Below are 56925 nucleotides of genomic sequence, written 5' to 3' on the forward strand. Positions count from 1 at the left end.
GAAAGGGTACATCCTGTTCCATGAGTATTTTTGGAATTGATACGTTCAGAGGTGAAAATATGCTTTTCTCCTTTATTATTCATAAATAAATCTTCTGCAAAACCACTTTTTTCATGCCCACCTTTTACAAGCACGGCCTCACAGCCAAATTTTAAGATTTCTTCTGCAAATTTTTCCTTAGACAGGTATTTCAAATTAGATAATTCTTCTGCTTCTGGGATATTTGGAGTAACTATATTTACAATAGGAAGTAGTTTATTTCTTAAAATATTTATAGCATCTTTTTGTAATAAGAGATCGCCACTTTTAGCTACCATTACAGGGTCTAGAACTATAGGAATATCTTTGGCATTTTTTTCTAAAAAGTTAGCTATAAGATTTATTATTTCTGATGTGAATAACATTCCTATTTTTATAGCATCAGGTCGGATATCTTCAAAAATTGTTTCAAGTTGTTCCTTTATACATTTTAAAGAAATATCATAACAATTTTTTACTCCACAAGTATTTTGGACAGGTAATGCAGTAAGAACAGTCATACCATAACATCCAAGAGCAGAAAACGTTTTTAGGTCAGCTTGTAATCCAGCTCCTCCAGAGCCATCAAAACCAGCTATTGATAGACATTTATATTTCATAATTTTTCTCCAAAGTGAGTAAAGGGTGTTAGCTTGAGTTCTATAGGTTTATTTTGTTTATGAAAACTAATTTCTTTAGAGGAGATAGTTTTACCTATGGGCTTTAATTCATACTTGAAGGTGTTAAAAAAACTATTTGAGATTTCTTTAAATTTACTGCCTTTGACTGTAAAGAGAAGACTATAGTCTTCACCTCCAGATAAAGCTACTTGAGTAGGATCAAACTTTAAAAGCTTACATGCCTCTACAAATTGTTGATCAAGATTTAGTTTATCTAAATCAATTATGGCACCGACATCTGAAGATTCACAAAGTCTCTTGACATCAATATATAAACCATCAGAGATATCCATCATACTAGTGATTGATTTATGTTTACTAAGCCATTGTCCTTCTTTTATTTTTGCATTAGGCTCTAAACAAAAGTTTTTATAGTATGTGCCGAGATCTAAGTTATTTTCTAAAACAAACAATCCTAATCTAGCATAGCCTAAGAAACCAGCGACACAAATGATGTCATCATTTTGAGCAGAGTTTCGATATTTTATGTTTTCAGGATTACATGCCCCAATGGCAGTTATACTAATACTAATTTTATCTGGAGATTTGGTAGTATCTCCACCAATCAATATTATGTTTTCTTCTATGCAGAGCCTAAGTAGATTTTCTAAAAATTCTTGAGCATAGGCAGCGCTGTTATCAGGAATTGCTATACCACATAGTATGTATTTTGGTGTTGCTCCCATAGCAGCGAGATCACTTAAATTTACATGAAGGGCTTTGTGGGCAAGATTTTTAGCACTAAAGTAGCTAGTTCTAAAATGAATATTCTCTATAAGTAAATCTTTTGTTATTACATACTGTTCACTATCTAAACTACGAAGAATTGCAGAATCATCTCCAATAAATCCATTTGAGTTTTTAGCTAGCTTTTTTACTATCTCATCCTCATTTAAATTCATATTATCTTTTCCATAAGTTTGAAGTTGCTAGCATGTAATTGATCCAAAAAAGATATTTTAAAAGAAGCAGGGTGTTTATTTTCTAAAGAAGCTAATTCTCCACAGAGCGTAAAGTATTGAGTAGCTAATTTTGTTGCTTCAAAAGAATCTTCGATGACACATCTAAAAGCAGCTATAACTGCTGTTAAAGAGCAACCCATACCAGTAACAAGAGGCATTAAGTTAGAGCCAAAAGGTATTTCAGTACTTGTTGTACCATTCGTAATAAAATCTATTTCACCGCTTATGGCTATAACTGATTTATGGGTATTAGCTAACTTTATAGCAGCTGGTTTTGCATCATTTATGGTATTAGCTGTTTCAACTCCTTTTGAGAACAAAAGTGAATCAGTAAGGGATATTATTTCGCTAGCATTACCTCGTATAATAGATGCATGGCTTGCTATTTTTTTAGCAGAAGTAGTTCTAATTTTTGTAGCTCCGGAACCAACAGGATCAAGAATTGTTGGTTTCTTATATCTATCTGCAGAATTTATAGCTTGTGTAATTCTATTTAGAAAATTGCTATCTAATGTCCCAATATTTATATATATAGCTGAAGATATAGATACTAGCTCATCAAGTTCTTCTTCATATTGACTCATGATAGGAGCAGCACCAACAGCTAATAAACTATTAGCAACAAAATCCATCGTTACAAGGTTAGTAAGATTAAGCACTACAGGTTTTTTGTCTCTTAATAAGTAAAGAGCCTTTTGAATTTCTTTAAGCATATTTTCTTTCATCAACAATTCTCCTTAGGTTTTGGCAATTTTCTTGGCTGTTTTGATTATGAAAAGCTTCTATAGCAGCAATTCCATAAGCTCCCGTTTGCAGAACATTTTTAGCATTTGTATTATTTATTCCGCCAATAGCAACAATTGGATATTTTGAGATTTTGTAAGCTTCTTTTAAGTTGTTTATACCCCAGATAGTTTCAATATTAGGTTTATTTCTTGTAGGAAAAATACTACCGACACCTAAATAGTCGACAGGTAAGTTATTTGCAATTTTAATTTGCTCAAGATTATTTGTACTTAATCCTAGTATTTTGTTTGGTCCTAGAAGTTCTTTAGCTTTTTGAATATTTCCATCTGACTGTCCTAGATGTAGCCCATAAGCATTTAACTTTAAACAAAGTTCTATATTATCGTTTACTATTAAAGGAATATTTAAAGCATCTAGTAATTTCTTTAACTTCTGCCCAAAGAGTAATAAATCATGACCGCTCAAAGTTTTTTCTCTAAGTTGAACAGAGGTTATACCAGAGGTTGCACAAATTTTTATGAATTCTAAGTAGTCACTAATTGGTTGATCTTGCTTATTTGTAACTAATATTAGTTTTAGAGCATCTTTCATGTATATCTTCCTTATCTTTAACAGAGGAGGAAAGTAAAAACATAAAAGATAAATTGATTAAAATACTTTTTAAGTTTACTTTCACACTCCCTCCGCAGGTATTAACCAGAGCAGGTTCAAAGGGTCAAGTCTCAGCCAACTAAAAGTCAGCACCCCCGGTGAACTTATTTCAAAATTGATTCTAGTAGAAATAGTTTACGTAGTCAAATAGATTATAGTCAAGTAAGCATCATGAGTATTTATATAAAGAGTTCTAAACTACTTTATTTTAGGAGGATAAAGTTTATTTAATAAAGCACCTAATGTAGAGCCTTGTATCAGGATAGATAATACTACCGCAACATATGTAACAGCTACCATATGTGGTGCATCATGTGAAATTGATAATACTAAGGCTAAAGATACTCCTCCCCTTATTCCAGCCCATGTCATAAGAGTTTTATTCTTGAATGCAGATTTCGAAAAATCTCTATTGATAATAGCCATAGGAATGAAGACACTAATAAATCTAGAGAAATTCATAATAACAAAAACTAAAAATCCAATAATAATAGTTAATGTAGTAAAATCTATTTCTGTTAACTCTAAACCTATCATTATAAATAAAAAAGAATTAAGTATATTATCAATTAATCTCCAGAACTTACTTAATAAATCTATTTTTATTTGTTTTTTCTTATTCCATTCGGATAGTTTTTTGCCTGTTATTAAACCCGCTATTACCATTGTTATAGGTGCTGATACACCAAGCTTTGATGCAGCTATATATCCCATGCTTGAAACAGCTAAAGTTATTAGAATAGTAGTTTCATCATCCTTATTTGTACGAATGAAAAATAAAGTTACTATAGCAAAAAGACAGCCTAATAAAATACCACCAACGGCTTCGATAGTAATTTGTTTTATGATTAGTATTATATATGGAATATCTTTAAGAATATTTGGGTCTAAATTTTCAGTTGGATCAAAAAAAACTATATTTGTTAAAACAACAAATAATACGATACTTGTAGCATCATTAAATAAAGCTTCTCCAACAATTTGAACTTTTACTGGTTTTGGGACATTCTTGTTTTTTGAAAGAGTGCTAATAACAGCTATAGGGTCTGTTGGTGAAATAAGCGCCCCAAAAACTAAACAGTTACCAAATGGTACTGAGCCGATATTCAAAATTAGTGTTAAAGTATAATATGCTAATATTGCTGTAATTAATGTAGAGATAATCACGCCAGAAACTGATAAGGCAACTACAGCTTTAGTTTCTTTTTTTAAGTCAACGGCATTAAAACAAAGGGCACTAGCAAATAACATGAAAGAAATCATCCCATTTAAGAGGGTGGTTCTAAAATCAAATTGTTTTATAGCAATGACAATAAAATCTCCTTCATCAAAGATTATAATACACCCTATAGAAAAAACTATCGAAAGCATTGTTAAACCAATAGCTTTGGGAAATTTTAAAAAATTAGTATTAACATAGCTTAGCAAGGCTGTCACAATTATTAATAAACTAAATAAGAAGAATATATTCATACTATTGTGAGACCTGCTATTTTAAATTATTAAAATAAGTCTCTTTTTACTATCTAAGTTTCTAATTTATTTTAGAAATATAACATAATAAATAATTTCTTCTAACTATAAATGGTTTTATTAAAGATCTTTTTTCCAAATATCTCTAAAAATCTTGATGATTTGATCATGTTTAAGAAGAAAATCATTATTATAAGTTTCTTTTGTGTATCTCTGAGTATTAACTACTCTTTTGTCTTCATTAAGCACTATTCTATTTCCAATGCTAAATACTATATCCATAATTGGTTTCAAAATCTTAGTTGTTAAAAAATTACGATAATGCAGTATATATATTTTTGTTTGATTTTCATTTATGGGAACAAAGTAAGCAGTTACTTTCATTTTATTTGAAATGTTAAGAAGCCAAGCATTAGGAAAAATATATTTAATCATTAATTCACCATTCTTTATAGCTTCAATATTATTGTTTTTTTCTATAATTTTAATATCATCTGGTATTTTGTAACCTTTTCCAATGGTTCTTTTATGTACCGTGGCTAGATGTGTGTAGTCTAGTTGGTTTTCTATACAATGTCTTATATTATTATTCCAGATGTCAGTTATCATCGCATATTTGCCATTAAAGGAATCAAAAAGCTCCTGACAGAATTCAAATGCATAATCATTATTTAAATCTTCATCAAAGATATTTATCCAGATCATATCCGCTATTATTTTTGTAGGATAAACTTTAGCTTTTAATTTAGGAATAGAGCATTGTGTTTCAGGGGTATATTTGCAATTACCTGCATCATTAAATTGAAATCCATGAAAAGGGCATGTAATACAATTATCAATAACTTTACCTGAGCTTAGTTCAGCACCTCGGTGTGGACAGTTATTATCCATAATGATTATTTTTTTATCATCATTTTTCCAGACTACAAGATTTAAGCCAAATCGTTCTAATTTTTGAGGTTTATTCTTAAACTCACTAATATGCGCTATAGCATACCAAGCTTTTGGAACTTTCATTATCCATTCTCCATATGGTGTGGATTAGAAATATAATCAAACTAAATTTTAATATACATCTCTATGAAGATATATTAAATAATTATACAATCATACTAAAAGCTTTTAAATCCAATAGAATATGAGTAGAAAAGAGTATCTTAGAAATACAAAAAGAATTGTTATAAAAATAGGCACTAGCACTTTGACTCATAGTAGTGGTTTATTGAATATTGATCGTATAGAAAAAATAGTTCGTCAATTATCTGATTTGCATAATCAAGGGTATGAAGTTGTATTAGTTACCTCTGGTGCAGTAGGCGCCGGCATGGGTAAATTAAATCTTTCAAATAAGCCTAAAACCCTACCTGAAAAGCAAGCGGTTGCAGCTGTTGGTCAAGTAGCTTTGACTCATTTATATCAAAAGCTTTTCTCTGAGTATGGTAAAAATATAGGTCAGCTGCTTTTAACAAAAGATGATATTGCAAATAGAGAAAGATATCTAAATGCTAGAAATACTTTTTTTGCTTTAATTAATAAAGGAGTTATACCAGTAGTCAATGAAAATGACGCTGTTGTCGTAGATGAAATAAAAGTTGGGGATAATGACACTTTATCAGCATTAGTAGCAAGTTTAGTGGAGGCTGATCTCTTAGTTATATTATCAGATATAGATGGTTTATATACGGCTAACCCAAAAGTGGATAGTTCAGCAAAGTTCTTAGATACAGTTCTACATATCTCTGCTGAAATAAAAGCTATGGCAGGTGGAGCTGGTTCAAAATTCGCTACAGGTGGTATGGCAACAAAATTAAAAGCTGGTGAAATAGCTACAAAGTCTGGGACTAATATGATTATAGCTTGTGGCGAAAATCCTCAGAATATAAGAAAGATTATAGATGGTGAAGATATTGGTACTCTTTTTCTGAAAGATAGTAAGTTGATTGCTGCTAAGAAACATTGGATAAGCTATAGCAGTAATAAAAAAGGAATACTGATAATAGATGATGGCGCAGTAGAGGCACTTTATAAATCTAAGAGTTTGTTACCTTGTGGAGTAGTAAAATCAGAAGGTGATTTTTCTAAGGGCTCTACGGTAGCTATATTGAATAAGTATGGTGAAGAAATAGCTACAGGGCTATCTAACTATTCATCAAAAGAGATTGAGCTTATTAAAGGTAATAAAAGCTATGATATTGTAAAAATACTAGGCTACTGTGACTATAATGAAATAGTTCATATTGATAACTTACATATTAAAGAGGCTTAGAAATGAGCAGTAATTATATTTTAGAGCTTGGAATAAAAGCTAAGGAAGCCTCAAAGCATCTAGCTCAGCTGAATACTATAACTAAAAATAAAGTTTTATATGATCTAGAAAAAGCTTTACTAGAGAAGGCTAATTATATTAAAGAAGAAAATCAAAAAGACTTAGCTGTAGCTAGCGAAAGAGGTTTATCAAAAGCCTTTGTAGATAGGTTAACTCTAACTGATGAAAGAATAAAATCAATGGCTGATGGAGTTAGACAAATAACTGATTTTGCTGATCCAATAGGTAAAATTGAAAAAGGATTTAAGCATTCTAAAGGAATGACAATATCTCAAGTTAGAGTGCCACTAGGTGTTATTGCTATGATTTTTGAATCACGTCCTAATGTAACTATAGATGCTGGTGCATTAGCTTTAAAATCTGGTAATGCAATTATTCTAAGAGGTGGCTCTGACTCAATAAATACAAATAAAGCTTTAAAAAATATATTTGCTAATGTTTGTACTAAAAATGGATTACCTGAATGCACTGTTCAACTAGTTGAAAATACAGATAGAGAGTTGGTCAAAGAGTTAGTTACTTTAGATAAATATGTTGATGTAATAATACCAAGAGGTGGAAAGGGTCTTAAAAAAGCTATTCAGAATGATGCAACAGTTCCAATGATTGAGACAGGAGCAGGAATTTGTCATACATATATAGATGAGTTTGCAGATTTAAATAAGGCATTAAAAATAGTTATTAATGCTAAAGTTCAAAGACCTGGTGTCTGTAATTCTTTAGAAACATTGCTTGTTCATAAAGATATTTTAGATAAGTTTTTACCGGAATTAGAAAATGAACTTATAAAAAATAGCGTTGAAATAAGAGCTGATGATAAAAGTTTAAGATATTTAAAACAGGCAAAATTAGCAACTGAAAAAGATTGGGAAACTGAGTATTTGGATTTAATTTTATCTATCAAGTCAGTTTCTAATGTTAAAGATGCAGTAGAGCATATTAATACTTATGGAAGTATGCATTCTGAAAGTATTATTACTGAGAGCTATACTAATACGGAAATATTTCTGAATGAAGTTGATGCTGCTGCGGTTTATGCAAATGCTTCTACTAGATTTACAGATGGTGGTGAATTTGGTTTTGGTGGAGAAATTGGTATTAGCACACAAAAGCTTCATGCAAGAGGACCAATGGGGATTAATGAGCTTACAACATTGAAATATGTTATTAGAGGTAATGGACAAATTAGAGAATAATATGAATTCTAATAATATGCCAGAATGGTATTTTACAACAAAGTTTGAAATACCTATCAAACCAGCTAAATATCCTGATAAATTTATGATCTTAACAGCATGGAATCCTTTAAATCAAAAGCTATCTAAAGAAGAAAATATATCTAGAAATAATGCTTTAGAAAAAGATTTGAAAGAAAGCTTCTCTTTTGTATATGAAATAAATGGCTTTGATCCAGAATCTAAACATAAAGAAAATGGATTTATGGCAAACTGTTTTGATTTAGATAAAGCTTGTGATTATGGACTAAAGTATCAACAAGATGCGATTTATTATGTTGTAGAGGATAAGTTATATGTTGTTCAATGTGCTTTGGATAAAAGAGAAATGATTAGTGTTGGCAAATTTCTATATAGAGTTTTCTAATAAATTATTTATAAAAGAATTTATACATTAACGAGAAAATAGCGATAAGTATAATTCCAGAGAAAACTACTATTCTCTGATCTGGATCACATAGCATACCTAGAATGATGAGGCTATTAAATATAATGCTAGCATAAGGCAGTATTGGAAATCCAAAGGCTTTAAATTTAAGCTGTTTAATTTCTTCTTTTGATAAAGATTTTCTGAATTTAACATGACATAAGCTAATGACTAACCAGATTAAACATCCAACCATTCCGGATGATGATATTATAAGGATGAAAACTTTTTCAGCACCTATAAATCTACTAAGCAAACATATGCAAGAGATAATAGCTGTAAAAATTACGCCATAGTATGGAATATGGTGTTTATTAATTTTCTTAAATAATTTAGGTGCTTGGTTATCATTAGACATAGACCAAAGTAGTCTAGCACAAGCATAGAAAGCAGAATTAACCGCAGATAAACTAGCTGTTAGTATTACAAGTTGCATTATTGTGTCTATATATCTTATATTTACTAGCTTGAGCACAGTTACAAAAGGTGTATCAATTACGCTAGAATCTTTATAAGGTATTATGTATGCAATTATAAAAGTTGAGAAAATGAAAAATACTAAAATACGTAAGGCTACACTTTTAATAGCTTTGATAATATTTTTTACAGGATCTTTAGTTTCTCCAGCTGCAATACCAACTAATTCAGCGCCCTGAAAGGTACAAACTATTATTACTAAACCAAAAGCAAATGCTTGGAAACCATTTGGGAATAATCCATCAGTATAAAAATTTACTAATCCAGCAACGGGTTTATTTGTATGTAAAAATCCAAATACTATTAATCCGCCAATTAGAATAAAAATCAGAATAGTTAAGATTTTTATACCAGCTAGCCAAAATTCAATTTCTGCAAAAATCCTCACAGATAAAAAATTAAGTAGACTTATTGAGACAATAAAGAGTAAACAGTATTGCCATACTGATATTATAGGGAAAAAGTTATTACAAATTATTGCAGCAGCAACAAGAGAAGCAGCTGCAGCTGTAACCCAGTTTATTAGATATAACCAGCCGGTTAAGAAGCCTGCATATTTCGATAAGAACCTGGTAGCATAGCTTTGGAATGATCCACTTACTGGGAGTGCTACAGCCATCTCTGCTAAGCTGACTAGGACTATCATCATGAGTATACCACCTAGTATAAAACCTAGAACTGTACCAAAAGCTCCTACTGTGTTTAATATACTTCCAACGCCTAAGAAAAAACTGGCAGAGATAGTGCCTCCTAGGGATATCATGACTATATGCCTAGATAATATTGATCTTTTTAATTCTTGATTTGACATATTCTTGAAAAAGAGAATCAATAAATTCATTATATGCCATAAGTTATATTTTTAGATAATAAAAATTTTTCTACAGAGCAACTTTCTAGATAATCCATATTTAGAAACATATAATTCAATCTACATTTATTATTGTTTTTGATATGTCTATAGTTGTTGTTGGAAGTGCCGGTGGAGATTTGATAGTTAAAGTTTCATCACTACCTAAAGAGGGTAGCGGCTATTATGAGTTTAGATCTTATAGGTCGTAATTAGATTATAAGAATAGTAAGTTTATTGTTAGATATAAATTTAGTAATCTAGATTTAATCTAGTTATTCAAATTGTAATAGGTAATCATATTTTTATGAGTATAAGAATGAAACAAGTTTTACTAGTATTATGTGGAGTTATTGCTGGAGTTTGTTTTGCAAACGGTGCTGATGTGACACCAGTATCTTGTTTTACTTATGCTAAACAGAAAGAGTCATTTTTTAGTTCATATACTATTAGTATTACAGACTATAAAAAAAGTTGTGGTAGTAAAGTAGTACTTCCGAGTAGTATAAATGGGTTTGAGGTTACGAATATAGGTGAATATGCTTTTTATAGTAAAGGGCTTGTAAATATAAAGATACCTGATACTGTTAAAAGTATTGATAAAGGTGCTTTAGGTGATAATAATCTTACAAATATAGATATCCCTCAAAATATAACGAGTATTGAGAGCTTTGTTTTTTATAAAAATAGACTAACTAATGTCATAATACCTGAGTATGTTAGAAATATAGGTATGGGAGCATTTCAAGAAAATTTATTAAAAAATGTAACTATATCTAGTGGAGTTAAATATATTGGTTATGAAGCTTTTATGAATAATCAAATAACAATCTTACAAATTCCAAACAGTGTAGAGAGCATAAAAGGTTATGCTTTTTATGATAACTATATAGACAGCTTAACTATTGGTGAAAATGTCAAAAAGATAGGTGATTATGCTTTTGCTAAAAACAAGTTATTAGATTTAAAAATTCCTGATAATGTGCTTTATATTGGAAATAAAGCTTTTTATGATAACAATATATCAAATCTTGTTATGTCAGATAATATTATAAGTGTTGGGCAAGATGCTTTTGCAAAGAATCCTTTGAAGATTCAGTCAATTCCAATCCCTAGAACAGACCCAGCTTGCTTTACATTTGATGAAACTAAAGGAGAAATTACAGCATATAAAAGTAGTTGTAATAAAAAAGTGTATATTCCAGATAGGATAAATGGAGTTTCTGTAGTAAGTATTGGAAATGAGGCATTTAAGAATAAAGGTATTACGAATGTTTCGTTTCCAGAAACTATCACAAAAATAGGTAATGGAGCTTTTAGGGAGAATCCATTAAAAGTTTTAGACCTCCCTAATAAATTGAAATCAATTGGGGATACTGCTTTTTATAGGAGTAATATAAGTACACTTGTAATACCTGATAGTGTAACTAGCATTGGTGAAAGTGCTTTTTATCGAAATGGACTAACAAGTGTAAAATTACCAAAAAATATTAAAATCATAAATAGTGGAGTATTTTGGGATAATAACATTAAGGAGATTAATATTCCTGAATGTGTTGAAACTATTGGAAGTTTAGCATTTTCCCATAATAATCTTAAGAATGTAAAAATACCTAATAAAGTAACTAGTATTGGATATGGTGCTTTTTCAAATAATGAGTTAAAAACTATTAATATCCCAAAAGGTATAACAATAATTCAGGAAAAGAGTTTTGCAGATAATAAACTTAAATCCGTTGTTATTCCAGATAGCGTAACAGTTATTGATGCAGAAGCTTTTGCTTCAAATGATTTAGAGCATTTAACTATTCCTAGTAATGTTATAAATATTAATAGAGATGCTTTTTGGGGAAATAAGCATTTGTATAGAGTTAATGTTGAGGGTGTTGATAAAACACGATTTAATCAGAATTGGGATAATATTTTTGGCATAAATCACAGAGGCTACCCAATCAAACCATCAAAGGATTAAATATGAAATATTTCAAAGCTTTAATAATGTCTATAATACTACTCTTACTATTTGGGTGCATAAGTCATATAAAAGAAGCACCAGAAACTAGTGAAAAAGAGCAACAGCAAATAGTTAAGATGCTTGTTGAAATGTTAGAAAAAGAATATCATCAACCATTTAAGGTTATTAAGTTTAAATACAACTATACAGGACATACTAGTGGTGCGAATGACTGTGCTTTTATATATTGTAGATCACATGTGTATGGGGAGTATTATTTAGATATTCAAGCAGTAGATAATCCTTTTATTACCATTAATCTTTCTTTGAATGATGGTGGAGGTATTAAAAACATGCTTAAACAATTTAGAGAAAAAGATTTAAGTAAAGTATATTGTTATGCATTTTCAGAGCTCTTTAATAAAAACTATATAAATGAGAAATGGGTATATCCTAAAGAACAACATATTGATAAAAAGAAGTTTTATGAAACTGCAGACTTCTGTGACCAAAGACCAAGTAAATATGATATAAGCAGAAAAGAAGTAGATGAACTAACTAATTTTGCAATATATCTTCCTGGGGGTCGTACAAACTGGACAATTCAGTTTGAAAATACTCCAAAATCTATAAATAACTTTCTTAAAAATATGTATCATATTACGCAAAAGTGGGATATACAAGGAGACACTATTGGTGTTACATTATTTAGTTTAATTGATAGTGGAAATACAGTAACAGTGCATCCTGAAGGTAGCTTTTTGGTTGGTGATTACTGGGCTAAGAAAGCTAAATCTCCAGAAGATTTGAAAGAATATTTATATTTGAGAACAGAAAATTAGTGAAAGTGATCTATCTAAATCAAATTGAGACATTTGTTACTTGAAATATAAAAAATTAATATCTTAAAATAAGATGTTCTTATACTACAGGCATAATAAAAACTGTACTAAAACCTATTCAAGATAATGAGGTGGTTTTTTTAGAATATCAGAATCTTATAGCTGTAGAGAGACAGGAAAAATGTTCCACAAACCTTAAAAATTAAGAGAAATATAGACTTATAGAGATTATTTATAAACAGGGAATTTATCACAAAGAGCAACTACTTTAGCAGCTGTTTCTTTTTCTACTTTTTCATCACCACAGTTAAATACTACATCAGCTAACCAATTAGCAACTTGCTCACATTCCGCTTCTTTAAATCCACGAGTAGTAATAGCTGGGCTTCCTATTCTTAATCCGCTTGTTACAAAAGGAGAACGAGGATCATTAGGGATAGAGTTCTTATTTACTGTAATATTTGCTCTACCAAGAGCAGCTTCAGCATCTTTACCTGAAAAGCCAGTATTTGTAATATCTAAGAGTAATAGGTGATTGTGAGTTCCACCAGAAATGATATTGATATTTCTTTCTTTAAGAGTTTTTTCTAAAGCTTTAGCGTTTTTCAATACTTGCTTTTGATACTCTTTAAATTCTGGTCTTAGAGCTTCTTTAAATGATACTGCTTTAGCAGCAATAACATGCATTAAAGGACCGCCTTGAATACCAGGGAATATGGCAGATTGAAATTTTTTAGCTAAATCTGGATTATCGTTGCAAAGAATAAGACCGCCACGAGGACCTCTAAGAGTTTTATGAGTAGTAGTTGTAGCTACATGCACATGCGGGAATGGGTTAGGGTATAGACCAGCTGCCACAAGACCAGCTACATGAGCTATATCAGCCATTAATACTGCATCAACGCTATCAGCAATCTCTCTAAATTTTGCCCAATCAATAATTCCAGAAAATGCTGAGAAACCAGCAATAATCATTTTAGGCTTATGTTCTTTAGCTAGTTCAGCAACTTGAGCATAGTTAATATCACCTTTCTCATCTAATCCATATTGAATAGATTCATAATGTTTCCCAGAGAAGTTTACTTTGGAACCATGTGTAAGATGTCCACCAGCACTTAGATCCATGCCTAATACAACATCACCAGGTTTTAATACAGCAGTATACACAGCAGCATTTGCTTGTGATCCAGAGTGAGGCTGAACATTTGCATAATCTACACCAAAAAGCTCTTTAGCTCTTTCAACAGCTAGCTCTTCTGCGATATCTACATATTCACAACCACCATAATATCTTTTACCATGATAACCTTCAGCATACTTGTTTGTTAGTTGAGATCCTTGTGCTTCCATCACAGCTGGACTAGCATAGTTTTCAGAAGCAATTAATTCAACATGTTCATGTTGTCTTTTTACTTCTAATTGAATCGCTTTGAAAATTTCTGAATCAGTATTTTTTAAATTATCTTTATCCCAACTAAACATTATATTTATCTCCTGATGATATGTGTTGAAATTATATAAGTGTGAATATATAAATAAATTGGATGTTCGTAATTATATCTTATATTCTTATATATAAAAAGTTTTTGAAAGGTATTTGGGTTATGGGAAAGGTCATTGACTTAGATCAAATAGAGCAACAAGAATGGGAAGAAGAAAATGCCTATTATAAGCAGTCAGATAGTAAGTCAAAAATAAAAAGAGATATGTTAGAAATAACAGATTTCGGGAGAGAGCTTACAGAGTTAAATAATACTCAATTAGATAAATTACCAATAGATGAAAATCTTAAGAAAAATATACTTACTGCGCGTAATATGCAGAAAATAGCCTTAAAAAGGCAAATTCAATTTATTGGTAAACTTTTAAGAAAGGTTGATAATCTAGAAGATATTCAGGAAGCTCATAGTAAATTAGTAAATAAGAATAAAGAAGCTAATTTAGTTTTCCATAGATTAGAGCATATTAGAGAAGCGTTATTAGCTTCAGAAACTGCTGATAGTATGCTTCAACAAGTTTTAGAAGAATTTCCAGAGATAGATATACAAAATTTAAGACAATTAATAAGAAATCATCATAAAGAAATGGAAAAAAATAAGCCTAAAAAGTCTTATAGACAAATATTCCAGGTGCTTAAAGAAGCATCTCCTGAAATTAACTAATTATTGATTAATGCTAGATACTGCTTTATCCTTTAAGACAAACATTTTTGCATACTGTTTTTAATCTTAATGAAAAGTTTAAAAGATATTAGAAATTTAATGAAAGAAGATATTGAAAAAAATGATCGATTGATTGTTGATTCATTATCTTCTGAAGTCGTTCTTATTAATCAAATTAGTCAATATATTATTAATAGTGGTGGTAAAAGATTAAGGCCACTTTTAGTTTTGTTGTTTGCAAAAGCTATGGGTTACCAAGGTCAAAAACATTATGCAGCTGCAGCAATAATAGAATTTATACATACAGCAACTTTATTACATGATGATGTGGTTGATGATTCTCAGTTAAGAAGGGGACGTCAAACTGCAAATAATGTCTTTGGAAATGCAGCAAGTGTTTTAACTGGAGATTTTCTTTATTCAAGATCTTTTCAGATGATGGTTAAGTTAGATAATATGCAGATTATGCAAATATTAGCAGATGCGACAAATAAAATATCTGAGGGAGAGGTTCTGCAGCTATTAAATGCTAGAAATATTAATTTAGATGAAGAAGGGTACACGAACGTAATTTACTGTAAAACAGCTAAGCTTTTTGAGGCAGCATGTGAATTAGCAGGTATTCTAGCTTTAGATAAGGAAGATTTTGTACAAAAAAGAAATCAGATTCAGCAGTACGGTGTATATTTAGGTAATGCTTTCCAAGTAGCGGATGATGTTTTAGATTATATTTCAGATGCTGAAAGTTTAGGTAAGAATATTGGTGATGATTTAGATGAAGGTAAGATGACTTTACCAACTATTTATGCTTTAGCTAATGTTTCAAAAGAAGAACAACAAGTTTTAAAAAAAGCTATTGAAAATGGTGATTATAATATAGAAGAAATAGTTTCTATAGTTAAGCAAAGTGGAGCGATAGAGTATTCTTATAAAGTTGCTTGTCATTATGCAGAAAAAGCTAAGCAAGCAATCGATTTCTTACCTAATACAGAGTATAAGAAAGCAATGTTTTTGCTTTGTGATTTGGCTGTGAATAGAAGAGCATAAAATGAGTATCTTAAAACTTAATATCATAAGGTTTTGTGTAGCTTTTATATCACTATTTGCTGTGAGCTATTCGATTTATTATAGTGGATTTAATATTTTTGAAGTCTTTGCGCAGTTTACATATATAAGCAACTTATCAGTTATTGTCATATTGTTTTTGATTTCGTTTAATTTTATAAGTGATAAAAATATCCTATTTGTTTTACCACAAATAACTCTTACATATATTATATTTGCATTACTTTTGTCTAAAGGCATAGTAAATGAAACGCCTTACAGTTTAGTAGAACATTATTTCTTACCTATATATCTTTTATGTGACTATTTTCTTTTCGTAAAAGAAAGAGCGAAGATTTATAAAGTATTAACAGTATTGGTTACATACACTGTTATATATATGATTTATATGTATAGTTATGGATATTTTTCAGGATATTATCCTTATTTCTTTATAGATTTGACAATTAATCCTTTGTGGAAGGTAGTAGCTACTAGCATAGCTATTATAATTTTAGTATATGTAATATTTTTTGTGATTGTTGCGGCTAAGCAGGCACAAAATAAAATATATAAGAGATTTTCAGATAAAAGAAATACTATTTAAAAGATTTTAAAGTTATTTTAAATGATAGAGCTTGGTTTGGACCAATTGCTACAGGTGCTTTTTCACCATAGGCTACATCAGGAGCACAGTAAAGTATAAAAGTAGAGCCCGTAGGTATTTTAGGGATTGCATCCTTCCAACATTTAATTAAGTTCTGGAGAGGGAAAGTAATATCTTTATTTGAGTCAAAGGTGATTCCTACAAGCTTACCTTCTTTAATATCATTTAATACAAGCTTATTTTTTTCATAAGTTATAACAGGAGTGGTGCCTTGATAATCTAGAGTTATTTTATTATTGCTTTTAGGTTTTTTACCATCTCCTTGCTTAATCATTTGATAATAGACTCCATCATCAACTTTGATAATATTATCTATTTTAGCTATTTGTTCCATAAATTCTGTAGAGTATTTAAGATTCTCTTCAGGTAGGGATATCTGTCCACTTCTAATTTTTTTCTTCAATTCAGTTAAATTCTCTACTATCTGATCTCTAGAAAGTCTAGGTTTTTTATTATTTAAGGCGTCACTATACCCTGCTATTATACTATCATCGTCCATATCTAGACTTTGTCTAGCCATGCCTGCTCCTATATCATAGCCCCATGAGTAACTGCTTTCTTTACTAGCTTGTGCAGTATTATTAGCAGCAAAAGCAGATATTCCAATAGAAGACAGAATTAGAGTAGTTAACAGTCTGGTTGATATTTTCATAAAATCATCTCCTTATTTCTGTTACAGAAATATTAAAAAAATCAAAAAGTTCTTTATCTAACATTTGTGATGGAGAAATATTAGATAATGCTTTAAATATAACATTTTTTCGGTCAGGATTCTTTTGTTCCCACCTGTTTAGCATATCTTTAATGAGAACTCTTTGTAAATTGTCTTGAGATCCACAAAGATTACATGGAATTATTGGGAAATTTTTTAGTTTAGAGTATTCGGTAGTTTCTATTTCAGAAACAAATGATAAGGGGCGTATTACAATATTCCTTTTATCATCACTTAGGAGCTTTGGAGGCATGGATTTAATAGAGCCATTATAAAATAAGTTTAAGAAGAATGTTTCTATAATATCGTCACGATGATGTCCTAATGCAATTTTTGTTACATTATGTTCTTCCGCAAAGTCATATAGTATACCTCGACGCATTCTAGAACATAATCCACAAGTAGTTTTACCTTCTGGAATTACGCTTTTTACAACACTATATGTGTCTCTTTCTATAATATGATATTCAACATTTTTCTGCTTTAGATAATTTGGCAAAACTTCTTCTGGGAAGCCTGGCTGCTTTTGATCAAGATTGACAGCAAGAATATCAAATTTTATTGGAGCTTTTTGCTGTAGTAGTAATAGTATTTCTAATAAGCAATATGAATCTTTGCCCCCCGATAGGCAAACCATAATCTTATCATTTTCTTCAATCATATTATATTGATTGATAGCTTGAGCAGTTTTTCTAATTATTTGCTTTTCTAATTTTTTTAAGTCTTTTGGCTGATCATTAATTATCATTTTCTAGTAAATAATCCTTTATTTCCTTTGGAAGTTTATGCAATCTGCCTGTTGTAGCATTATAACATGCTAGTTTTACGTGGGCTGTAGTTGCTATCTCATTAGAGCCTGAAATTTTTATTTCGTAGTTCAGCTCTATGCTTGCAGCACCACATTTAATTACTGTTTGGGAAACCTCTAATTTATTTGGGTGAGTAAGAGGAATTTTATAATTGCAGCATTGTTCAGATATTACAAGTTGTATAGTATTCTCTTTAGCCCATTCTATCAAGGCTGGAGTTTGATATACCCAAGTAGTTCTTGCTTCTTCAAAGTAGTCAAAATATTTACCATTGTTTACATGCCCATACTTATCTGTATCTGACCATCTTATATTAGTTATTAACTTAAAGCAGCGTCTGTTTGTCATAGATAACCCTAATTAAAAAATATAAGAAAGAATTGGTTTTCTAGGTACAGGACAGTTCTTCAATTGAGCCGAGTATTTACTAGCAACACCGGCTGTTTTCTTAGCATAGTTTAGCAGAAATGAATTATTTCTATGACTTCCTTTTTTATATCCACCTATCCCTTCATGGTATGCTAAGTATAAGTTATAAGCATCAGTTTTACTTATGCCTGTTTTATTATGAACATTATTTAAATACCAACCAATAAAGTCGACAGAGTCACTAAAGCTACTTCTACTTACAAAAGATTGCTTAGTTTCTTTTTTATAGTGATCCCAAGTTCCATCTAAAGCTTGAGCATATCCATATGCTGATGATGCTCGACCAACAGGAATAAAGCCCATCCAATATTGCATAGGAGGTTTAGCACCGTCTCTAAAAGAAGATTCTTGTCTTATAAAAGCCATTTGTATATTTAAGGGAACTCCCCATCTGTTATAAGAATCAAGCATATCATAATACCAGTCAGGGTATTCATGGATAATTGAGCAAGCATTATTTATATTTGAAGGAGGCTTTGATGCACAAGAAGACAAGGCTATTAAAGCACAAATAATAAGAGTAGTTTTAAGTAAATATTTTCTTTTAATCATAAGCATTATAAATTTCTATAAAAAACTTCTACAACTTTATCTTGGAATCTACGGGCATTATTTCTATCAGAAGTTTTCAAATCATTTAATATAATAGAAAAGCTAATCCTATGGTTTTTAGCTGTTAAAACATAACCGGATAGAGAAGAAACACCTTTTAATGTACCTGTTTTAGCATGAACTTTACCTAGGAGTTTGCCTCCCATCCTATAGGATATTGTTCCATTCATACCAGAAGCTGGTAAATAGTTGTAGAACCTTTTGCCGACAGGGCTATTAAATGTTTTAGTTAAAAAGTTAACCATGAATAAAGGTGTAACATGGTCTAAGTGTGATAAGCCTGACCCATCATACATTACTAAATCTGAGGTATTAAGGTTTAATTTTTTACGTAATATATCTTGTACTGAGCTAACACCAACTGCTGTCGATCCGATGCCTTTATATTTATAACCAATAGTATTAAGTATAGTTTCAGCATATAAATTATCAGAGTGTTTTAGAGTTTGATCAATAAAACTACCAATAGTGCTAGAATGTGTTTCTAACTGAACTGTGTAGTCCGAAGGAATGGAGCTAGTAAGCAATACTTTATTATGTTTGATTCCATAAGAATTCATGAAATCATTAATAGTATCTAAGGTTTTTAAAGCTGGATTTTTTATAGCCAATTTAAACATCTTTTCAGCTGATCTAGATAGATAACCTTTAAGGTATAAAATATTATTGTCATCCATAAAGATAGAGATTGTTTTATTAGAGCTAGTGTATTGAGTAGTGTTTTTTATATTAATATTTGAATCATTACTTAAGCCAATTACCCTAGTATTTAAACTATTTGGATTTTTAGCTAGTTTGATAACTAAACAGTTTCTATTTATTGTGAAGCTAGAAGCAGGGGCTCCGTAACAAAAAGTTTGGTCTTCTGCAGACCATCCTTCAGGGATATAAGGTCCTGAAAATACACCTACAAGATAGACATCTCCAGTTATAGACTTAATTCCTTTTTCTGTTTTTATTCTCTTTATGAGACTTGCTAGTTGCCCGCCTGTTAAAGCAGGATTTCCAGAGAATTTTATGTATATGTCACCGTAAAGAATACCATTTTTAACTTTGCTTGAAGGGTAATTTATGGTTGTATCAAATGTAAAGTTACTCGGAATTGCAAAAAGAGCTGCGGCCATAGTGAAAACTTTATTATTACTAGCTGGCTTCAAGGGTCTATCTTGAGCATAGCTATATAAATTTTGACCATTCATAGTTCTTTGAGCAGCAAGACCTATTTTAGCATCTCCTAAATTATATTTTTTAACTAAATATTGAATTTCACTACGAGTAGAAGCAAAAGAAAAATTAACACTCAGAATAATAAGAAGGAAATATACAATAAGTTTGCTAAATTTATTCATTCAGAGCTTATAAAGGTTTTAATAAGGTACATATCGAAAATAATAGCACTTCAAATACTATAAATATAGGCACTTTATTATTTAATTTATGTGGAGTTTTCTTTTTAGGGGTTATATGTTACAATTGGGCTTCATAAAATTTTATATAGCGGTTTTAGCTATTTTACAAAACTTTATAAAGGGCATTTAAGTGAGGTGAGAAAGCATGCCAAGCGTTAGAGTTAAAGAAAGAGAACCTTTTGACGTTGCTCTAAGAAGATTCAAAAGATCTTGTGAAAAAGCAGGGATTGTATCTGAACTTCGTCGCAGAGAATACTTTGAAAAGCCAACTTGGGCTCGTAAAAGAAAAAAAGCTGCGGCTGTGAAAAGAGCTCATAAAAGCAATATAATTGCTGGAAGGTAATTTTTTATCTAATGTTTGGAGGGAGCTTTCCCTTCAAAATCACTTTTATTTAATTTGTATTATTTAGGAAATAAATATTTATATGTCAATTTTTAATCAATTAACTCAAGATATGAAAGAGTCTATGAAAGCTAAAGATAAAGATAGGCTTACAACAATTCGAATGGCAATAGCTGCAATTAAGCAGAAACAAATTGATGAAAAAATTGAAATTACTGATGAAGTTGTTATAGCAGTTATTGCTAAAATGATAAAACAGAGACAAGACTCATATAGTCAATATTTACAAGCAAACCGTCAAGAGCTTGCTAATACTGAAAAAAAAGAAATTGATATACTAGAAGAGTATATGCCTAAACAACTTACTGATGATGAAGTAGTTGTAATTATTCAAAAAGCTATAGAATCAGTAGGAGCCTCATCTATGAAAGAAATGGGTAAAATAATGGCTTTAATAAAAAAAGAGATTGCAGGAAAAACAGATATGGGCAAAGTTAGCGCTATTGTTAAGTCTAATCTTTCTTAATATCTTGCATTTGATATATGGCTAAGAAGATATCAACACAGTTTATAAAAGAACTAGTTTCTTCAGCAGATATAGTTGATGTCGTGTCTAGGTTTGTTAATCTTAAAAAATCTGGAAAGAGTTATAAAGGATGTTGTCCTTTTCATAATGAAAAAACCCCTTCGTTTTTTGTTAATCCATCTAAGGGTTTTTTTCATTGTTTCGGCTGTCATGAATCAGGAGATGCTTTAACGTTTGTTAAGAAGATAAATAATCTAGATTTTGTGAATGCGGTTGAAAGCTTATCTGATATAGTAGGCAGATCTGTTGAGTACGAAAATTTTTCTGAAGAAGATCAGCAAAAAGAAAAGATCTATAATCAATGTTTAAGCTTTTTAGATATTAGTTCAAAATATTACCGTTGGAATTTGATGAATTCTAATACAAAAGAAAAAGCTATAAAGTATCTAAAATCTAGAGGAATAGATGGGCAGATAGTTAACTTTTTTAATATTGGCTATGCCACTGATGATTGGAGTGGTGTTTGTAATTTTGCGAGTAAGGCAAATGTAGTAGTTGACACTGTTATAGAAACTGGATTAGCTATTAAAAATGATAATGGCAGGGTTTATGATAGGTTTCGTTCTAGAATAATGTTTCCAATAAGAAATATTCAAGGGCGAGTCATAGGTTATGGTGGTCGAGTCATAGATGATGTGGATGGAGTTAAGTATATAAACTCACCTGAAAGTATAGTTTTTCAGAAAAGCTCAGTTTTATACGGTTTATATGAATATAGACAAAAGAGAAAGGAAGGTAATAACTTCAGCTCAATCGTTGTGGTTGAAGGATATATGGATGTTGTAGGGTTGGCAAAGTATGGCTTTTATGAAGCGGTAGCAACCTTAGGAACAGCTTTCTCTCCTCAGCACGCAAAAATTCTTTTTAGAGAAACAACATCTGTGGTTTTATGTTTTGATGGTGATGATGCGGGTAAAAATGCAGCTATTAGAACGATTAAATTAATACTCCCAGTTCTAGATGTAAATAAGAAATTAAAGATTTTAGTATTGCCAAATAATAAAGACCCTGACGATTATGTAAAAGAAAATGGGCTGGATAGTTTTAAAGAAAAGCTTGAAAGTGCCCTTCATGTAACTGACTATTTAGTAAAAATATTTCTTGGTAATAAAGATATTAAGAGAGCTGAAAATAAGTTAGAAGTTGCTGAAAGTATGAAAGATTTTTTTTCTGAGGTTGATGCTAACATATATTCAGAAAGTATAATTATAACTATTGCTGATAAATTAGGATTTTCAGTAGAACAGTTAAAACAATTGGTTAACAATAAAGAAAAGAAAAGTTATTATCAAATTAATGGTACAAGAAAGCAAAATTTAGCAAAAAATGTGACTCTAGAGCAGCGCGTAATCTCTGAACTTTTTGCAAACTTAGATTTATTTAAGAAAATAATAAATAAAAGGGAGTTTGATATTTTACCAAACTCTGAAAATTTAGATATTCTAAGTAAATGCTTGAAAATTTTAAAAGATGACTCATATATAAATATAGAAGTAGTAGCATTGATTCAGATGCTTACAGAAAGTTATCCTGAATATAGAGAATACTTTTTTGAGCTATTAGGTTTTGGTGTTGAGAGTGGTAGTATTAAGCATAATACTGAAGACTATGAAAATGAAGTTGAAAGTATGCTGAGAAGAATTGAAATAAATAGTGTTAAAGGAAGATTAATTTATTTAAGACAACAACCAGTTTTGACGGAAGTTGAAAAAATGGAGTTAAAGTTCTTAATAAATAGATTAAGATAGTTGTAAAATATAGAATTTGTAAATTATATAAAAATATCTACTGGAGTATTTTGGATGACTAAAGAAGATTTGATATCGGATTTAAAAGATTTAATCATTGATGGCAGAGAAAGAGGGTATTTAACTCGAGCTGATATTTTAGATGCCTTACCAGGAGATGTATCAGATGATCCTAAAGTATATGAAGAGATCGAGGCGATCTTGGTAGATGCAGGTATTGATGTATACGATAAAACTCCAGAAATAAATGAAGAAGACGAAAGAAAAGTAAGCGAAGCTAATCTGGATGATTTAAGTGGTAAAACTTCTGATCCTATAAGAATGTATATGAGAGAAATGGGGGTCGTTGATCTTTTAACAAAAAAAGGTGAGACTGAGATCGCTGTTAGAATTGAAGAAGGAACAACAGAAGTTTTTAATACTATCCTTAAATATCCAATAGTTATCAAAACATATTTAGAAAGATTTAGAGAGTTGGAAGAAAATGCTATAGAGTATATGAACTCTCAAGATATCGAAGATGAAGATGTTTGTAAATATGTCAGATTTTCAGAAATAATGGCAGGTTTTTCAGATGATACAGATACTGAAGAATCTACAGCTGAAGATGATCATGATGAAAAAATAGATACAAAAAGAGCTTATGAATTTTTTACAAATTTAGAAGATAATTTTAATGAGTATGAGTCAAAGAAAAATGGTAAAGCTATTTATAATAAAATTCTTAAAGAGTTTGATAATATTAGACTTTCAAGTTCTCATTTACAAAAGTTAGTTGACTATATAAGACTTCCATATTCAAAAGTAAAAGAGTATGAAAGAAAGATTCTAAGAATCTGTGTTGAAAGAGCAAAAATGCCAAGACAAGAGTTTTTAGATATGTATGTTATAGGAGATACAAATTGGTTAAAATCAGTTTCATCTAAATATAGATTTAATGATAATATGTTAAGAGAGATTGAAGTTTTAACAAAACAGGTTAATCAGTTTCAAAAGCTTACTATGATGGATATTGAAGAGCTTAAAAATGTTAATATTCAGATCTCTAAAAGTGAAGCCAAGATTACACAAGCTAAAAAAGAAATGATCGAAGCTAACTTACGTCTTGTAGTTTCAGAGGCTAAAAAATATACAAATAGAGGCCTTCATTTCTTAGATATTATCCAAGAGGGTAATATTGGTTTAATGAAAGCAGTTGATAAATTTGACTATAGAAAGGGGTTTAAATTTTCAACTTATGCGACATGGTGGATTAGACAAGCAATTACTCGTTCTATTGCTGACCAAGCTAGGACTATTCGTGTACCTGTTCATATGATAGAAACTATTAATAAAGTTAATAGAATTAAGAGACAGATTTTACAGGAAAAGGGTAGAGAAGCCACAGAAGAGGAAATAATTGAATATACTCCTAACATGACGAAGGATAAACTTAAAAAGATCCTTAATATTTCTCATACTCCTATTTCTATGGAAAACCCTATTGGCGATGATGAAGATTCTACAGTTGGAGATTTTATTGAAGATAAGAATAATTATTCACCAATAGAAGCAGCTAATTTAGAAAACCTAAGAGAAGCAATAAAAGAGCTTATAGAGACTGGACTTACAGAAAGAGAAGCTAAAGTTTTGATGATGAGATTTGGAATTGGTATGAATACAGACCATACCTTAGAGGAAGTTGGTAAGCAATTTAATGTAACTAGAGAAAGAATAAGACAGATTGAAGCAAAAGCTTTAAGAAAATTAAAGCATCCATCAAGATCTGCTTTCCTAAAAACTTTCTTATAATAAATTCAGAGGTTTATGTTTTGAGACGTTTATCATTTTTAGATAGAGTTTTAGAAGAGATTGATACTTATGTGAAGCTTACTAAAGCTCCACTACATCCTTCTAAGGATTCTCCTTCATTAGCTATAGCAGATGGAGATATGTCAGAAAATGATAAAAAGCATTCAGCTGGGCTAATGAGAGTCGACTATACTGGTGAGGTGTGTGCTCAGGCTCTGTATCGTGGACAAGCTGTAGTCGCTAAATCAGAACAAACTAAAGCTCATCTATATCATGCTGCTGATGAAGAGTATAATCATTTAGCATGGTGTGACTCAAGATTAAATGAATTAGATTCTAAACCAAGTCTTTTAAATCCTTTTTGGTATTGGAGCTCTTTTGGTATAGGTGCTGTTGCTGGCAGCATTAGTGATAAATTAAGCTATGGATTTGTTATTGAAACAGAAAAACAGGTGATGAAACATTTAGATTCTCATTTGAAATCTTTACCAGTAAATGATAATCGCTCTCGTGAAATCTTAAAACAAATGTATATAGATGAGGCAGAACATGCCGTAGAGGCTGAAAAGGCTGGTGGAGTTAATTTACCATTTCCTATAAAGATAGTTATGAAATTGCAGTCAAAAGTTATGACAACTTTGGCTTATAGGTTCTAATTCTAAAAACTATTTAATTTTACAATTTCTAAACTGTTTATTATATAGATCAGCACGAGCTTTTACCTTTGAAGCAATAGACTCATTTTTATGAACTACTTCTTTATTTGCATAAGTTCCAGCTTTATAGCGTTTGTATCCAGTTTGTCCAAGCATATAAGCCATATATAGACTATAGCTATCTGTCATATTTAACTTTAATCTTTTTGACAGGTCAGACATATACCAACCTATAAACTGTACACTGTCATTAAAGTTATCTCTTTTAGCGCTTGAGTTAACTTCATTTTGGAAAACTTTCCATGTTCCATCTATTGCTTGAGCATAACCGTAAGCAGACGATGATTTGCTTTTAGCTGTTCCAATAAATTTAGACTCTTGGTAAATTATGGACATAGCAAATTGAGGTGGAAGATTATATTTAGTTTGAGCTTCTTTTAGAGATTTTGACCATTGAGGATTTTCTTTTAAAATATCGCAAACACTAATTTCTGGATCTGTAAGAGCTTGTTTTGAACAACTTAAAATTAGAGTAGTTATAAATAATACAAAACAAATTTTTAATAAGTTTGATACTCTCATCCTTACCTTATAATGATTATGTTTATAAATTAAGGTTAAGTTATTAAGAGTAAGATGTCTACAAAGTACACCAGATTAGTGATATTAATTAGGTTTTTACTTAGTTAAAGAAGCTTTAGAAGGCGGAGAGTCAGGATAAACTTCTTGGTAAAGTGATTTTGTTGGATCACCACCGTATGATTTTAATGTTTTTACAGTAATGCCTGACCAAATTTTATCTCCTTTAAGGTCACATGCATTTTTATCATCAGTACCAACTAAGAAGTTTTTGTTTCTAATTACAGGACATTGGCAAGTAGCTATAGTTTTTTCTTCTCCATTAACTTTAATTTTCTCAACCTGACAACGAACACCATAGCAGTTAGCCCAAGGTTCAGGAGAATCATATTTACAGGCATTGTTAGGGGTTTTCGTGAAATCATTTATATTGGCCATAGAATAATTTGATTGAACTGTCTGTAGGCTTCCATCTGAATTATAAGTTGGACTTGCTGACACATAATTAGTAGGTGAGAAAGAGAAAGATTTCCAACCACTCTTATTATCAAATACTTCACATTGGCATTTAGCAGATCCACCATCTTTAGCAAGTGTACAAGAACTCTTTGAACATAAAGCATAGGCCATATTTGTTATGCCATAAACATAAGGAATATCAATATTCTTTGTGTGATATGCATATTGTTTAGAATCTTTTCCAACATCTGCTGGTTCTGGTTTTTGTTCTGTAGAATTAGTACAAGCGGATAGCATGAATATAGCTACTATAAGAGTTAAAAATTTTCCTTTCATAAAATTGATAATTAAGTTTGTATTATTAACTTATACTTTGATAAATATTATATGGCAATCATTTCTACTGCAAAACCTAGTTATTAAATTCATTTCCTATAATATCTTTGATAACAATTCCTGCGATAGTTAGGCCAAATATTGATGGCATATAGCTAAGGGTGCCGTTTGTGGCCCTAGCTCTGAACTCGGTATTTTCTGACTGTTTGGGAGGTAATGGTGCTATTCCAGGTTCAGTAGAAAATACTGTTGTAATACCTTTTTTTACATTTAAGCGCTTTAATCGGCTTCTCATAGCTCTAGCAAGTCCACACTCATGAGTTTTATAAATGTCTGCTATTTTGATTTTAGTAGGATCTGTTCTTCCTCCAGCACCCATGCTAGATATAGTTCTTATTCCAAGTTCGTGGGCAGTCTTTACTAAATTAACTTTAGCATTTAGAGTATCTATAGCATCAATAACATAATCATACTTTTTTTCCGTAAGGATTTGATGAATATTGTCGGGATTTATGAAGGTTTGTCTAGCATCTACATTACAATTAGGATTGATATCTAAAATTCGTTGTTTCATAACTTCAATTTTAGGTTTGCCTATGGTGCTATGTAAAGCTACTAGCTGTCTATTAATGTTGGATGGGTCAACTGTATCCATATCTATAATTGTTATATTACCAATTCCTGCACGAGCAATAGCTTCAGCAACAAATGAACCGACCCCTCCAACCCCAGCTAAGAAAATATGAGATTGCTCTAATTTTTGAATTCCAATTTCATTTACTAAAATAGATGTTCTTTCAGTGATTGCTTTTATCATAATGTTTTATAAATAAGCTTTATTTAGGTCATTAATATAATTATAGGTGAATAGGTTAGCATAAATTTCACCAGTTAAATGATCAACTTTATTAATATCAAGTTTTATAGGGAAGCCTCCCATACTGTTTCTAATTATTTTATCATTATCAAATATATATCCATCTACGATAGCGTTAGCATTTTTCATGAATTTATCGTAATTAAGCTTGGTCACTATAGAGTCTTCTTTAAAGGTGAATAAATATATAGGAGTTCTAGTTTCTGATCCAAAATCATCTATATTTGCATCTTGCATTGCTTGTAATAGTAATTGATTATCAAAAACTTTCTCGCTTATTAGGTCTAATATAGAGTTATTTCCTGTAGGGATGGCATAGTGAGAAGCTGACTCTTGATTAGGGAATTTTTTATACATCGCACTACTGAAAATGGCACCTACTACTTTTTCATCTTCAACATGTTTTTGTAGGAAGACATTTCGCAGATTAAGATTTTCATATCCTATATTACAGTTATCTTGAGACAGAGTAGAACACCGCATATCAAAGAAGCCTTTATCAAAGTCTTTAGTATTTAATGAATTGTCTTCATTTCCATAATACAGATAGCTTACTAAAGTATTTGCAGCAAGAGCTGGTTTCAATAGAGTAGTTATTAGTTTGCTTTGTAGTTTATATTCATCAGAATCATTATTATCTTCTAGGAAATTAAGAGTGATATTACTAATATTATAAGCACCGCTCATTCCAGCAACAGCTCTTAATCTATATAAATTATTAAGTGGGTTAACATAGTGATAACAGCTATAAGATGATTGTAAGCATTTTGCTGTCCATATTGCATAGCTAGCACCTTCTGAGTATCCAGTAGCATATAGGTTTAATTTTTTATTATCACCTAATTTATATTTTTCTTTTATAGTTCCTGCAACGTCATTTAATAAGTCAACGGCTGTATTTACAGATTGTTTAGGATATAAAACGTACGGATGAGGATTGGAGTAATCATCTCCCTGACCAATATAATCTGGTGCGACTACTATATATCCTTGAGATGCATATATAGAAGCATAGATAGTATCAAACATAAAAGCATCTTTATTTTTAGGATCTAAGTTTGATGGAACTCCAGAGTTATCAAAAACCGTTGGGTGATAATATAAAACCACGCCTTTAGGGGATTTGGTATCAGGAAGCATCAATAGTCCAGAAATTTTAGATGTTATTTTCCCCGTACTAGGAAATTCATTGTCTGTTGTGTAGGATATTTCATTGAGCTCAATTTTTTCAATATCTGAATTTCCAAAAGGAATCTTATTTAAATCAATTCCTGTTAATTCTTTTAAATTATTTTTATTAGTTGAGCAGTCATCAGCATTAATAGCATCATTACATATAAAATTTTTAACATAAGAAGTCTGAGCATCATTTACATCCCATGTAACTGATTTTATAACTTCAGCATTTCCTACTGAAACAAGGGTTAGGATTGCAAGTAGACTTCTTTTGATCATCAGCTTTTCCATGTTCTAAATCTATAGTCAATTTTATCATTGTTTAATAACTTTTTCTATTAGACTAATGATAGCGAAGGGCATAAGAATATCAGATTTTAGTGAGATATTTGTTTATGTCAGGAAAAGTTAATTCTTGAGAAAAAGGTATTTTTTTTGATGAAATATCTAGAGAACCTATTTGATCTATTAACCCTGATTTAACTTCTATTGTGATATTGTGATCGTTTTCAGAATAGGTTTTTGTAAAAGGCAGAGTTTTACCATAAGTCCAGTCCCAACTTCTTAGGTTTTTTGCCTCATTTATTATTAGGTCTCTATTATTTAAAGGAGTTCTTTCACCAATAAAGCTTATGCTAGAGCTTTTGAAATAGGTTAAAAAAGCTCTTATTACATCATTCGGAGATAGATCTTCTTTGATTGTATTTAAATTTAGCACTTTTGAGCGATGTGATTTTACTCCTTTAGCATCTAGAGTTTTATCAATGGGTTGATGTAAATATTTATATAGCTTGTTAGTGTTGGTTTTAATAAGTAAAGTTCCATGATGAAAAGCTCTATCTCTTTTTTCTCTAAAAGCACTTCCGGAAACTTTATAAGTAAAATCTTGAAAGTCAGTCACAATGTCATTTCTACAGTTTGGATAGATATCTATACCAATTTTTTTTATAACATTGCATATTAATTCTAGATTCTCTTTCACATTATGGTCTTTTTTGGGAGATAAGATTGTATAGTTAAGATTACCCATATCATGAAAAACAGTGCCGCCACCACTTTGGCGACGGATAATTGGAATATTATCCTCCAGCATTGCTTTTAAGTAACATTCTTGCCAAGGGTTTTGTGCTCGACCAATAACAACGCAGGGATTATTTTGCCAAAGAAATAAAATCTTGTCAGATTCTAGTGCTTCTAAGAAAATCCAGTTTTCTAATGCTAAATTAAAATAAGGATTATTACTTTGAGAAAGGTATATTTTCATTAATTAAATAAAACATATTATATTTCTTTTGATAGTATAAGATTTTCTTTTAAAGTATAAAAATATTTTTTAAATATTTAGGTCGAAATAATTGAATTATAAGTATAGATTTAAAAAAAACTTGTTTTAATGTTATAATTTGGCCTTTAGAGAGTATATAAGAATTTATAATAAATGATTTCTATAAATGAAACTTTAGAAATAATTAAAAGAGGTGCTGATGAAGTACTTATTGAGCAAGAGCTTATAGAAAAATTAAAAAAGGATAGGCCATTAATAGTTAAGTTTGGTTGTGATCCAACAGCTCCAGATATTCATCTAGGTCATACGGTTGTTTTAAATAAATTGAAACAGCTTCAAGATTTAGGTCATGAAATTCATTTTTTGATAGGAGATTTTACAGCTCAAATAGGTGATCCAACAGGAAAAAATGCTACAAGACCACCACTATCTGCACAAGATGTTGCAGTTAATGCAGAAACTTACACTAAACAAGTTTTTAAAATTTTAGATAAAGAGAAAACAATAGTGCGTAGAAATGGTGACTGGTTTAATTCTATGTCAGCAGGCGACATGATTAAGTTAGCTTCTAAACAGACTGTTGCAAGAATGCTTGAGAGAGATGATTTTTCGAAAAGATATAAGTCTGGACAGTCAATTTCTATTCATGAGTTTTTATACCCACTAGTACAAGGATATGATTCTGTAGCTATGAACGCAGATATTGAGCTTGGTGGTACAGATCAGAAGTTTAACCTTTTAATGGGCAGAGAGCTTCAAAAGCAAGCTGGGCAAGAGTCGCAAATAATTATTACTATGCCATTACTTGAAGGTTTAGATGGTGTTAAGAAAATGTCTAAATCTAGCCAAAACTATATTGGTATAGAAGAGCCGCCAACAGAGATCTTTGGAAAAGTAATGTCAATATCTGATAATCTTATGTGGAGATATTATGAATTACTTAGCTTTAAATCATTAGAAGATATTCAGCGTTTAAAAGAGAGTGTTGATTCTGGGGCTAATCCTAGAGATATAAAGATTGAATTAGCAAAAGAGCTAATTGAAAGGTTTCACTCTGCTGAAGAAGCTGAAAAAGCATATGAAGATTTTGTACAAAGATTTCAGAAAAACCAAATTCCTGATAATATAGATACTATAGAATTAGAAATTTCTGAGGAATTACCTATTTCAAATTTGCTAAAAGAAGCTGGTTTGGTTGCAAGCACATCTGAGGCTAATCGTATGATAAAGCAAGGTGCTGTAAAAATAGATGGTGAAAAGGTTTCTGATGGTAAACTTCTTTTTGGTAAAGAAACTAATAATATTTTTCAAGTGGGAAAAAGAAAGTTCGCAAGGATTATTTTAAAATAATAAAGGAGAGTTAAATGGATAAGTTTTTATCGATATTTGTAGCAGTTTTAATTATTACTTCGATAGTTACTATTTTTATAGAGTTATTTCCAATAGCTTTAAAAGTTTGTATTATTTCTTTGATTATAAGTGGAATTATTTATATTGCACTTAAGCTTATAGAAAAATTCAGCGATTAATTTTACTGTCTTTTAAAGTCTATTATTTCTCTTCTTTGCTTTTTATTAGGCTTTTCAGAAGAGTATGTGTTAGCAAGTTTTCTTAATTCAGCTTCTTTTTCTCTTTTTATTATACTTTCATTAGTTTCTTTATATAGCTTTTGAGCTTCAGTAGCGGATTTTCTAGTTTCATCTAAGGCTAGTACTTCTATTGTTTTTTTAATAAATGACTGTTGAATATCAAACATATCACCAACATTAACTAGTTTGCTAACTTTAGTCTTTTGACCTTGGAAATGAACTTTTCCACCTTCTATTGCTTTTTTAGCTAGTTGGCGAGTTTTATAAAATCTAGCAGCCCATAGCCACTTATCTAAGCGAACATTCATAAAAATATTATTTGTTATAATCTTTTTGTTGTAGTAATGAAATATAAGTGGCAATGAAAACAGCAATCATTATGAATGTGCCTGCATAGTTATCAAGTAGTCCCTTATCATTAGCTATACCAAATATATAAACTAGAGTCATATAAGCAAAAATACTCCATGAAGAAAAAAGTGCGAGTTTTGCTTTGTGTAGATTGGATCCGTAGAAATTAAATACATAAATTATAAAAAACAATATATGCAGTATTAGTCCCCATAACAATGCCTTTTCACCAGCTTGAACCAATAAGTAACTTAGTATTATAAACATGAAAAAGCTTAATATAGAACCAGCAGGCATTTTAAAGAGTCTTTTGTCTTGATCTTGTTTTGTTAGTCGTAGTTTTGCAAAAGCAACTGGTATAGCTACACAAGAAATTAATTGGAAGACAGTTACAACTATCATTATATCTTGCCAGTTTTTGAAGAATACAGGGATAGAGCAAGCAATTACTAAAGACAGAATTAAAGATCTTCTTGATAGGTTAAAGTTAGGGTTTACTTTAGAGAAGAACTTTGGCATTTGGTTATCAATAGCCATTCCATTAAGCATCCTTGTCCCTGAACCAAGATATAAAATACCCGCTCCAGAAGGACTAACTGCAGCATCAGCATACAATATCATTGCCCAGACGTTAATATTAAGTAGGATAAGTAGTTGAGCTAAAGGAGATGTGAAATCTAGATTTTGCCAACCTTTACTAATCATTTCTGATGGTAAAGCGCCAATAAAAGCAGCTTGGAGTAATAAATATATAACTAAACTGATTACAACAGATAAAACTAAAGCTATAGGGATATTTTTTTGAGGATTCTTTATTTCACTTCCAAATGTAGCAACCATTCCAAAACCATAGAATGCATAAAAGATCCCACAAACTACGACAGCCCCAACTACTTTATCATAACCCATAGGTGCAAATCCATATTGGGTAAAATTGTCTGGATTGAATGATGACCATATAAGTATAGCAGCAGTTAAAATTGGAATTACTATTTTGAAGAAAGTTATAATGTTATTAACTTTTGCGAGAGCTCGAATTCCCCAAAAATTAACTAATCCATATAGTACCATTAAGACAAACATTGCTGTTAATCCAAATATCGTTAGTTCATTATTAAAGTAGAATACGTGTTCGATGTTTGGGAAAGTGGCACTTAAATATTGGACTGTTGCAGAAGCTTCAGATGGTATAATTATTATCAAGCCTAACCAGTTTGAGATTGCAATTACAAAGCCAAAATCTCTATTGTTATGGCTAATAGTTAATAGTCTTGCAAAAAGAGCCGTTTCTTTATAAATAGTAGCAATTTCTGCAAGAAGCAGTGCAAGTATGAGAGCTAGTGAAGCACCTATTATCCACGACAAAAAGGCTGAGGGTCCAGCATATTTTGCTGCATAGTATGCTGCAAATAGCCATCCACTACCTATCATGCATCCAAGTCCAATTCCAACAGCAGTAAAAAGGCTAGGTTGTTTCTTTGAGTTTGATAATTCTATAGCCATAAAAATCCCAATTTATAGTAACTTCATAATTTTTAAAATAGCATAATAGCAATTCTATAGCTAATTATTCACAAGCATTAAAGCTAAATTTAGTATCTATATAAGGGACTATGTAACTTTAAACTATCTAGCTACTTTGATATTCTAACTTATTGATACAATCTAATGATTTTAAATTAAAATATGCAAAAAGAATTGAATCTTCATAAGTTAAAAACTTCTCTTAATGATAATAACAATGCGATATATTTTTTAGAGGATATTTGTCTAAATGAGTTTGTAGGAAAAAAATTAAGTATAAAATTTTTAGGAGAAATAAACTGTGTAGCATGTGGAACTAAAACAAATAAAAGTTATTCTCAAGGTTATTGCTTTATGTGTATGAGAAAACTACCAGAGTGTGATATTTGTATAGTTAAACCAGAGCTTTGTCATTATGCTCAAGGAACTTGTAGAGACTCTAAGTGGGGAGAGGATCATTGCATGAAAACACATATAGTTTATTTATCAAATACTGGTGATGTAAAGGTAGGTATTACTCGGCTTAAAAATGTTCCTTCAAGATGGATAGATCAGGGTGCTACTCAGGCACTACCAATTTATGCTGTTCAAAATAGACTGATTTCTGGACTAGTGGAAATGGCATTAAAAAATCATATAGCAGATAAAACCAATTGGAGAAAAATGCTACAGGGTGATTCTGAATCTACGGATTTGGAAGCTATTAGAGATGATCTTATGACTAAATCTCAAGCAGAGATTAATAATATTAAAGATAAATATGGAGATAATGTCTTAGAGCCTGTTGAGGGTAATTTAGTAAATATAGTTTATCCTGTATTAGAGTTTCCCACAAAAATAAAGTCCTTTAATTTAGATAAAGACTCTATAGTCCAAGGTAAGCTTGAAGGAATAAAAGGCCAGTACCTAATTTTTGATACCGGAGTTATTAATATCCGTAAGTTTAGTGGCTATAAATGCTTAATAGAAGCTTAAGCAAGGAGAATAGTAATGAAATTAGGAACAGCTAAAACTAATTCTCAAAGAAAAATTTTGCTTTTAGGAGCTGGTGAGTTAGGTAGAGAATTTGCAATATCTGCACAAAGATTAGGGCTGTATGTTATCGCTGCAGATAGATATGATAATGCCCCGGCTATGCATGTTGCACATGAGACTTATGTATTAGATATGCAAGATAAATTACAACTGAGAAGTCTTATTGTAAATACGAAACCTGACTATATAGTTCCAGAAATAGAAGCAATAGCTACAGATGAGTTAGTTGATTTAGAGAATCAGGGCTTTAAAGTTGTTCCATGTGCTAAGGCTGTTAAGTTAACTATGGATAGGGAAGGCATCAGGCGCCTTGCTGCAGAAGAGCTTAATTTGCCGACTACAAGGTTTATGTTTGCTGAAACTGAAAAAGAATATGAGCAAGCAGTAAAACAAGTTGGACTACCGTATGTTATAAAACCAGTAATGAGTTCTTCAGGAAAGGGTCAATCAATAGTTAAAAAAAGTGAAGATATTCAAAAAGCTTGGCAGTATGCTCAAAGTGGCAGTCGAGGCTCTGCAAAAAGTGTTATTGTGGAGCAGTTTATTCCTTTTGATTATGAAATAACTCTTCTTACAGTTCGTCATGAGAAAGGCACTTCTTTCTGTGAACCTATCGGACATATACAAGAAAAAGGAGATTATCAGCTATCTTGGCAACCACAAGCGATGCCTGAGAATACTCTTAAACAGGCACAACATATAGCTAAAAAAGTAACAGATGCTTTAGGTGGATATGGTATTTTTGGAGTTGAGCTTTTTGTTCAGGGAGAAAAGGTTTACTTTAATGAAGTCTCTCCTCGACCTCATGATACAGGTTTAGTTACGTTAATATCTCAAAGGATAAATGAGTTTGATTTACATTTGAGAGCGATCTTAGGATTACCAGTGCCAGATAAAATTTCAAATATAGCTCCATCTGCTTCTGCTGCACTTTTATTAGATGGTGATTCAGATGCTCCAGAATTTGAGGGTGTTGAGAATGCATTGAGTATACACAATGTAGATGTTTACCTCTTTGGAAAGCCAGAAATAAAAGGTTCGAGAAGAATGGGTGTTGTTTTGGTAAAAGGTGATGATGTTGATCATGCAAAGTCAAAAGCCCTTCAAGCCCGTGAGCTTATAAGTATCGTAAAATAATTTAATAAGATTCTAAATAATTTAGTAGAAAGGGGTGAAAGTCAAACGGTGAATAGAATAAAATCTGGAGTAATGCTACTTTTGTTAATTTTGATTACATCATGTAGTAATCTTCCTTTAGTTCCTAAAGGAAGATTTATTAATTTATTTATACCTAATGGAAAGTATAAGGTTATTGGTTTTAAAAACTTACCAAATGATATTATATCTTACAATGGCACAGCAACAGCCACTTTAGGGAAATTAAAAGTAACATTATCTAACCCTCAATGTGGGCTCGTATATCTTGGGACAACAGGCTTTTTTGATAGAGGGGTTTCTGGAGAGACGTATGATGCCTATCTATGGGATGGAGAAGATCCTTTTGGCTCATATGAAAAGTGTATTGTCGGTATTATGTGTATTGATGATAATCATACGGATTATCTTGTTAATGTAACACTTGATGGAAAGAGTTATAATTATCAAGGTAGTTATTAATGTTTACTAATCATTTTAATCTAATGAAATAAGATTTTATACTACTTGGTGAGACATGTTTTTATAAAATGATATTAAGGCATAACTTGATTTATTGTTGAGGGTTTTATAGACTTTTATTTTAAGCTCTACGAATTCATTATGGAATATTTATTTATATTAGCTCTATTTATAGTAATTATTGTGAGCATTGTTTATCTGCCGATTAGGTTATATAACAACATTATTATTAATGAAAATAATGCAAAAAGAGCATGGTCAAATACTGTAGCTTATCAAAAACAACTTCTTGAGCTTATACCTAGGTTAGAGGCTAATTTGAATAGCTATAAAGATTATGAAAAAGCTACTCTTACCGATATAGTTAGTTTGAGAGAGAGTATCAAAAAAGTTTCATCGGATGATGTAGATGTTAAAAAGTTATCAAAAAGTTACGATGAGACTCAACAGCTGATGTCTAAACTTAATGTTCGTTTAGAGCAATACCCTGAGCTAAAAGCAAATACAGTATATCTTAAGTTTATGGACAGTTTGTCAGACAACTACACCAATGTAACATCATCGATTAGAATCTTTAACTCTTGTGTCAATGCATTTAATGATAGTATTACAATGTTTCCTCATTTTATTATTAACATTATTTTTCTCAAAAAACATAAGCTTGATAGTTTTCAACATAGTAAAAGTGAAGACTCTCTAGGTGGATTTAAGCCAAACTTCTAAGGATTATAAATGCTTAAAAATGAAGTGTTATTGAGAGAGTTAGAAAGTGAGATAAATACTAATCTAGATATAAATACCTTTTATGAAAAAGTAGAAACAATATTTAAAAAAAATCATTTTAAGAGAAAGTCTCGTTTTATACCAATATTTCACTTTTTTGGTTTCTTTTTTTCTTTTACATTGTTTATATTTTTATATAGTGGGCTGTTTTTTAGTATTATAGATTTTATTGATAGTTTTATTGGTTTTTTTTTAGGAGCAATATTTGGTTTTTTATGGTTTATTTCTTTATTACCAGTATTATTTTTATATTCAAAATTCTATTATAAGTTTTTTTCTAAAAGTATTAATAACTTTAATCTTGAGAGCAAAATAGGATATTTTCTGAGAGATAAATTATTAGCCATTAAATATAATTTTAAGCATACAGAAGAAGATATTTTACCAGTTTTACTATATCAAGTTAAATATCCTAAAGGTGATGCTTCTTATGGGATTGAAGAAATACGAGAGTATAAGAATGGATCCATAAAATATTTAATAGGATCTTATTTTTATAAAAAGAAAGATAAAGATTCTAATAATAATACTGTTTATAAAAAATATCAGAAAAATTTTATATTATTATACAATCTTAATAGCTTACCTAATTTTAATTTTGAACTAAAAGCTAAGTACTCAATATTTAGAGTTTTTGGTAATAAATCTAGTCAAATAACAGCTTCCCCAGAATTTAATAAAAATTATAAAGTTTCATATGAAGATAGTGATAGTATTCCGGCAAGTAACTATTTTGATGCTGCGAGGATTGTTAGCCTTATAGATTTTTATAAGAAAAGCTTATTTGACTTTAGGTTAAATATTATAACAAATCAAAATAATATAAGATTCGTTTGTATAGATAATCATAGTATAAATATAGAAAGATTTTTAAATAATGAATTATCAAAAGAATTTCCTAATGATTTTAGAGAGCTTAGGTTACAAGAGTATGATAGTTTCCTAGAACTACTTAAATTATTGAATATTAACTAGTAATAAATTGGATTTTTATGTTAGCTGCAATATTTGAATTAGTTATATTAGGCTTTGCGTTATTTTGGTATTTTCTTATTTATATGTTAAATAATCTGTTTATACAGAACTTACTGGAGCGCAAATTAACAAATAAGCTTCTTATAAGAGTATCAATAGTTGTTGTTGGTTATTCAATAGTTTATGTGTTATTTGCTTATTTCGGTGGTACAGATCTTGCTGTATCTTTTAGGTCGATGAGTGTTTATGCTGCGTCATTACTGGCAATGTTTCCACTTGTTTTGATGCCATCAATATGGAGAAAATATACAAATAATATAACAGTTAGATTATTCTATTGGTTTGGGATTATATATATATTATTCTCAGGCTTATCTTCTATATTTTATTTAGCTTCATACTATCATAGTTCATCATATATATTTTTTAGCGTATTTGTAGGCTTATTATCACTTATACTATTTGTATTAACGATTATGATGCTTTTATCAGATCCTAAGATAGAAGTAACTAATAAAAGATTGCAAGCTAATAAGTTATTAAGAATATTAGCAGCTATTGCATTATTAGCAGTGTTTATAGGATATGTTGTTAGCTTTTTAGCAAATAAATTATATAACACTAATGGTGTGGATTTTAATTCATATATTATGATAACTAAGATTGCTGATGGATTAATCTTTGTAGCATTTGTCATAGTATTTAGTAGTATATTGACATGTATGGCGACAAGCTATAAGAGCCTAAAAAATATTATTTATGTCATTGTTGGACTTTTTGTTATAGGGGGTTATTTCTTACTAGCTTGGACATATACAGTTGATTTACAGGGAGAAGCTCGAGAAAGTGCATACTCAGTGTTGAATATGACAACAAATATTATTAGTTTTATTGTGTACTCATATTTGCTTGTTTTTATACTGAATAAAACAAGTTTAAAGATAAGCTGGATTGTTATATTTTTTGTTGCTTTTATAGTGCTGCCTTTTGAGACAAAGTATATGAGTGCAACATATGGTGAAGCATATATTATTGCACTAGCAATGTTAATTGTCAGAAATGGAAGTAAGTATCTTAATATAGATGCTGAGCTAGCACCTTTTGATCAAAATACTAGCTTAAATATAGATAAGATTAATGATATTTCTAACAAGAAAACAGAGATTGAGGTTAAGCAGAAAGATGATCAGCAAATATTGCAGCAGTCTAATAGTTATTCGGCTATAAATATTGACCAAGAAGATAATAAATCAAATGAAGAAATATTTGTTCGACCTCTATTAATATCACTAGTTATATCAGCGCTTATTTGGGTCGTTGCTTTTGTTACTGGTAAGATATATGCTTTTTCTGCTTCAGGAGCCATGCTAGCTTACTGTTCTACACTTGGAGGTGCTGGTGTTATTTATAGTGGCAATTTTAAGTGTCCTGGGATGGGTGATGGTAATGGTGATATTTCTGGTTACTATCAGCATATAAGTTCTACAGCTTCACTAATAAGTTTGATAATTGCATTTTTTAGTTTTGTATTTCTATATTATGTTTTATATAAAAGTTTTAATAAAAAAAGATAGTTAAGGTTTGATATGAAAAAAATAAAAATCATTTTAATGTATTAATTATCTTGTTTATTATTGCCTTAATGGTAGGCGCATTAGTATATTTTAATAGTCTTTAAACTATATTTTATATAAAATTTTAAAATTTGTTTGTAATACTTGTATTAGTGTATTAATATGCTAGTACAGTAGTAAATTGAATAAATCTTAAATGTCAGAAATCAAAGATAATGATAAGAACTTATCAGATCTATTTGAGACTTTTACCAAATTTGAAAATGCAGAAGAAGCAAAATTGTTTTTTGAAGATTTGTGTACCCCAGTAGATTTAATGGCTATGGCTGCTAGATGGCGAGTGGTTAAAGAAATTAAAAAGAATAAGTCATATAGACAGATACATGCTGATACAGGAGTTAGTTTGACTACTATAAGTAGAATAGCTCGTTGTATTACATATGGAACTGGCGGTTACAATATTATTTATGATCGAATTAATAAAGAGGAGCTATAGTAGTTATAATGAGAAATAGATTAAGAATAGCTATTCAAAAGAAAGGGCGTTTACATGATAGCTCAATGGAGCTATTTAGCAAAATAGGTATTAAAGTTGAGTTTTCTAGTAAAAGTAATTTACTTTGCCACTCTATAAATGCTCCTGTAGATTTTCTTTTTGTTAGAGATGATGATATTCCAACTATGGTAAATGGTAATGTTTGTGACCTTGGTATAGTTGGTGAGAATGTTTTAGAAGAATATTTGTTAAGCATTAAAGATACTACAAAAAAGAATGACATTATTAATGATAAGAAATTAGGCTTTGGATATTGTAGATTATCTATAGCTGTACCAAATGATGCTAGTGATAATTTAGATCAATTAAAAAACACTAGAATAGCTACATCTTATCCATATTTAGTGCAAAAATTTTCAAAAGAATATGGATTAAATCTGGATCCTCTCTCAATTTCAGGATCTGTAGAGATAGCACCAAATTTGCAAATGGCAAACTCTATATGTGATTTAGTTTCTACAGGAAGAACCTTAGAAGAGAACAATCTTAAAGAGATTCATACAGTTATGAAGAGTCAGGCAGTATTGATTCGTTCAAATGAAAATTTCAAACCAGAATTAGAAGAATATTATCAGCTTTTATTGAGAAGGATTGAAGGTGTTAAGCATGCTCAAGAGCGTAAGTATATTATGTTCCATATTGATAAAAATGCGGCAAATGATATTGCTCATATTCTTCCAGGTCATGAGGGGCAGACTATTATGCCTATATATGGTGATACTAAAGTTGCTATTCATTTAGTAACGAAAGAGGGGGTTTTCTGGAGCACACTAGAAAAATTAAAAGCAGCTGGAGCAAGTTCTATACTAGTTCTACCAATAGAAAAAATGCTTGAATAGGTTTTGTTAAAAATGATTAAAATGTTAGATTGGCAAAAGCTTAGCTTATTGGAGCAAAAGGAGCTTTTATCTAGACCTGTTAATACTAATAAAGATAGCCTAATTTCAGGAGTTAGAAACATCTTAGATGAAGTAAAACAAAAGGGAGATGAAGCTCTTTTAGATTTTACAGCTAAATTTGATAAAGCTAATTTAAAAAGTATTACGGTTTCTAAGACTGAAATAGAGAATGCTTATACATTAGTTTCAGAAGAAGAAATTAAACTTATAAAAAAAGTAATAGCTCGTATATCTAATTACCACGCGGTGATGAAGCCAAAAACTACAGTTTGTGATACAAATGATGGAGTGGTTTGTAAGAAAGTATATAAGCCAATTGAAAAAGTTGGATTGTATGTTCCTGGTGGATCAGCGCCATTGGTTTCTACTTTAATAATGCTAGCAGCTCCAGCTCAAATTGCAGGCTGTAAAGAAGTTTATGTTACTACACCATGTGACGAAAATGGGAATATACATCCATTAATATTAATAGCTGCAGATATCTGTAATGTATCTAGTATTTATAAATTAGGTGGAGCTCAGGCTATAGCTGCTTTAGCGTATGGTACAGAGACGGTACCTAAAGTAAATAAAATCTATGGTCCTGGTAATTCATGGGTTACAGAGGCAAAGCAACAAGTTTCTCATGATAGTCAGGGTGCAGCGATAGATTTACCTGCTGGGCCTTCAGAAGTATTAGTGATTGCAGATGAAAGTGCTAATCCAAAGTTCGTTGCTGCAGATTTATTAGCTCAAGCTGAGCATGGGGTGGACTCTCAAGCATTGTTAATTACAGATAGTCAAAATTTAGCGAACAAAGTAAAAGAAGAAGTTATCAAGCAAACAAGTATTGCTCAAAGAAAAGAGATAATTGAAAAATCTTTATTAAATAGTGCAATTATAGTTATAAAATCTGTTGATGAAGCAATTAATATAGCTAATGAGTATGCATCTGAGCACCTTATATTAAATATTAAAAATGCTGATGACTATGTAGAAAAAATTGAAAATGCTGGAGCGGTATTTGTTGGTCCTTGGGCGGCAGAAGCTTTAGGGGATTATGTTACTGGTTCAAATCATGTTTTACCAACTTATGGTTATGCAAAGGCGTATAGTGGTTTAGCAACCATAGATTTCATGAAGGCAATAAGTATTCAAAATGTGTCTAAAGAAGGTATAAAAAATATAGGTAAAATGGCAATGAGATTAGCTGATATAGAGGGTCTCAAAGCTCATGAAAATGCAATAGCTATTCGTTTGGAGAGTTTATAAAGTATGCAAAAACAAACCACAGAAAATCTTATTCGTAAAGATTTACAAAAATTTAGTGCTTATTCATCTGCACGCTCTTTAAAAGTGGATGGAGATATATGGTTAAATGCTAATGAATCTCCTTATAATGATGAGAATTTATATAATCGTTATCCTGAACCACAGCCGAAGAAACTGGTTCAAAAGTTGGCTAGTATATATGAAGTTAATGAAAGTGATTTGCTAGTTACTAGAGGCAGTGATGAAGGAATTGATCTTTTATTTAGACTCTATTGTGAATACCAAAAGGATTCTATTTTTGCAGTTGAGCCTACATTTGGAATGTATAAAATAGCAGCTCAATTACAAGGAGTAGAATATAAAACTATAAAGCTAAAAGAAGAAAATGATTTTGAGATTAATGTTTCTCAACTTCTAGATAATATCTCTAATGATTGTAAATTGCTTTTTTTATGTACTCCTAATAATCCTACTGGAAAATCTATACCGTTAGCGGATATTGAGTTTATTCTTAATAAACTAGCTGGTAAGTGTATAGTTGTAGTTGATGAGGCATATATTGAGTTTAGTTATGAGAAATCAGCGGCTTGTCTTATTAATAAATATGAAAATCTTGTAGTGCTGAGGACTTTATCTAAATCTTTCGGGATGGCAGGACTTAGATTAGGAGTTGTAATCACAAATTCTGATAGAATTCTCTGGTTAAGAAAAATACTAGCTCCATATCCAATTCCAAAAACTACAGAAAGTACTATATTAGGACTACTTGATGAAAAAAGTTTAGATAAGATAGCTCACCAAGTATCAGAAGTAAAAGTCCAAAGACAATATATATATGAGAAACTATCTGAGATGAAAATAGTTGATAAATTATGGTTATCAGATGCTAATTTTATTTTAGTAAGATTTAAAGAAGGAATCTTTAATAAATTAATAGATAATAAGATAGTTGTTCGCTCTATGGCACATTTTTTTAATGATGAAAGAATGTTAAGAATAAGCGTAGGAACAGTGTCTGAAAATAAGAAGTTAATAGAAGTATTAGAAAAGTTAAGTAATGAATATGAAACAAAGTAAATATTTATTTATAGATAGAGATGGAACTCTGATTGTTGAGCCACCTATTGATAAGCAAGTTGATAGTATAGAAAAACTGGAATTTTTTGAAGGGGTTTTTGAAGCATTAAAGAAACTGCAATCTGCTGGATTTAAGCTAGTGATGATTTCAAACCAAGATGGCTTAGGAACAGAATCTTTTCCAAAGGCTGATTTTGAGGCTCCTCATAATCTAATGCTTAAAATATTCAAATCTCAAGGAATTGAGTTTGATGATATATTAATCTGTCCACATTTTAGTCATGAAGATTGCAATTGTCGCAAGCCTAAAGTTGGTTTACTAATGGACTATTTAGTTGAACAAAGAATTTCATTAAAAGATAGTTATGTGATAGGTGACAGAATAACTGATGTTCAGTTGGCAAATAACATAAAAGTGAATCCTATCCAAATAGGCGAGGGTGAGTATGAAACTTGGGACGATATTGTAAATGCTATATTGAACAAGCCTAGAGTTGCTGAAATAAAACGTGTTACTAATGAAACAGATATTTCTGTGAAGGTTAATTTAGATGTTCCAGGTAAGAGAAATATAGCAACAGGTATTGGTTTTTTTGATCATATGTTAGATCAAATAGCAAAACACGCTGGTATAAGTGCTGAAATTATAGCTAAAGGTGATTTACATATAGATGATCATCACTGCGTTGAAGATGTTGCGATAAGCTTTTCACAAGCTATAGCAAAAGCTCTTGGTGATAAATATAGTATAAATCGTTATGGTTTTTTATTGCCAATGGATGAGGCTTTAGTTGAGGTAGCTTTAGATCTAAGTGGTAGAAGTTACTGTTCCTTTGAAGCTAATTTTGATCGAGAAATGGTTGGTGACTTATCTGTAGAATTAGTAAAACATTTCTTTGTGTCTTTTGCCGAAGGGTTAAAAGCAACTCTACATATAAAGGTTACTGGTGAAAATACTCACCATATGATTGAAGCATGTTTTAAAGGCTTAGGAAAAGTTTTAAAGCAAGCTATAGCTAAGAGTAATATTGCTGAAATTCCTAGTTCTAAGGGAGTGTTATGATAGCAATAATAGACTGTTGTGGTAGTAACTTTGCTTCAATAAAATATGCATTTGAGAAATTAGGTCAAGAAATACTTCTAACACATGACGCTGAAGAAATAAAAAAGGCAGATTGCGTAATACTTCCTGGGGTTGGTCATGCTAAGTCAGCTATGGAGAATCTAAGATTATATGGTTTAGATACTGTTATTTCACAACTTAAACAGCCAGTATTGGGAATCTGTTTGGGAATGCAAATTATGTATAGTCATTCTGAAGAGGGTGATACAGAATGTTTAGGTATCTTTAATGAAAAGGTAAAATCTTTTAGAAAAACTCAAGGTTTTAGCATTCCTCATATGGGTTGGAATAGTTTACAAAATATAAATAAAGATCATTTTTTGTTTCAGAATATAGCAGAAGATGATTTTGTATATTTTGTGCATAGTTTTTATGCTGAGATTAATGATTATTCATTAGCGACAAATGATTATATTAATAACTTTACTGCTATAGTAAATAAAGATAATTTCTATGGAATACAGTTTCATCCTGAAAAGTCAGGAGCAATAGGAATGAGACTTTTACAAAACTTTATAAAAGGGGCTCTATAGATGAATATATTTCCAGCAATAGATTTAATAAATGGTAAATGTGTTCGCTTAGAAAAGGGTGACTTTAATAAAACTACTACTTATCAGCTAGAGCCAAAAGATGTAGCTAATTCATATCAGCAGGCAGGAGCTAAATTTATCCATGTGGTAGATTTAGATGGTGCAAAAAAAGGCCAAACTTGTCAATTTGAAACTATACAACAAATTAGAGATAACTGTAATATGACTCTACAGGTTGGTGGAGGTATTAAGGATTTTGCAACTATTGATAAGCTTCTAGAAATCGGTGTTGATAGGGTGGTTATAGGAAGTTTAGCTGTTAAAGATATAGAGTTAACTAAGAAGTTTTTTGAGAAATATGGAGCTGAGAAAATAGTTTTAGCTCTAGATGTTTTTATTAAAGAAGGAACTCCCTATATAGCAACACATGGTTGGCAAGAATCTAGTACAATTACTTTAGATCAGATAATTCAAACTTACCTTGCTGATGGTCTTGAATATGTGTTGTGTACTGATATCTCAAGAGATGGTATGTTACAAGGTCCGAATTTTGAGTTGTATAGAGTTTATTCATCAATATATCCAGATATTAAATTTATGGCTTCTGGTGGAGTTGGTAAGTTAGAGGATTTAAAGATATTGAAAGAACAGGATGCATATGGAGTAATTATTGGTAAAGCTTTATATGAAAATAAATTTACACTTCAAGAGGCTTTAGAATGCTAACTAAAAGAATAATCCCATGCCTTGATGTTAAAGATGGTGTGGTTGTTAAAGGTGTGAAATTTAGAAATCATCGAGTTATTGGCGATATCATTGAGCTTGCTCAGAAATATTCAGAGGCAGGAGCTGATGAGCTGGTGTTTTATGATATTGGAGCAAGCCCAGATAATAAGCTACTTTCTATAAAATGGATACAAGAAATAGCTAAAAAGATTAATATCCCATTTTGTGTGGCTGGTGGAATAAAGTCTGTAGAAAATGCTAGAGCTATCCTTAATGAAGGGGCAGATAAGATATCTGTAAATTCAGCAGCATTAGCTAGACCAGACTTAATAAATGAGCTGGTATACGAGTTTGGGACACAGTGTGTGGTAGTAGGAATAGATAGCAAATTCATTGATGGAGAGTTTAAGGTTTGTCAGTATACAGGTAGTGCAGATAAGACTGTCCAAACTTTATTAGACCCTGTCAGTTGGGCAAAAGAAGTTGAATCTCGAGGAGCCGGTGAGATAGTCCTTAATTGTATGAATCATGATGGTGTAAAAGGAGGTTATGATTTAGAGCATTTAAGAGAAGTTCAATCTGGTGTTTCTATTCCTGTTATAGCTTCTGGTGGTGCTGGAGAGATTCAGCATTTTGTTGATGTATTTAAATATACAAATATAGATGGAGCTTTAGCTGCTAGTGTATTTCATGATGACATTATAGCTATACCAGGATTAAAGAAAGAGCTTTCAAAAAATAATATACCTGTAAGAATAGTGAAGGATTAAAATGAGTAATGAAATTATAGAGTCTATAGACTGGAAAAAAATGGATGATTTAGTACCAGCTATTATCCAGTCCGCAGTGGATAGTACAGTTCTAATGTTAGGCTATATGAATAAAGAGTCTTTAAGGAAAACATTAGAGATAAAAAAAGTTACATTCTATAGCCGTAGTAAAAATCGCTTATGGACTAAAGGTGAGGAGAGTGGACACTTTCTTGAATTAGTGGATGTTTCAATAGATTGTGATAACGATTCTATACTTATAAAAGCTATACCTTATGGGCCAACTTGTCATACAGGTAGTAAATCTTGTTTTACCAAGAATGAAGAATCAAATTCTTTTTATATCTTAGATAAACTAGAAAAACTAATTGCAGAAAGAAAAGATTGGTTGCCAGAGAATAGTTATGTTTCTAGCTTATTTAAAAAAGGTTTACCAAGGATAGCTCAAAAAGTTGGTGAAGAAGGTGTAGAAGTTGTAATTGCGGCTATGAAGCAAGACTCTAATGATGAGCTAGTTTCTGAAACAGCAGACTTATTATTTCATTTACTAGTTTTACTAAGGGAAAAAGGGATATCATTAGATCAAGTTTGTCAAAAATTAGTCTCTAGGAATCATTAAATAATTATATTTAATGTCACAAAATCCAATAAAATCTCTATTTTATCTCATCTTTATAATAAAAACTTATAGATTTTATAAAATCAATATATTTAATTTTAAATAACAGAAAGTATAAGATTATCGGTAATAAAAGATATTAAATTACAGAAGGTTATCAAAATGAAAAGAATAATAAAATTAGTATTGGTTAGTAGTTTGTTAATAATGCCAGTTTACTCAATGTCATATATACGAGTGGTTTCAGCTAGTTCATATGGTTCAGTTATTAGGCATGATGTTTCAAGTATGGGTAGCTATAGTGCGGCTATTCAGAATCTCGGCTAGTTTGTATATCACTTATCCTTATCAAAAAAACTTATAAGCCATATAAAATCAATCAATTTAACATTTAGTTTTTATCGATGTAAGATTCTTTCCACTTAATTTTTAAAACAACAAAATAAAAGGGAAGGAAACTTAAGTAATGGAAAAAATAATAGGCGCAATCTTAGTAGTGGTTTTATTAATCGTACCAATTTGTTCTATATCATACGTGAGAGTGAACAATTACCAAACAGGTTCATACAATTACGCTATTAAAAATAATGGTAGCACTAGAGGGATTGGGACTTATAATGAAGCTCTTAGAAACTATGATGAGCAACTTATGGAAATGCGATTAGCAGGATAATTCTCGGCTCGTTATAATAAAATCTATTTTTTATATGACATTAAAAAGTTTTCAATTAGCTTATAAGAAAAACTTATTAACCATATCAAATCAATATATTTCACATTGATAGGTTGTGGGTATAACATAGTGATCAAGTAATACAAATACAAATTATATAAAGGTAAATAAAATGAAAAAAATAATAAGTTTAATATTAGTAAGTAGTTTTTTAGTTATGCCAGTTTACTCAGTGGCTTTAGCTAGTGTAAGTTCTTTTAAGCCATCTTCTGCTGGATTTAGACATGTATCTCAAGGGATAGATAGTTTTGGCCAAGATCCATATATAGATAATCAAATAGACAGTATGCAAATAAGATAAGCTTTTTAGAAATAAGAGAGAGTTATGAAAAAAACAATAAAACTAACAATAGGTTTTTTATTAATGATGCCGATTTGTTCCATGGCGCTAAATAATATGAATTCAGGATTTAGGTACTCATCTCAAGATGATTATAAAGTTAGAAATAGATTCTCTGATATGAAAAAAGATTCAGATAGTTACTATAATGATAATTCGTTAAAATTTTATTTCTAGACTCTTATAGTTTCAAATCTTATACTTTATTTATCTCCAAATTTTCTAAACTTTTTTATGATTAAAACAGCAAATAACTGGAATGCTGATCTTTATGATAGCAAGGCTAATTTTGTCACAAACTATGGTGATGATGTTATAGAGCTTTTAGCTCCAAAATCTAATGAGATTATTTTAGATCTGGGATGTGGTACAGGTAGGCTTGCTAATACCATAGCTGAATCAGGTGCTAAAGTAACAGGTGTTGATTATTCATTGGATATGGTTAATAGAGCAAAGAAGCTTTATCCAAATATCGATTTTCATGTTGCGGATGCTCAGCAGAGTTTAGACTTTTCGGAAAATAGTTTTGATGCGGTTTTCTCTAATGCTGCTTTACATTGGATGATTAATGCTGAGGCTGTAATAAAAAATGTAGCTAAAGTCCTTAAGCCAAATGGTAGATTTGTATTTGAAATGGGTGGAAAGGGTAATATAGATAGATTACTTTTCCATATAAATACTGTTTCTCAAGAGTTTAATCTTACGGATTATCACATTAAAAATTATTATCCAAGTATTTCTGAATATAGCTCTTTACTTGAGAAAAATGGTTTCGCTGTACGATTTGCTGTTTTATTTGATAGACCAACTAAGTTAGAAGGTGAGGATGGAATCACCAATTGGGTTACTAACTTTAGAGCTGACTTACTTGAGAGAGTAGAAGATAAAGAAAAGTTTTTTACTAGATTAAAAGAAGTCGCAAGAGCTGATCTATTTAATAATGGCGATTGGTATGCTGATTATGTAAGACTTAGGATGGTTGCTTATAAGAATTAATTGTTAAAAGATTTTATATTTCTAAAATGATATTATAAATTTATACCATTTTTTAATAGAAATGTAATGAAACAAATATCTCCTGAAATATTAAGAGCAATGAAGGATGCTCTTAGCACTATATATTGGTATAAAAATAGTCTTGAAGATTTTATTAAAAATTCAATTAGAAATACAACTATAATAATAGGGATAGATTTTTCTGCTAATAAAAGAGAGGTAGCTTCTTTATTCATTGATAGGTTGAATAGAAAGATTGACCACTATTATGATGATATTATTCATATAATAGAAGTTCTGAGTAACTGGACAGATTTTTCAGAGCTTTTAGCCGTAGATAAAAAAGAGCAGATTCTTGAATGTAAACGAAATATAAAAAGATTATCAGAGTTAACAAGAGCATTTTTACAAAAACAAGAAACCCATATTAAAAGTAAAGAATATAAAGAGAGGCATGAAGAAAAGCTAAGAGCCCAAAAATACTCTCAAGAAAAATTAGACTGTATCTATGATGATTTTAAAAAACTAAATTTTGAACCTCCACAAAAAAGAGGCTATATTTTGGAAAAAATCATAAAAGCAGTTGGAGAACATTTTGATTTAGATTCTAAAGCTTCTTATAAAATAAGTGGTGAACAAATTGATGGAGCTTTTTGTTTTGATAGTGTTGATTATTTATTGGAAACTAAGTTTTGTGAAAAACTAGTTGATCATACAAGTATAATATTATTCAAAGAAAAAATAGAAAATAAAAATAAGCTTACTTTAGGATTGTTTATTTCTATTAGCGGTTTTACAGAGACAGCTAAGAAAACAGCAGCACAAGGTAGAAATATGATTCTCATGGATGGCTATGATTTGGTATTAGTTTTAGAAGGGAGAGTTGACTATTTGGCTTTATTGAGAGAAAAAAAGAAAAAATCAAGTCAAGAGGGCCTGGCTTTTTATCCTGCTATTAGTATTCTCTCTAGTTAGTCTAAATTAAATTCTTATCCATCAAATGACTAGGCAACACATTTGAAAGTGAGCTTAAAATATTACTTGGTACTTTTGGATTTTCATGAGCTAAGTCTTGAATAAGCTTTTTAACTTTTTTTCTTTTTAAGTTTTCCTGAGAGCCACATAGATTGCATGGAATTATTGGGAAGTTTTCCTCTTTTGCAAACTCTATCAAATCTCTCTCTTGCACATAAACCATAGGGCGGATAACTACATTATCACCATCTTGAGTTACAAACTTAGGTGGCATAGATTTTATTTGTCCTTGATAGAGGATAGACATCAGTAATGATTCTATTAAATCATCACGATGGTGACCTAATATTACTTTATCCATATTATGATCTTTTGCATATCTATAGATATTTCCTCTGCGCAATCTAGAACAAAGTGAACAATAAGTTTTACCTTCAGGAACTTTATCTATAACAACACCATAAGTATTTTTTGTCTCTATTTCATAACTTACACCTAAGTTATCTAGATACTTCCTAAGTTCACTATCATCCCAACCAGGTTGAGACTGATCAAGAGTATATACATGTAGATCAATTTCGTAAGTTTTATCAGCTATTAGCCCATGTAATACTTTTAATAAACCAAAAGAATCTTTACCACCAGATAAACAAAGCATAACTTTGTCACCTTTTTTAAGAAGGTTAAAATCAGCCACAGCTTTTGTTATATAGTGTCTTAACTTTTTTTCTGTGCTTGTCATATTTATTTATGTGCCTTTTTGAAAAGTCTATCTTTCTCACGATTCCAGTCTTTGTCTTTTTCAGCTTGGCGCTTATCATGAGATTTCTTACCTTGTGCTAAAGCTATTTCAATTTTCACATTAGGACCTTTCCAGTACATAGCTAATGGCACGCAAGTTAAACCTTTTTGTTCAACTCTACCCATTATCCTATCTATTTCTCTACGGTGTAGTAGTAGTTTACGTGACGCACTAGGATCAGCTACCACATGTGTAGATGCAGACAATAATGGCGTGATTAAGCAGTTGAAAAGCCAAGCCTCACCTCTTTTAATGTGGACATGGCTATCAACCATTTGTACTTTTCCAGCACGTATGCTTTTTACTTCCCAGCCTTTTAATGCGATTCCAGCCTCAAACTTTTCTAATATTGTGTAATCATGAAAGGCTTTTTTGTTTCTCGCTATAGTTGCTGGAGAAACCTTATTTTTTTTCATAGATTTTTTTTCTAAAAGATATAGAATATAAGGCTATATGTTATCAGTAAACTAATAAAGATTAAATACAATGAACACTGTTAATAAGTCTGCTGTTGTAAACTATACTTGTCATCAAATGTATACTTTAGTAAATGACGTTAGAAGTTATCCTGAATTCTTACCGATGTGTTATGATATTGAGATTTTTGAAGAAAATGAGACAGAAGTCAAAGCAGCTTTGAAAATTAAATCAGGCTTTGTGAAGTTGGATTTCTCTACTCATAATACAATGGTTCCAGATTCTAAAGTTGATCTTAAGCTTATGAATGGACCTTTTAAAAGCTTAAATGGTCATTGGACTTTTGAACCTATAGAAGAAAATAAGTCTTGTAGAGTTTCATTAGAAATGGATTTTGCTTTTGAAAATAAATTCGTTGAAATGGCTTTGGGACCTGTTTTTAAAGGTTTGGCTAATAAAATGTTAGATGCATTCTGTAAAAGAGCGGAAGAGGTTTATAGCTAATGAATAAGGTAGAAGTAATATACGCTCTTCCAAACGAACAAATATCTTTTTTTGTGGAGTTTGAAGAAAATATTACTGCTAAACAAGCTATAGAGAAATCTGGAATATTAGATAAGTATTCAGAGCTTGAGCTTGAGAATCTTAAATTAGGCGTTTATTCAGAGATAATTGACTTAAATGCAGAGCTTAAGCATAAGGATAGGCTAGAAATTTATAGAGAGCTAACTATCGATCCAAAACAGGCTCGTATGATAAGAGCTGAGCAAAAAAGAAAAAGAGAAGGTATAAAGCTTTTTGGAGCATGACACCGTATGATTTTGATTAAAAACTCTTTTTTTAGAAAAAATATACTACTAGTTATTTCTTTTTTCTTTTCTACTATTTGCTTTGCACAGAATAAAGATGTTGTACCAGTAAAAATACCTGGTGGAGCTATAAACTTAGTGGCAAAAGATGTTGATTCTATAGATTTTATCCCTATTGACTCGACCCTTTCATTTTCCTATAAAGGGAATGAATACTTTCTTGGATATACACATCCATCAGTAAATGAAAAATTATTAGAATATACTAAAAAAAATAATTTAAATGATGCTTTTAGAGAGCTAGTTATGAATAGGGATAATAAGTCAAAAGCATATAATATTTTTAGAATGGTTTGGGGTATAAATAAGGATTTTAGTAATATAAAGGTCTTAAAAGATGATAAAGACTATTTCGTTTTCATTGCAAAAGATTCTGGGGATCCGGGTTGGAATAAAGATGATGGAATAGATTCTCCTATTTCAAATAGATCTGTTTTAATATTTTGTGCTATGAGGAAATCGTGTATTAAGGGTTATGGTAAAGATATATCTAATTTATCAGATATATCATACTATCAGGACAAGCTTTTTAATGAGACTGTAGAACTAAATTTACCAGATAGTATTTTTTATAATGAGTAAAAAAGTTGCAATAATAGGTGCTGGCCTAGCAGGTTGTGCACTAGCTTATGAACTAAGTCAGCATAAAGATTTTTTAATTACTATCATTGATAAAAATTCTGATTTTGCCTCAGAAGCCTCTGGAAATTTTGCTGGGATATTAAGACCATACCTTACAAATGATAATAATTTCTCAGAGCAATTTCATACCTTGGGATATGAGATTCTTAATGATTACATCAAGAAAAATCAGGCTGATATAGAGATTTGCTCGAAAGGTGTTTTACATGTTTTATCCAATCCTAAAGAAGCACTAAGATATAGTAAAATATTTGCTAATAGGCAGATAAGTTCAGATCTGGCAGTTTTACTAGACAGTAAAGAGTCTTCTAAACTTCTAGGGAAGAAGATTGATCATGATTCAATATATTATCCAAATGCCTTATCTTTGATTCCTAAATCTTTATGTAAGATTTGGTTAAACTCTTCAGAAGCTAAGCTTAAATTAGATTCAGAATTAAAAACTATTAAGAAAACTCAAAATCAAAAGTGGTTATTACAGTTTCAAGACTATCAAGAAGAGTTTGATATTGTTATCTTTGCAGGGGCATATGAGTTATTTAATCAAATTGATTATTTGAAAAATATTCCAGTATATCCATCACAGGGGCAACTAACAGTTATTAAAGAATCTATTAATACTGATTTTACTATCATGGATAAAGGCTATCTTATTCCTCATTACCTAAATAATCTTCAGGTTGTTGGTGCAACTTTTAGAGAAAATAGCGATACTTCTGGAGAGGTTAGGGATTGTGATCACCAAGAAAATTTAAATCATATAAAAGAAATTTTCCCAGAAGAGTATATTCCTATGGAATCTATATTAGACTCAAGAGTTTCTACTAGATGTGTCACATCAGATCATCTACCTTTAGTAGGTAAACTAGTGGATTATGATTTATTTAGAGAGATGTTTTTTAAGCCATTATCTAAGGGCTACCCTAAAAATAAAATGCCTAATGTGATTTATGAAGAGGGTTTATATTTATCTTCAGGATTTGGTTCTAAAGGTATTTCATCATCATTACTTTCAGCAAAAATTATTTCTAATTTAATTAGATGTGATCGAAATATTATCTCAAATAAGCTTTTAGAAGCATTATCTCCACAAAGATTTTGGATAAGAGAATTTAAGAAATTTAAGAATTAAAATTTTTTGGTGTAAAAAAAAGGTTGTGTGAGGTGTTTTAGAGTGTTAGACTCAAAAAACACTTCAAAATTCTAGATTCTAGAAGAAGTGTAATTAAAGAGGTGCGTAAGTTATATCTCTAATGTTAGGTGCATAAACCCCGACGATCATTAGAAAAGATAGAACTTATGCCGAAAGATTACTCAGTTTATGATTGGTGATCTTGGTTCTGATATTGAAAGGTAGCAGAACTGTCATGTCGTTTAAAATGTGTGTCGACGTGGAGTGCTTTAGTTTGTGTATGTATTTCTCAAATTTTATGTTCTCTCGTCTGATATTGTAGCTATTAGAGAGGAGAGCTTATATGTCAGAAACAATTGTTGCCAAATTCGGTGGCACAAGTGTAGCAAATCAAGAAACTATTAGACAATGCGCGAATGTAGTTAATTCAGATAATAGAATAAAATTGGTAGTTGTTAGTGCTCAATCAGGCATTACAAATCTATTAATTCAATTAGCAAACAACAGTAGAGATAAGGCAAAAGTAGATGAAATTATAGGTCATATAGAGTCTATAATTAATCCTATATTGCAGTCTATTAACTCAGAGGATGTTACTTCTTCTGTAAGTGATATGATTGCTGAACTTAGAATGTTTGCAAATATGACTGCTTATTTTAGTGGTAAACAGTTGTCAGATTCAATCTTAGCTTTTGGAGAGGTGATTTCTTCTATTCTAGTTGCTAATGTTTTCAATCAAAATGGAATAAATGCTTATCATTTAGATTCAAGAAAGATCCTTAAAACGAATAGTAATTTCGGTTGTGCTAGTCCAGATTTAGGAGTTTTAGAAAATAATGCTATTGAGCATATCTCACCTAAAATAGATCAAGGATATGTTTGTATACTAGGTGGATTTATTGGTTCAGATGCTCATGGAAACACTACAACTTTAGGTAGAGGGTGTGGTGATTATTCTGCAGCTTTATATACTCAAGCTATAAAAGCAAATCAGCTAAAAATTTATACTGATGTAACTGGTATATATCAAGCTGACCCAAGGGTTGTACCTAGTGCAAGCTCTTTAGGGACACTAGGGTTTAGTGAGGCAGCAGAGTTAGCTACTTTTGGAGCTAAAGTTGTACATCCTAAAACCTTTTGGCCAGCCATGACTAGTAATTTTGATGTTTATATTGGTTCAACTTTTCAGCCAGAGCTTGGTGGTACTTTAATTACACAAAAAATGGATTCTAACAGAAACATCATAGCTGTAGCTGAAAGAAAAGATCAAACTTTACTAACGATAAAAAGCTTTAATATGTTTGGTTCCCAAGGTTTTCTAGTAAAGATTTTCAGTATTTTGGCTAACCATAATATTGCTGTTGATCTGGTTTCTACTAGTGAGGTAAATGTTGCAATTACTTTAGATAAACTAGGTAGTCACTCTATGGGTGATGACTTAGTAACTCCAGAGCTTTTAAAAGATTTAGAGTCTATAGGTAATGTGAATATTAAAGTTGAAAATGATTTATCTTTAGTTAGCGTAGTCGGTAGTAATTTACACCAAATAAATGGCGTTAGCGGAGAGCTTTTTAGTAGCCTTAAAGACTACAATATTAGGCTTTTTAGTCATGGTGCTAGTGAGAATAGTATATGTATGCTTGTCGCTAGTAAAGATGCGCAAAAAGTTGTTAATAATGTTTACAGTAGTTTTTTCAGCTAGAGGAGAGAGAGATGAGAGTGGCTATAGTTGGTAATGGTAAAACGGGATCTGCAGTAGCAAGTCTATTACTACAAGATGAAATATCGGGAATATATGATTCAAAAAATGTATTAACAGTAGAAGCACTACAAAATGCGGATGTGGCAATAGTTTTTGTTAATGCAAAAATATTACAAGAGCTTTTGCCTATATTATTAGAGGCAAATACTCCAGTGATTTGTGGTACAACAGGTTATAACTGGGATCAGGATTTTATTAATTATATAAATCAAAACCAGAAAACTTGGGTTGTTGCTAATAATTTTAGTTTGTCTATGGTGGTTGTGAGAAATATTTTGGAGTCATTAGGTCAGTTAAATCAATTACATGAAAATACTGATTATTCAATTACAGAAAAGCATCATGTACAAAAAATTGATACTCCAAGTGGTACGGCAGTATCTTGGAAGAATTGGTTAAATATAGGAGATGTATCTATAGAGTCTATTAGAGAGGGAGACATAAAAGGACAACATCAAGTTAAGGTAAATACACCTCATGAAGCAATAGAATTTAAACATACTGCTCATGACAGAAGCTTGTTTGCTGAAGGAGCTATATGGGCAGCAAGAGAAGTATTTCAAAGAGGTATTACAGGATTTGTTTATTTTGATGAGTTAGTAGGAGAGAGATTATGTCTATAGATATTAATAATAGATTATACACTGCATTAGTTACCCCAATGTTTGAAGATGGATCTATTGATTGGGTTAGTTTTGAGAACTTATTAAGAATCCAAGAGTATCAAGGATGTGGGATTTTAATACTTGGCAGTACAGGTGAAGCGTTAGCTTTAGATTTTGATGAGCAATGCGAGGTTGTAAGATTTGTAACTAATTTAAACCTTAATGTTCCAGTTATGGTTGGAGTTGGCGGTTTTCAGCTGACTAAACAACTTCAGTGGATAGAGTTTTGTCAGACGCAAAGAGTTGATTGCTTTTTAGTTGTGACTCC

At 30.7% G+C, this 56925-nt stretch carries 65 protein-coding genes and 2 riboswitches (2 of these 67 cut by a window edge); of the genes, 43 read left to right on the forward strand and 22 right to left on the reverse strand.

The window, feature by feature from the left end:
• The 6 genes from thiD to DNK87_RS06550 form a co-directional block, all read right to left on the reverse strand.
• On the reverse strand, positions 1-638 hold the 5' portion of the coding sequence (gene thiD / locus DNK87_RS06525) for a bifunctional hydroxymethylpyrimidine kinase/phosphomethylpyrimidine kinase (protein WP_119330064.1). The gene continues 160 nt to the left of window position 1, outside the view; the window shows 638 of its 798 coding nt (coding positions 1-638); it begins with the start codon at positions 636-638; the stop codon falls past the left edge of the window.
• A complete protein-coding gene (gene thiL, locus DNK87_RS06530; protein ID WP_119330065.1) occupies positions 635-1600 on the reverse strand; it encodes a thiamine-phosphate kinase in 966 nt (321 codons plus the stop codon). Before thiL ends, thiD begins: the two co-directional genes overlap by 4 nt.
• Positions 1597-2385, reverse strand: a complete 789-nt coding sequence (thiM, locus tag DNK87_RS06535) for a hydroxyethylthiazole kinase (protein ID WP_244614628.1) — start codon at positions 2383-2385, stop codon at positions 1597-1599. The genes thiL and thiM overlap by 4 nt, the downstream gene beginning before the upstream one ends.
• Entirely contained in the window at positions 2366-2998 is a 633-nt protein-coding gene (gene thiE / locus DNK87_RS06540; protein WP_119330066.1) for a thiamine phosphate synthase, read from the reverse strand. The genes thiM and thiE overlap by 20 nt, the downstream gene beginning before the upstream one ends.
• 69 nt (positions 2999-3067) lie before the next feature.
• Positions 3068-3165, reverse strand: a riboswitch (TPP riboswitch).
• A gap of 91 nt (positions 3166-3256) precedes the next feature.
• Entirely contained in the window at positions 3257-4531 is a 1275-nt protein-coding gene (locus DNK87_RS06545; protein ID WP_119330067.1) for a cation:proton antiporter, read from the reverse strand.
• Positions 4532-4651: 120 nt separating this feature from the next.
• Positions 4652-5551 carry a Rieske 2Fe-2S domain-containing protein gene (locus DNK87_RS06550; protein ID WP_119330068.1) on the reverse strand — a complete coding sequence of 300 codons (900 nt, stop codon included), beginning with the start codon at positions 5549-5551 and terminating at the stop codon, positions 4652-4654.
• A 118-nt stretch (positions 5552-5669) separates the two neighbouring features.
• Between DNK87_RS06550 and proB the strand changes: the two genes are divergently transcribed.
• From proB to DNK87_RS06565, 3 genes are read left to right on the forward strand one after another with little or no spacing between them, the layout of a single operon-like run.
• Positions 5670-6797 (forward strand): glutamate 5-kinase, encoded by a 1128-nt coding sequence (proB, locus tag DNK87_RS06555; RefSeq protein WP_119330069.1) that lies wholly within the window; start codon positions 5670-5672, stop codon positions 6795-6797.
• 2 nt (positions 6798-6799) lie between these two features.
• Complete coding sequence (locus tag DNK87_RS06560) at positions 6800-8053, forward strand: glutamate-5-semialdehyde dehydrogenase (protein ID WP_119330070.1); 1254 nt, start codon at positions 6800-6802, stop codon at positions 8051-8053.
• A 1-nt stretch (position 8054) separates the two neighbouring features.
• Positions 8055-8459, forward strand: a complete 405-nt coding sequence (locus DNK87_RS06565) for a DUF3293 domain-containing protein (RefSeq protein ID WP_244614630.1) — start codon at positions 8055-8057, stop codon at positions 8457-8459.
• A gap of 4 nt (positions 8460-8463) precedes the next feature.
• On the opposite strand, the gene DNK87_RS06570 is transcribed toward DNK87_RS06565, so the two are convergent.
• The gene (locus tag DNK87_RS06570; RefSeq protein ID WP_119330071.1) at positions 8464-9807 is read right to left on the reverse strand and encodes an amino acid permease; all 1344 of its coding nucleotides are present in this window, start codon (positions 9805-9807) and stop codon (positions 8464-8466) included.
• A 346-nt stretch (positions 9808-10153) separates the two neighbouring features.
• Between DNK87_RS06570 and DNK87_RS06575 the strand changes: the two genes are divergently transcribed.
• The gene (locus DNK87_RS06575) at positions 10154-11818 is read left to right on the forward strand and encodes a leucine-rich repeat domain-containing protein (RefSeq protein ID WP_119330072.1); all 1665 of its coding nucleotides are present in this window, start codon (positions 10154-10156) and stop codon (positions 11816-11818) included.
• Positions 11819-11820: 2 nt separating this feature from the next.
• Positions 11821-12642 carry a hypothetical protein gene (locus DNK87_RS06580; protein ID WP_119330073.1) on the forward strand — a complete coding sequence of 274 codons (822 nt, stop codon included), beginning with the start codon at positions 11821-11823 and terminating at the stop codon, positions 12640-12642.
• A 228-nt stretch (positions 12643-12870) separates the two neighbouring features.
• Here the strand turns inward: DNK87_RS06580 and glyA are convergent, their stop codons facing one another.
• A complete protein-coding gene (glyA, locus tag DNK87_RS06585) occupies positions 12871-14124 on the reverse strand; it encodes a serine hydroxymethyltransferase (protein ID WP_119330074.1) in 1254 nt (417 codons plus the stop codon).
• Positions 14125-14246: 122 nt separating this feature from the next.
• On the opposite strand from glyA, the gene yjgA reads away from it, so the two are divergent.
• From yjgA to DNK87_RS06600, 3 genes are all read left to right on the forward strand, one after another.
• Positions 14247-14804, forward strand: coding sequence for a ribosome biogenesis factor YjgA (gene yjgA / locus DNK87_RS06590; RefSeq protein WP_119330166.1), 558 nt, complete (start codon positions 14247-14249; stop codon positions 14802-14804).
• Between the two features lie 69 nt (positions 14805-14873).
• Complete coding sequence (locus DNK87_RS06595) at positions 14874-15851, forward strand: polyprenyl synthetase family protein (protein WP_119330075.1); 978 nt, start codon at positions 14874-14876, stop codon at positions 15849-15851.
• 1 nt (position 15852) lies between these two features.
• Positions 15853-16455 (forward strand): hypothetical protein, encoded by a 603-nt coding sequence (locus DNK87_RS06600; protein ID WP_119330076.1) that lies wholly within the window; start codon positions 15853-15855, stop codon positions 16453-16455.
• On the opposite strand, the gene DNK87_RS06605 is transcribed toward DNK87_RS06600, so the two are convergent.
• From DNK87_RS06605 to dacB, 5 genes are read right to left on the reverse strand one after another with little or no spacing between them, the layout of a single operon-like run.
• Positions 16448-17167, reverse strand: a complete 720-nt coding sequence (locus DNK87_RS06605; RefSeq protein WP_119330077.1) for an FKBP-type peptidyl-prolyl cis-trans isomerase N-terminal domain-containing protein — start codon at positions 17165-17167, stop codon at positions 16448-16450. The genes DNK87_RS06600 and DNK87_RS06605 overlap by 8 nt on opposite strands.
• A 4-nt stretch (positions 17168-17171) precedes the next feature.
• The gene (gene ttcA / locus DNK87_RS06610; protein WP_119330078.1) at positions 17172-17975 is read right to left on the reverse strand and encodes a tRNA 2-thiocytidine(32) synthetase TtcA; all 804 of its coding nucleotides are present in this window, start codon (positions 17973-17975) and stop codon (positions 17172-17174) included.
• Positions 17965-18384, reverse strand: a complete 420-nt coding sequence (locus DNK87_RS06615; RefSeq protein WP_119330079.1) for an acyl-CoA thioesterase — start codon at positions 18382-18384, stop codon at positions 17965-17967. The genes ttcA (DNK87_RS06610) and DNK87_RS06615 overlap by 11 nt, the downstream gene beginning before the upstream one ends.
• 12 nt (positions 18385-18396) lie before the next feature.
• Entirely contained in the window at positions 18397-19017 is a 621-nt protein-coding gene (locus tag DNK87_RS06620; protein WP_119330167.1) for a transglycosylase SLT domain-containing protein, read from the reverse strand.
• A gap of 5 nt (positions 19018-19022) precedes the next feature.
• Positions 19023-20426, reverse strand: coding sequence for a D-alanyl-D-alanine carboxypeptidase/D-alanyl-D-alanine endopeptidase (gene dacB, locus DNK87_RS06625; RefSeq protein ID WP_119330080.1), 1404 nt, complete (start codon positions 20424-20426; stop codon positions 19023-19025).
• A gap of 205 nt (positions 20427-20631) precedes the next feature.
• On the opposite strand from dacB, the gene rpsU reads away from it, so the two are divergent.
• The 5 genes from rpsU (at position 20632) to coq7 (ending at position 25610) form a co-directional block, all read left to right on the forward strand.
• Complete coding sequence (rpsU, locus tag DNK87_RS06630) at positions 20632-20829, forward strand: 30S ribosomal protein S21 (RefSeq protein ID WP_119330081.1); 198 nt, start codon at positions 20632-20634, stop codon at positions 20827-20829.
• A gap of 82 nt (positions 20830-20911) precedes the next feature.
• On the forward strand, positions 20912-21355 hold the full coding sequence (locus DNK87_RS06635) for a GatB/YqeY domain-containing protein (RefSeq protein WP_119330082.1): 444 nt from the start codon (positions 20912-20914) through the stop codon (positions 21353-21355).
• Positions 21356-21372: 17 nt separating this feature from the next.
• Positions 21373-23163 carry a DNA primase gene (dnaG, locus tag DNK87_RS06640; RefSeq protein WP_119330083.1) on the forward strand — a complete coding sequence of 597 codons (1791 nt, stop codon included), beginning with the start codon at positions 21373-21375 and terminating at the stop codon, positions 23161-23163.
• Positions 23164-23217: 54 nt separating this feature from the next.
• Positions 23218-24954 (forward strand): RNA polymerase sigma factor RpoD, encoded by a 1737-nt coding sequence (gene rpoD, locus DNK87_RS06645; protein WP_119330084.1) that lies wholly within the window; start codon positions 23218-23220, stop codon positions 24952-24954.
• Between the two features lie 20 nt (positions 24955-24974).
• The gene (coq7, locus tag DNK87_RS06650) at positions 24975-25610 is read left to right on the forward strand and encodes a 2-polyprenyl-3-methyl-6-methoxy-1,4-benzoquinone monooxygenase (protein ID WP_119330085.1); all 636 of its coding nucleotides are present in this window, start codon (positions 24975-24977) and stop codon (positions 25608-25610) included.
• Between the two features lie 9 nt (positions 25611-25619).
• Here the strand turns inward: coq7 and DNK87_RS06655 are convergent, their stop codons facing one another.
• The 5 genes from DNK87_RS06655 to DNK87_RS06675 all read right to left on the reverse strand — a co-directional run bounded on the left by DNK87_RS06655 (position 25620) and on the right by DNK87_RS06675 (position 30301).
• Complete coding sequence (locus DNK87_RS06655) at positions 25620-26192, reverse strand: transglycosylase SLT domain-containing protein (RefSeq protein WP_119330086.1); 573 nt, start codon at positions 26190-26192, stop codon at positions 25620-25622.
• Positions 26193-26288: 96 nt separating this feature from the next.
• The gene (locus DNK87_RS06660) at positions 26289-26984 is read right to left on the reverse strand and encodes a hypothetical protein (RefSeq protein ID WP_119330087.1); all 696 of its coding nucleotides are present in this window, start codon (positions 26982-26984) and stop codon (positions 26289-26291) included.
• 76 nt (positions 26985-27060) lie between these two features.
• Positions 27061-27801, reverse strand: a complete 741-nt coding sequence (locus DNK87_RS06665) for a tRNA threonylcarbamoyladenosine dehydratase (protein ID WP_119330088.1) — start codon at positions 27799-27801, stop codon at positions 27061-27063.
• Positions 27802-27807: 6 nt separating this feature from the next.
• Positions 27808-29313, reverse strand: a complete 1506-nt coding sequence (locus tag DNK87_RS06670) for an alpha/beta hydrolase family protein (protein ID WP_162523392.1) — start codon at positions 29311-29313, stop codon at positions 27808-27810.
• A gap of 94 nt (positions 29314-29407) precedes the next feature.
• Positions 29408-30301 carry a lipoyl protein ligase domain-containing protein gene (locus tag DNK87_RS06675; RefSeq protein WP_119330090.1) on the reverse strand — a complete coding sequence of 298 codons (894 nt, stop codon included), beginning with the start codon at positions 30299-30301 and terminating at the stop codon, positions 29408-29410.
• A 174-nt stretch (positions 30302-30475) separates the two neighbouring features.
• Here DNK87_RS06675 and tyrS point away from each other — a divergent pair, with 174 nt between their 5' ends.
• Both tyrS and DNK87_RS08950 read left to right on the forward strand, forming a co-directional pair.
• Positions 30476-31672, forward strand: a complete 1197-nt coding sequence (gene tyrS / locus DNK87_RS06680) for a tyrosine--tRNA ligase (RefSeq protein WP_119330091.1) — start codon at positions 30476-30478, stop codon at positions 31670-31672.
• Between the two features lie 14 nt (positions 31673-31686).
• Positions 31687-31851 carry a hypothetical protein gene (locus tag DNK87_RS08950; RefSeq protein WP_162852834.1) on the forward strand — a complete coding sequence of 55 codons (165 nt, stop codon included), beginning with the start codon at positions 31687-31689 and terminating at the stop codon, positions 31849-31851.
• A gap of 2 nt (positions 31852-31853) precedes the next feature.
• On the opposite strand, the gene DNK87_RS06685 is transcribed toward DNK87_RS08950, so the two are convergent.
• Positions 31854-32219: an RNA-binding S4 domain-containing protein gene (locus DNK87_RS06685; protein ID WP_119330092.1), complete on the reverse strand. Its 366-nt coding sequence runs from the start codon at positions 32217-32219 to the stop codon at positions 31854-31856.
• Between the two features lie 7 nt (positions 32220-32226).
• Positions 32227-33765 (reverse strand): APC family permease, encoded by a 1539-nt coding sequence (locus DNK87_RS06690; RefSeq protein WP_119330093.1) that lies wholly within the window; start codon positions 33763-33765, stop codon positions 32227-32229.
• Between the two features lie 183 nt (positions 33766-33948).
• On the opposite strand from DNK87_RS06690, the gene DNK87_RS06695 reads away from it, so the two are divergent.
• From DNK87_RS06695 to DNK87_RS06795, 21 genes are all read left to right on the forward strand, one after another.
• The gene (locus DNK87_RS06695) at positions 33949-34761 is read left to right on the forward strand and encodes a DUF2797 domain-containing protein (RefSeq protein WP_119330094.1); all 813 of its coding nucleotides are present in this window, start codon (positions 33949-33951) and stop codon (positions 34759-34761) included.
• Positions 34762-34776: 15 nt separating this feature from the next.
• A complete protein-coding gene (gene purT, locus DNK87_RS06700; RefSeq protein ID WP_119330095.1) occupies positions 34777-35958 on the forward strand; it encodes a formate-dependent phosphoribosylglycinamide formyltransferase in 1182 nt (393 codons plus the stop codon).
• Positions 35959-36006: 48 nt separating this feature from the next.
• On the forward strand, positions 36007-36438 hold the full coding sequence (locus tag DNK87_RS06705) for a hypothetical protein (RefSeq protein WP_119330096.1): 432 nt from the start codon (positions 36007-36009) through the stop codon (positions 36436-36438).
• A 141-nt stretch (positions 36439-36579) separates the two neighbouring features.
• Positions 36580-37161 carry a LemA family protein gene (locus DNK87_RS06710; protein ID WP_119330097.1) on the forward strand — a complete coding sequence of 194 codons (582 nt, stop codon included), beginning with the start codon at positions 36580-36582 and terminating at the stop codon, positions 37159-37161.
• A gap of 9 nt (positions 37162-37170) precedes the next feature.
• Entirely contained in the window at positions 37171-38196 is a 1026-nt protein-coding gene (locus DNK87_RS06715; protein ID WP_119330098.1) for a hypothetical protein, read from the forward strand.
• Positions 38197-38213: 17 nt separating this feature from the next.
• Positions 38214-39770 carry a hypothetical protein gene (locus DNK87_RS06720; RefSeq protein WP_119330099.1) on the forward strand — a complete coding sequence of 519 codons (1557 nt, stop codon included), beginning with the start codon at positions 38214-38216 and terminating at the stop codon, positions 39768-39770.
• A 196-nt stretch (positions 39771-39966) separates the two neighbouring features.
• Entirely contained in the window at positions 39967-40266 is a 300-nt protein-coding gene (locus tag DNK87_RS06725; protein WP_119330100.1) for a YerC/YecD family TrpR-related protein, read from the forward strand.
• An 8-nt stretch (positions 40267-40274) separates the two neighbouring features.
• Entirely contained in the window at positions 40275-41165 is an 891-nt protein-coding gene (gene hisG, locus DNK87_RS06730; RefSeq protein WP_119330101.1) for an ATP phosphoribosyltransferase, read from the forward strand.
• A 12-nt stretch (positions 41166-41177) separates the two neighbouring features.
• Positions 41178-42476 carry a histidinol dehydrogenase gene (hisD, locus tag DNK87_RS06735; RefSeq protein ID WP_119330102.1) on the forward strand — a complete coding sequence of 433 codons (1299 nt, stop codon included), beginning with the start codon at positions 41178-41180 and terminating at the stop codon, positions 42474-42476.
• Positions 42477-42479: 3 nt separating this feature from the next.
• Positions 42480-43553, forward strand: coding sequence for a histidinol-phosphate transaminase (gene hisC / locus DNK87_RS06740; RefSeq protein WP_119330103.1), 1074 nt, complete (start codon positions 42480-42482; stop codon positions 43551-43553).
• The gene (gene hisB / locus DNK87_RS06745; protein WP_119330168.1) at positions 43540-44616 is read left to right on the forward strand and encodes a bifunctional histidinol-phosphatase/imidazoleglycerol-phosphate dehydratase HisB; all 1077 of its coding nucleotides are present in this window, start codon (positions 43540-43542) and stop codon (positions 44614-44616) included. The genes hisC and hisB overlap by 14 nt, the downstream gene beginning before the upstream one ends.
• Positions 44613-45209: an imidazole glycerol phosphate synthase subunit HisH gene (hisH, locus tag DNK87_RS06750; RefSeq protein WP_119330104.1), complete on the forward strand. Its 597-nt coding sequence runs from the start codon at positions 44613-44615 to the stop codon at positions 45207-45209. Before hisB ends, hisH begins: the two co-directional genes overlap by 4 nt.
• On the forward strand, positions 45210-45935 hold the full coding sequence (gene hisA, locus DNK87_RS06755; protein ID WP_119330105.1) for a 1-(5-phosphoribosyl)-5-[(5-phosphoribosylamino)methylideneamino]imidazole-4-carboxamide isomerase: 726 nt from the start codon (positions 45210-45212) through the stop codon (positions 45933-45935). It begins immediately after the preceding gene.
• On the forward strand, positions 45929-46705 hold the full coding sequence (gene hisF, locus DNK87_RS06760) for an imidazole glycerol phosphate synthase subunit HisF (RefSeq protein WP_119330106.1): 777 nt from the start codon (positions 45929-45931) through the stop codon (positions 46703-46705). The genes hisA and hisF overlap by 7 nt, the downstream gene beginning before the upstream one ends.
• A gap of 1 nt (position 46706) precedes the next feature.
• Positions 46707-47324 (forward strand): bifunctional phosphoribosyl-AMP cyclohydrolase/phosphoribosyl-ATP diphosphatase HisIE, encoded by a 618-nt coding sequence (gene hisIE / locus DNK87_RS06765; RefSeq protein WP_119330107.1) that lies wholly within the window; start codon positions 46707-46709, stop codon positions 47322-47324.
• 162 nt (positions 47325-47486) lie between these two features.
• The gene (locus tag DNK87_RS06770; RefSeq protein WP_154401832.1) at positions 47487-47651 is read left to right on the forward strand and encodes a hypothetical protein; all 165 of its coding nucleotides are present in this window, start codon (positions 47487-47489) and stop codon (positions 47649-47651) included.
• A 169-nt stretch (positions 47652-47820) separates the two neighbouring features.
• The gene (locus tag DNK87_RS06775) at positions 47821-47997 is read left to right on the forward strand and encodes a hypothetical protein (RefSeq protein WP_154401833.1); all 177 of its coding nucleotides are present in this window, start codon (positions 47821-47823) and stop codon (positions 47995-47997) included.
• A gap of 172 nt (positions 47998-48169) precedes the next feature.
• Complete coding sequence (locus DNK87_RS06780) at positions 48170-48358, forward strand: hypothetical protein (RefSeq protein ID WP_119330109.1); 189 nt, start codon at positions 48170-48172, stop codon at positions 48356-48358.
• A gap of 24 nt (positions 48359-48382) precedes the next feature.
• Entirely contained in the window at positions 48383-48574 is a 192-nt protein-coding gene (locus DNK87_RS06785; RefSeq protein ID WP_119330110.1) for a hypothetical protein, read from the forward strand.
• 57 nt (positions 48575-48631) lie between these two features.
• A complete protein-coding gene (locus DNK87_RS06790; RefSeq protein WP_119330111.1) occupies positions 48632-49393 on the forward strand; it encodes a class I SAM-dependent methyltransferase in 762 nt (253 codons plus the stop codon).
• A gap of 66 nt (positions 49394-49459) precedes the next feature.
• Positions 49460-50368, forward strand: coding sequence for a restriction endonuclease (locus DNK87_RS06795; RefSeq protein WP_119330112.1), 909 nt, complete (start codon positions 49460-49462; stop codon positions 50366-50368).
• Between the two features lies 1 nt (position 50369).
• Here the strand turns inward: DNK87_RS06795 and ttcA (DNK87_RS06800) are convergent, their stop codons facing one another.
• Positions 50370-51110 (reverse strand): tRNA 2-thiocytidine(32) synthetase TtcA, encoded by a 741-nt coding sequence (gene ttcA, locus DNK87_RS06800; RefSeq protein WP_119330113.1) that lies wholly within the window; start codon positions 51108-51110, stop codon positions 50370-50372.
• A gap of 2 nt (positions 51111-51112) precedes the next feature.
• The gene (gene smpB, locus DNK87_RS06805) at positions 51113-51586 is read right to left on the reverse strand and encodes an SsrA-binding protein SmpB (RefSeq protein WP_119330114.1); all 474 of its coding nucleotides are present in this window, start codon (positions 51584-51586) and stop codon (positions 51113-51115) included.
• Positions 51587-51656: 70 nt separating this feature from the next.
• On the opposite strand from smpB, the gene DNK87_RS06810 reads away from it, so the two are divergent.
• The 7 genes from DNK87_RS06810 to dapA form a co-directional block, all read left to right on the forward strand.
• Positions 51657-52091: a type II toxin-antitoxin system RatA family toxin gene (locus DNK87_RS06810; protein ID WP_071664507.1), complete on the forward strand. Its 435-nt coding sequence runs from the start codon at positions 51657-51659 to the stop codon at positions 52089-52091.
• On the forward strand, positions 52091-52396 hold the full coding sequence (locus DNK87_RS06815; protein ID WP_119330115.1) for an RnfH family protein: 306 nt from the start codon (positions 52091-52093) through the stop codon (positions 52394-52396). Before DNK87_RS06810 ends, DNK87_RS06815 begins: the two co-directional genes overlap by 1 nt.
• A 6-nt stretch (positions 52397-52402) precedes the next feature.
• Positions 52403-53038, forward strand: a complete 636-nt coding sequence (locus tag DNK87_RS06820; RefSeq protein WP_119330116.1) for a hypothetical protein — start codon at positions 52403-52405, stop codon at positions 53036-53038.
• On the forward strand, positions 53031-54230 hold the full coding sequence (gene mnmC1, locus DNK87_RS06825; protein WP_119330117.1) for an FAD-dependent 5-carboxymethylaminomethyl-2-thiouridine(34) oxidoreductase MnmC1: 1200 nt from the start codon (positions 53031-53033) through the stop codon (positions 54228-54230). The genes DNK87_RS06820 and mnmC1 overlap by 8 nt, the downstream gene beginning before the upstream one ends.
• Positions 54231-54318: 88 nt before the next feature.
• Positions 54319-54508, forward strand: a riboswitch (Lysine riboswitch).
• A gap of 65 nt (positions 54509-54573) precedes the next feature.
• Positions 54574-55932 (forward strand): lysine-sensitive aspartokinase 3, encoded by a 1359-nt coding sequence (lysC, locus tag DNK87_RS06830; protein ID WP_119330118.1) that lies wholly within the window; start codon positions 54574-54576, stop codon positions 55930-55932.
• 11 nt (positions 55933-55943) lie between these two features.
• Entirely contained in the window at positions 55944-56615 is a 672-nt protein-coding gene (locus DNK87_RS06835) for a 4-hydroxy-tetrahydrodipicolinate reductase (RefSeq protein WP_119330119.1), read from the forward strand.
• Positions 56606-56925: the 5' end (the start) of a 4-hydroxy-tetrahydrodipicolinate synthase gene (gene dapA / locus DNK87_RS06840; protein WP_119330120.1), read on the forward strand. It continues 568 nt past the right edge of the window; the window shows 320 of its 888 coding nt (coding positions 1-320); its start codon is at positions 56606-56608; its stop codon lies off the right edge, out of view. The genes DNK87_RS06835 and dapA overlap by 10 nt, the downstream gene beginning before the upstream one ends.

Origin of the sequence: Pseudofrancisella aestuarii, assembly GCF_003574475.2 — a bacterium.
In the GTDB taxonomy this organism is placed as follows: Bacteria; Pseudomonadota; Gammaproteobacteria; order Francisellales; family Francisellaceae; genus Francisella; species Francisella aestuarii.

Bases quoted from the DNA above. Each gene is read 5' to 3' on its own strand.
- thiL (WP_119330065.1), bottom strand. From the start codon at position 1,600: ATGAATTTAAATGAGGATGAGATAGTAAAAAAGCTAGCTAAAAACTCA.
- thiM (WP_244614628.1), bottom strand. From the start codon at position 2,385: ATGAAAGAAAATATGCTTAAAGAAATTCAAAAGGCTCTTTACTTATTA.
- thiE (WP_119330066.1), bottom strand. From the start codon at position 2,998: ATGAAAGATGCTCTAAAACTAATATTAGTTACAAATAAGCAAGATCAA.
- DNK87_RS06545 (WP_119330067.1), bottom strand. From the start codon at position 4,531: ATGAATATATTCTTCTTATTTAGTTTATTAATAATTGTGACAGCCTTG.
- proB (WP_119330069.1), top strand. From the start codon at position 5,670: ATGAGTAGAAAAGAGTATCTTAGAAATACAAAAAGAATTGTTATAAAA.
- DNK87_RS06560 (WP_119330070.1), top strand. From the start codon at position 6,800: ATGAGCAGTAATTATATTTTAGAGCTTGGAATAAAAGCTAAGGAAGCC.
- DNK87_RS06565 (WP_244614630.1), top strand. From the start codon at position 8,055: ATGAATTCTAATAATATGCCAGAATGGTATTTTACAACAAAGTTTGAA.
- DNK87_RS06570 (WP_119330071.1), bottom strand. From the start codon at position 9,807: ATGTCAAATCAAGAATTAAAAAGATCAATATTATCTAGGCATATAGTC.
- DNK87_RS06575 (WP_119330072.1), top strand. From the start codon at position 10,154: ATGAGTATAAGAATGAAACAAGTTTTACTAGTATTATGTGGAGTTATT.
- DNK87_RS06580 (WP_119330073.1), top strand. From the start codon at position 11,821: ATGAAATATTTCAAAGCTTTAATAATGTCTATAATACTACTCTTACTA.
- glyA (WP_119330074.1), bottom strand. From the start codon at position 14,124: ATGTTTAGTTGGGATAAAGATAATTTAAAAAATACTGATTCAGAAATT.
- yjgA (WP_119330166.1), top strand. From the start codon at position 14,247: ATGGGAAAGGTCATTGACTTAGATCAAATAGAGCAACAAGAATGGGAA.
- DNK87_RS06595 (WP_119330075.1), top strand. From the start codon at position 14,874: ATGAAAAGTTTAAAAGATATTAGAAATTTAATGAAAGAAGATATTGAA.
- DNK87_RS06600 (WP_119330076.1), top strand. From the start codon at position 15,853: ATGAGTATCTTAAAACTTAATATCATAAGGTTTTGTGTAGCTTTTATA.
- DNK87_RS06605 (WP_119330077.1), bottom strand. From the start codon at position 17,167: ATGAAAATATCAACCAGACTGTTAACTACTCTAATTCTGTCTTCTATT.
- ttcA (WP_119330078.1), bottom strand. From the start codon at position 17,975: ATGATAATTAATGATCAGCCAAAAGACTTAAAAAAATTAGAAAAGCAA.
- DNK87_RS06615 (WP_119330079.1), bottom strand. From the start codon at position 18,384: ATGACAAACAGACGCTGCTTTAAGTTAATAACTAATATAAGATGGTCA.
- DNK87_RS06620 (WP_119330167.1), bottom strand. From the start codon at position 19,017: ATGATTAAAAGAAAATATTTACTTAAAACTACTCTTATTATTTGTGCT.
- dacB (WP_119330080.1), bottom strand. From the start codon at position 20,426: ATGAATAAATTTAGCAAACTTATTGTATATTTCCTTCTTATTATTCTG.
- rpsU (WP_119330081.1), top strand. From the start codon at position 20,632: ATGCCAAGCGTTAGAGTTAAAGAAAGAGAACCTTTTGACGTTGCTCTA.
- DNK87_RS06635 (WP_119330082.1), top strand. From the start codon at position 20,912: ATGTCAATTTTTAATCAATTAACTCAAGATATGAAAGAGTCTATGAAA.
- dnaG (WP_119330083.1), top strand. From the start codon at position 21,373: ATGGCTAAGAAGATATCAACACAGTTTATAAAAGAACTAGTTTCTTCA.
- rpoD (WP_119330084.1), top strand. From the start codon at position 23,218: ATGACTAAAGAAGATTTGATATCGGATTTAAAAGATTTAATCATTGAT.
- DNK87_RS06655 (WP_119330086.1), bottom strand. From the start codon at position 26,192: ATGAGAGTATCAAACTTATTAAAAATTTGTTTTGTATTATTTATAACT.
- DNK87_RS06660 (WP_119330087.1), bottom strand. From the start codon at position 26,984: ATGAAAGGAAAATTTTTAACTCTTATAGTAGCTATATTCATGCTATCC.
- DNK87_RS06665 (WP_119330088.1), bottom strand. From the start codon at position 27,801: ATGATAAAAGCAATCACTGAAAGAACATCTATTTTAGTAAATGAAATT.
- DNK87_RS06675 (WP_119330090.1), bottom strand. From the start codon at position 30,301: ATGAAAATATACCTTTCTCAAAGTAATAATCCTTATTTTAATTTAGCA.
- tyrS (WP_119330091.1), top strand. From the start codon at position 30,476: ATGATTTCTATAAATGAAACTTTAGAAATAATTAAAAGAGGTGCTGAT.
- DNK87_RS08950 (WP_162852834.1), top strand. From the start codon at position 31,687: ATGGATAAGTTTTTATCGATATTTGTAGCAGTTTTAATTATTACTTCG.
- DNK87_RS06685 (WP_119330092.1), bottom strand. From the start codon at position 32,219: ATGAATGTTCGCTTAGATAAGTGGCTATGGGCTGCTAGATTTTATAAA.
- DNK87_RS06690 (WP_119330093.1), bottom strand. From the start codon at position 33,765: ATGGCTATAGAATTATCAAACTCAAAGAAACAACCTAGCCTTTTTACT.
- DNK87_RS06695 (WP_119330094.1), top strand. From the start codon at position 33,949: ATGCAAAAAGAATTGAATCTTCATAAGTTAAAAACTTCTCTTAATGAT.
- purT (WP_119330095.1), top strand. From the start codon at position 34,777: ATGAAATTAGGAACAGCTAAAACTAATTCTCAAAGAAAAATTTTGCTT.
- DNK87_RS06710 (WP_119330097.1), top strand. From the start codon at position 36,580: ATGGAATATTTATTTATATTAGCTCTATTTATAGTAATTATTGTGAGC.
- DNK87_RS06715 (WP_119330098.1), top strand. From the start codon at position 37,171: ATGCTTAAAAATGAAGTGTTATTGAGAGAGTTAGAAAGTGAGATAAAT.
- DNK87_RS06720 (WP_119330099.1), top strand. From the start codon at position 38,214: ATGTTAGCTGCAATATTTGAATTAGTTATATTAGGCTTTGCGTTATTT.
- DNK87_RS06725 (WP_119330100.1), top strand. From the start codon at position 39,967: ATGTCAGAAATCAAAGATAATGATAAGAACTTATCAGATCTATTTGAG.
- hisG (WP_119330101.1), top strand. From the start codon at position 40,275: ATGAGAAATAGATTAAGAATAGCTATTCAAAAGAAAGGGCGTTTACAT.
- hisD (WP_119330102.1), top strand. From the start codon at position 41,178: ATGATTAAAATGTTAGATTGGCAAAAGCTTAGCTTATTGGAGCAAAAG.
- hisC (WP_119330103.1), top strand. From the start codon at position 42,480: ATGCAAAAACAAACCACAGAAAATCTTATTCGTAAAGATTTACAAAAA.
- hisB (WP_119330168.1), top strand. From the start codon at position 43,540: ATGAAACAAAGTAAATATTTATTTATAGATAGAGATGGAACTCTGATT.
- hisH (WP_119330104.1), top strand. From the start codon at position 44,613: ATGATAGCAATAATAGACTGTTGTGGTAGTAACTTTGCTTCAATAAAA.
- hisA (WP_119330105.1), top strand. From the start codon at position 45,210: ATGAATATATTTCCAGCAATAGATTTAATAAATGGTAAATGTGTTCGC.
- hisF (WP_119330106.1), top strand. From the start codon at position 45,929: ATGCTAACTAAAAGAATAATCCCATGCCTTGATGTTAAAGATGGTGTG.
- hisIE (WP_119330107.1), top strand. From the start codon at position 46,707: ATGAGTAATGAAATTATAGAGTCTATAGACTGGAAAAAAATGGATGAT.
- DNK87_RS06770 (WP_154401832.1), top strand. From the start codon at position 47,487: ATGAAAAGAATAATAAAATTAGTATTGGTTAGTAGTTTGTTAATAATG.
- DNK87_RS06780 (WP_119330109.1), top strand. From the start codon at position 48,170: ATGAAAAAAATAATAAGTTTAATATTAGTAAGTAGTTTTTTAGTTATG.
- DNK87_RS06785 (WP_119330110.1), top strand. From the start codon at position 48,383: ATGAAAAAAACAATAAAACTAACAATAGGTTTTTTATTAATGATGCCG.
- DNK87_RS06790 (WP_119330111.1), top strand. From the start codon at position 48,632: ATGATTAAAACAGCAAATAACTGGAATGCTGATCTTTATGATAGCAAG.
- DNK87_RS06795 (WP_119330112.1), top strand. From the start codon at position 49,460: ATGAAACAAATATCTCCTGAAATATTAAGAGCAATGAAGGATGCTCTT.
- ttcA (WP_119330113.1), bottom strand. From the start codon at position 51,110: ATGACAAGCACAGAAAAAAAGTTAAGACACTATATAACAAAAGCTGTG.
- smpB (WP_119330114.1), bottom strand. From the start codon at position 51,586: ATGAAAAAAAATAAGGTTTCTCCAGCAACTATAGCGAGAAACAAAAAA.
- DNK87_RS06810 (WP_071664507.1), top strand. From the start codon at position 51,657: ATGAACACTGTTAATAAGTCTGCTGTTGTAAACTATACTTGTCATCAA.
- DNK87_RS06815 (WP_119330115.1), top strand. From the start codon at position 52,091: ATGAATAAGGTAGAAGTAATATACGCTCTTCCAAACGAACAAATATCT.
- DNK87_RS06820 (WP_119330116.1), top strand. From the start codon at position 52,403: ATGATTTTGATTAAAAACTCTTTTTTTAGAAAAAATATACTACTAGTT.
- mnmC1 (WP_119330117.1), top strand. From the start codon at position 53,031: ATGAGTAAAAAAGTTGCAATAATAGGTGCTGGCCTAGCAGGTTGTGCA.
- lysC (WP_119330118.1), top strand. From the start codon at position 54,574: ATGTCAGAAACAATTGTTGCCAAATTCGGTGGCACAAGTGTAGCAAAT.
- DNK87_RS06835 (WP_119330119.1), top strand. From the start codon at position 55,944: ATGAGAGTGGCTATAGTTGGTAATGGTAAAACGGGATCTGCAGTAGCA.